This is a genomic window from Methylobacterium sp. E-041 (assembly GCF_022829665.1).
GTDB lineage: Bacteria > Pseudomonadota > Alphaproteobacteria > Rhizobiales > Beijerinckiaceae > Methylobacterium.
Map to the genome: position 1 here is coordinate 1 of NZ_JAKSYQ010000037.1, position 54825 is coordinate 54825.

Annotated in this window: 57 protein-coding genes and 2 pseudogenes; 34 read left to right on the plus strand and 25 right to left on the minus strand. The window is 71.3% G+C overall.

Annotation, left to right across the window (positions count from 1 at the left end; genetic code table 11):
• The 9 genes from rpsB to MKK70_RS02200 form a co-directional block, all read right to left on the minus strand.
• A partial coding sequence (gene rpsB / locus MKK70_RS02160) for a 30S ribosomal protein S2 (protein WP_243945619.1) occupies nt 1-282 on the minus strand: 282 nt, incomplete at its 3' end.
• A gap of 201 nt (nt 283-483) precedes the next feature.
• On the minus strand, nt 484-1227 hold the full coding sequence (locus tag MKK70_RS02165; RefSeq protein WP_243945621.1) for a pseudouridine synthase: 744 nt from the start codon (nt 1225-1227) through the stop codon (nt 484-486).
• A complete protein-coding gene (locus tag MKK70_RS02170; protein WP_147727748.1) occupies nt 1224-2144 on the minus strand; it encodes a class I SAM-dependent methyltransferase in 921 nt (306 codons plus the stop codon). The genes MKK70_RS02165 and MKK70_RS02170 overlap by 4 nt, the downstream gene beginning before the upstream one ends.
• A gap of 172 nt (nt 2145-2316) precedes the next feature.
• A complete protein-coding gene (era, locus tag MKK70_RS02175) occupies nt 2317-3312 on the minus strand; it encodes a GTPase Era (RefSeq protein ID WP_147841983.1) in 996 nt (331 codons plus the stop codon).
• Nucleotides 3309-4115, minus strand: coding sequence for a ribonuclease III (rnc, locus tag MKK70_RS02180; protein ID WP_147841982.1), 807 nt, complete (start codon nt 4113-4115; stop codon nt 3309-3311). The genes era and rnc overlap by 4 nt, the downstream gene beginning before the upstream one ends.
• 8 nt (nt 4116-4123) lie before the next feature.
• Nucleotides 4124-4921 carry a signal peptidase I gene (gene lepB, locus MKK70_RS02185; protein WP_243932310.1) on the minus strand — a complete coding sequence of 266 codons (798 nt, stop codon included), beginning with the start codon at nt 4919-4921 and terminating at the stop codon, nt 4124-4126.
• Between the two features lie 126 nt (nt 4922-5047).
• Nucleotides 5048-5461 carry a holo-ACP synthase gene (gene acpS / locus MKK70_RS02190; protein ID WP_147725737.1) on the minus strand — a complete coding sequence of 138 codons (414 nt, stop codon included), beginning with the start codon at nt 5459-5461 and terminating at the stop codon, nt 5048-5050.
• A complete protein-coding gene (locus MKK70_RS02195) occupies nt 5458-6219 on the minus strand; it encodes a pyridoxine 5'-phosphate synthase (protein WP_243945622.1) in 762 nt (253 codons plus the stop codon). Before MKK70_RS02195 ends, acpS begins: the two co-directional genes overlap by 4 nt.
• A 232-nt stretch (nt 6220-6451) precedes the next feature.
• On the minus strand, nt 6452-6715 hold the full coding sequence (locus MKK70_RS02200; RefSeq protein ID WP_243945623.1) for a hypothetical protein: 264 nt from the start codon (nt 6713-6715) through the stop codon (nt 6452-6454).
• A 524-nt stretch (nt 6716-7239) separates the two neighbouring features.
• On the opposite strand from MKK70_RS02200, the gene rpsF reads away from it, so the two are divergent.
• The 7 genes and pseudogenes from rpsF to MKK70_RS30975 form a co-directional block, all read left to right on the plus strand.
• A complete protein-coding gene (gene rpsF, locus MKK70_RS02205) occupies nt 7240-7710 on the plus strand; it encodes a 30S ribosomal protein S6 (RefSeq protein WP_147725734.1) in 471 nt (156 codons plus the stop codon).
• Nucleotides 7711-7713: 3 nt separating this feature from the next.
• The gene (gene rpsR / locus MKK70_RS02210) at nt 7714-7980 is read left to right on the plus strand and encodes a 30S ribosomal protein S18 (protein ID WP_147725733.1); all 267 of its coding nucleotides are present in this window, start codon (nt 7714-7716) and stop codon (nt 7978-7980) included.
• Between the two features lie 139 nt (nt 7981-8119).
• Complete coding sequence (locus MKK70_RS02215; RefSeq protein ID WP_243935830.1) at nt 8120-9172, plus strand: hypothetical protein; 1053 nt, start codon at nt 8120-8122, stop codon at nt 9170-9172.
• 50 nt (nt 9173-9222) lie between these two features.
• Complete coding sequence (gene rplI / locus MKK70_RS02220; protein ID WP_147725731.1) at nt 9223-9795, plus strand: 50S ribosomal protein L9; 573 nt, start codon at nt 9223-9225, stop codon at nt 9793-9795.
• A gap of 274 nt (nt 9796-10069) precedes the next feature.
• Nucleotides 10070-11557, plus strand: coding sequence for a replicative DNA helicase (locus tag MKK70_RS02225; RefSeq protein WP_147725730.1), 1488 nt, complete (start codon nt 10070-10072; stop codon nt 11555-11557).
• Nucleotides 11558-11591: 34 nt separating this feature from the next.
• A pseudogene (locus MKK70_RS30970) lies at nt 11592-11915 on the plus strand (DnaB-like helicase N-terminal domain-containing protein); the annotation flags it as partial.
• A gap of 263 nt (nt 11916-12178) precedes the next feature.
• A pseudogene (locus MKK70_RS30975) lies at nt 12179-12355 on the plus strand (DUF29 family protein); the annotation flags it as partial.
• A 60-nt stretch (nt 12356-12415) separates the two neighbouring features.
• On the opposite strand, the gene MKK70_RS02235 reads toward MKK70_RS30975, so the two are convergent.
• Nucleotides 12416-12733 (minus strand): cupin domain-containing protein, encoded by a 318-nt coding sequence (locus tag MKK70_RS02235; protein ID WP_243932306.1) that lies wholly within the window; start codon nt 12731-12733, stop codon nt 12416-12418.
• 92 nt (nt 12734-12825) lie between these two features.
• On the opposite strand from MKK70_RS02235, the gene alr reads away from it, so the two are divergent.
• From alr to MKK70_RS02280, 9 genes are all read left to right on the plus strand, one after another.
• Nucleotides 12826-14001 carry an alanine racemase gene (alr, locus tag MKK70_RS02240; protein WP_243945625.1) on the plus strand — a complete coding sequence of 392 codons (1176 nt, stop codon included), beginning with the start codon at nt 12826-12828 and terminating at the stop codon, nt 13999-14001.
• Nucleotides 14002-14047: 46 nt separating this feature from the next.
• The gene (gene radA, locus MKK70_RS02245) at nt 14048-15487 is read left to right on the plus strand and encodes a DNA repair protein RadA (RefSeq protein WP_147725726.1); all 1440 of its coding nucleotides are present in this window, start codon (nt 14048-14050) and stop codon (nt 15485-15487) included.
• A 219-nt stretch (nt 15488-15706) separates the two neighbouring features.
• Complete coding sequence (locus MKK70_RS02250; RefSeq protein WP_147841975.1) at nt 15707-16312, plus strand: CvpA family protein; 606 nt, start codon at nt 15707-15709, stop codon at nt 16310-16312.
• Between the two features lie 186 nt (nt 16313-16498).
• Nucleotides 16499-17977 carry an amidophosphoribosyltransferase gene (gene purF / locus MKK70_RS02255; RefSeq protein WP_243945626.1) on the plus strand — a complete coding sequence of 493 codons (1479 nt, stop codon included), beginning with the start codon at nt 16499-16501 and terminating at the stop codon, nt 17975-17977.
• Nucleotides 17978-17987: 10 nt separating this feature from the next.
• The gene (locus MKK70_RS02260) at nt 17988-18737 is read left to right on the plus strand and encodes an SDR family NAD(P)-dependent oxidoreductase (RefSeq protein ID WP_147725723.1); all 750 of its coding nucleotides are present in this window, start codon (nt 17988-17990) and stop codon (nt 18735-18737) included.
• 38 nt (nt 18738-18775) lie between these two features.
• Nucleotides 18776-19186: a dihydrofolate reductase gene (locus MKK70_RS02265; protein ID WP_147841973.1), complete on the plus strand. Its 411-nt coding sequence runs from the start codon at nt 18776-18778 to the stop codon at nt 19184-19186.
• 43 nt (nt 19187-19229) lie between these two features.
• Nucleotides 19230-19478 carry a type II toxin-antitoxin system Phd/YefM family antitoxin gene (locus MKK70_RS02270; protein ID WP_147725721.1) on the plus strand — a complete coding sequence of 83 codons (249 nt, stop codon included), beginning with the start codon at nt 19230-19232 and terminating at the stop codon, nt 19476-19478.
• Nucleotides 19475-19897 carry a type II toxin-antitoxin system VapC family toxin gene (locus MKK70_RS02275; RefSeq protein WP_243945627.1) on the plus strand — a complete coding sequence of 141 codons (423 nt, stop codon included), beginning with the start codon at nt 19475-19477 and terminating at the stop codon, nt 19895-19897. The genes MKK70_RS02270 and MKK70_RS02275 overlap by 4 nt, the downstream gene beginning before the upstream one ends.
• An 89-nt stretch (nt 19898-19986) precedes the next feature.
• Nucleotides 19987-21108 (plus strand): carboxylate-amine ligase, encoded by a 1122-nt coding sequence (locus MKK70_RS02280; RefSeq protein WP_243945629.1) that lies wholly within the window; start codon nt 19987-19989, stop codon nt 21106-21108.
• Between the two features lie 24 nt (nt 21109-21132).
• On the opposite strand, the gene der is transcribed toward MKK70_RS02280, so the two are convergent.
• The 3 genes from der to MKK70_RS02295 form a co-directional block, all read right to left on the minus strand.
• On the minus strand, nt 21133-22476 hold the full coding sequence (der, locus tag MKK70_RS02285; protein WP_243945631.1) for a ribosome biogenesis GTPase Der: 1344 nt from the start codon (nt 22474-22476) through the stop codon (nt 21133-21135).
• A 124-nt stretch (nt 22477-22600) separates the two neighbouring features.
• Complete coding sequence (locus MKK70_RS02290) at nt 22601-23311, minus strand: tetratricopeptide repeat protein (RefSeq protein ID WP_243945633.1); 711 nt, start codon at nt 23309-23311, stop codon at nt 22601-22603.
• Between the two features lie 95 nt (nt 23312-23406).
• A complete protein-coding gene (locus MKK70_RS02295; protein ID WP_147728307.1) occupies nt 23407-24012 on the minus strand; it encodes an NnrU family protein in 606 nt (201 codons plus the stop codon).
• Nucleotides 24013-24174: 162 nt separating this feature from the next.
• Here MKK70_RS02295 and MKK70_RS02300 point away from each other — a divergent pair, with 162 nt between their 5' ends.
• Both MKK70_RS02300 and MKK70_RS02305 read left to right on the plus strand, forming a co-directional pair.
• The gene (locus MKK70_RS02300; RefSeq protein ID WP_147728308.1) at nt 24175-25338 is read left to right on the plus strand and encodes a hypothetical protein; all 1164 of its coding nucleotides are present in this window, start codon (nt 24175-24177) and stop codon (nt 25336-25338) included.
• Between the two features lie 63 nt (nt 25339-25401).
• The gene (locus tag MKK70_RS02305) at nt 25402-25713 is read left to right on the plus strand and encodes a cupin domain-containing protein (RefSeq protein ID WP_147844272.1); all 312 of its coding nucleotides are present in this window, start codon (nt 25402-25404) and stop codon (nt 25711-25713) included.
• A 64-nt stretch (nt 25714-25777) separates the two neighbouring features.
• Here MKK70_RS02305 and MKK70_RS02310 read toward each other — a convergent pair whose 3' ends face one another.
• Both MKK70_RS02310 and MKK70_RS02315 read right to left on the minus strand, forming a co-directional pair.
• Complete coding sequence (locus tag MKK70_RS02310) at nt 25778-26227, minus strand: hypothetical protein (protein WP_243945635.1); 450 nt, start codon at nt 26225-26227, stop codon at nt 25778-25780.
• A gap of 10 nt (nt 26228-26237) precedes the next feature.
• Nucleotides 26238-26882: a hypothetical protein gene (locus MKK70_RS02315; RefSeq protein WP_243945637.1), complete on the minus strand. Its 645-nt coding sequence runs from the start codon at nt 26880-26882 to the stop codon at nt 26238-26240.
• Between the two features lie 280 nt (nt 26883-27162).
• Between MKK70_RS02315 and glyA the strand changes: the two genes are divergently transcribed.
• The 4 genes from glyA to MKK70_RS02335 all read left to right on the plus strand — a co-directional run bounded on the left by glyA (nt 27163) and on the right by MKK70_RS02335 (nt 30862).
• Nucleotides 27163-28467: a serine hydroxymethyltransferase gene (gene glyA, locus MKK70_RS02320; protein WP_243932298.1), complete on the plus strand. Its 1305-nt coding sequence runs from the start codon at nt 27163-27165 to the stop codon at nt 28465-28467.
• A gap of 137 nt (nt 28468-28604) precedes the next feature.
• Nucleotides 28605-29117: a transcriptional regulator NrdR gene (gene nrdR, locus MKK70_RS02325; protein ID WP_147858293.1), complete on the plus strand. Its 513-nt coding sequence runs from the start codon at nt 28605-28607 to the stop codon at nt 29115-29117.
• Nucleotides 29114-30229 carry a bifunctional diaminohydroxyphosphoribosylaminopyrimidine deaminase/5-amino-6-(5-phosphoribosylamino)uracil reductase RibD gene (gene ribD, locus MKK70_RS02330; protein WP_409568236.1) on the plus strand — a complete coding sequence of 372 codons (1116 nt, stop codon included), beginning with the start codon at nt 29114-29116 and terminating at the stop codon, nt 30227-30229. Before nrdR ends, ribD begins: the two co-directional genes overlap by 4 nt.
• 3 nt (nt 30230-30232) lie before the next feature.
• Nucleotides 30233-30862 carry a riboflavin synthase gene (locus MKK70_RS02335; RefSeq protein ID WP_243945639.1) on the plus strand — a complete coding sequence of 210 codons (630 nt, stop codon included), beginning with the start codon at nt 30233-30235 and terminating at the stop codon, nt 30860-30862.
• A 329-nt stretch (nt 30863-31191) separates the two neighbouring features.
• On the opposite strand, the gene MKK70_RS02340 is transcribed toward MKK70_RS02335, so the two are convergent.
• From MKK70_RS02340 to MKK70_RS02355, 4 genes are all read right to left on the minus strand, one after another.
• Nucleotides 31192-31614, minus strand: a complete 423-nt coding sequence (locus tag MKK70_RS02340) for a PaaI family thioesterase (protein WP_243945641.1) — start codon at nt 31612-31614, stop codon at nt 31192-31194.
• A 58-nt stretch (nt 31615-31672) separates the two neighbouring features.
• Entirely contained in the window at nt 31673-32617 is a 945-nt protein-coding gene (locus tag MKK70_RS02345; RefSeq protein WP_243945642.1) for a prephenate/arogenate dehydrogenase family protein, read from the minus strand.
• Complete coding sequence (locus MKK70_RS02350) at nt 32610-33725, minus strand: pyridoxal phosphate-dependent aminotransferase (RefSeq protein ID WP_243945644.1); 1116 nt, start codon at nt 33723-33725, stop codon at nt 32610-32612. The genes MKK70_RS02345 and MKK70_RS02350 overlap by 8 nt, the downstream gene beginning before the upstream one ends.
• 100 nt (nt 33726-33825) lie before the next feature.
• Nucleotides 33826-34704 carry a chorismate mutase gene (locus tag MKK70_RS02355; protein ID WP_147727141.1) on the minus strand — a complete coding sequence of 293 codons (879 nt, stop codon included), beginning with the start codon at nt 34702-34704 and terminating at the stop codon, nt 33826-33828.
• Nucleotides 34705-34945: 241 nt separating this feature from the next.
• On the opposite strand from MKK70_RS02355, the gene MKK70_RS02360 reads away from it, so the two are divergent.
• From MKK70_RS02360 to MKK70_RS02370, 3 genes are all read left to right on the plus strand, one after another.
• Nucleotides 34946-36151, plus strand: a complete 1206-nt coding sequence (locus tag MKK70_RS02360) for a homoserine O-acetyltransferase (RefSeq protein ID WP_187274668.1) — start codon at nt 34946-34948, stop codon at nt 36149-36151.
• Nucleotides 36148-36858, plus strand: a complete 711-nt coding sequence (metW, locus tag MKK70_RS02365) for a methionine biosynthesis protein MetW (RefSeq protein WP_147727140.1) — start codon at nt 36148-36150, stop codon at nt 36856-36858. The genes MKK70_RS02360 and metW overlap by 4 nt, the downstream gene beginning before the upstream one ends.
• Nucleotides 36859-37037: 179 nt before the next feature.
• Nucleotides 37038-38729, plus strand: coding sequence for a methyl-accepting chemotaxis protein (locus MKK70_RS02370; protein ID WP_243945646.1), 1692 nt, complete (start codon nt 37038-37040; stop codon nt 38727-38729).
• Nucleotides 38730-38816: 87 nt separating this feature from the next.
• Here the strand turns inward: MKK70_RS02370 and MKK70_RS02375 are convergent, their stop codons facing one another.
• Nucleotides 38817-39818: an alpha/beta fold hydrolase gene (locus tag MKK70_RS02375; RefSeq protein WP_279603482.1), complete on the minus strand. Its 1002-nt coding sequence runs from the start codon at nt 39816-39818 to the stop codon at nt 38817-38819.
• A 354-nt stretch (nt 39819-40172) separates the two neighbouring features.
• On the opposite strand from MKK70_RS02375, the gene MKK70_RS02380 reads away from it, so the two are divergent.
• A complete protein-coding gene (locus tag MKK70_RS02380) occupies nt 40173-41492 on the plus strand; it encodes an MFS transporter (protein WP_243945657.1) in 1320 nt (439 codons plus the stop codon).
• A 76-nt stretch (nt 41493-41568) separates the two neighbouring features.
• Entirely contained in the window at nt 41569-42366 is a 798-nt protein-coding gene (locus tag MKK70_RS02385) for an SDR family NAD(P)-dependent oxidoreductase (protein WP_243945647.1), read from the plus strand.
• A gap of 115 nt (nt 42367-42481) precedes the next feature.
• Here MKK70_RS02385 and MKK70_RS02390 read toward each other — a convergent pair whose 3' ends face one another.
• On the minus strand, nt 42482-42838 hold the full coding sequence (locus tag MKK70_RS02390; protein WP_147727136.1) for an SWIB/MDM2 domain-containing protein: 357 nt from the start codon (nt 42836-42838) through the stop codon (nt 42482-42484).
• A gap of 215 nt (nt 42839-43053) precedes the next feature.
• Here MKK70_RS02390 and MKK70_RS30495 point away from each other — a divergent pair, with 215 nt between their 5' ends.
• The 3 genes from MKK70_RS30495 (at nt 43054) to MKK70_RS02400 (ending at nt 44301) form a co-directional block, all read left to right on the plus strand.
• Complete coding sequence (locus MKK70_RS30495) at nt 43054-43176, plus strand: hypothetical protein (protein WP_279603481.1); 123 nt, start codon at nt 43054-43056, stop codon at nt 43174-43176.
• Between the two features lie 117 nt (nt 43177-43293).
• A complete protein-coding gene (locus tag MKK70_RS02395) occupies nt 43294-43776 on the plus strand; it encodes a DUF2721 domain-containing protein (RefSeq protein ID WP_147841307.1) in 483 nt (160 codons plus the stop codon).
• Nucleotides 43777-43866: 90 nt separating this feature from the next.
• Nucleotides 43867-44301 carry a PRC-barrel domain-containing protein gene (locus tag MKK70_RS02400; RefSeq protein WP_243935869.1) on the plus strand — a complete coding sequence of 145 codons (435 nt, stop codon included), beginning with the start codon at nt 43867-43869 and terminating at the stop codon, nt 44299-44301.
• Between the two features lie 3 nt (nt 44302-44304).
• Here MKK70_RS02400 and MKK70_RS02405 read toward each other — a convergent pair whose 3' ends face one another.
• A complete protein-coding gene (locus MKK70_RS02405) occupies nt 44305-44742 on the minus strand; it encodes a hypothetical protein (RefSeq protein ID WP_243932292.1) in 438 nt (145 codons plus the stop codon).
• Nucleotides 44743-45105: 363 nt separating this feature from the next.
• On the opposite strand from MKK70_RS02405, the gene MKK70_RS02410 reads away from it, so the two are divergent.
• The 3 genes from MKK70_RS02410 (at nt 45106) to MKK70_RS02420 (ending at nt 49187) form a co-directional block, all read left to right on the plus strand.
• A complete protein-coding gene (locus tag MKK70_RS02410) occupies nt 45106-45786 on the plus strand; it encodes a PRC-barrel domain-containing protein (RefSeq protein ID WP_405043835.1) in 681 nt (226 codons plus the stop codon).
• Complete coding sequence (locus MKK70_RS02415; protein ID WP_405043836.1) at nt 45783-47132, plus strand: MFS transporter; 1350 nt, start codon at nt 45783-45785, stop codon at nt 47130-47132. Before MKK70_RS02410 ends, MKK70_RS02415 begins: the two co-directional genes overlap by 4 nt.
• Nucleotides 47133-47420: 288 nt before the next feature.
• The gene (locus tag MKK70_RS02420) at nt 47421-49187 is read left to right on the plus strand and encodes an ABC transporter ATP-binding protein (protein WP_147844649.1); all 1767 of its coding nucleotides are present in this window, start codon (nt 47421-47423) and stop codon (nt 49185-49187) included.
• A 74-nt stretch (nt 49188-49261) separates the two neighbouring features.
• On the opposite strand, the gene MKK70_RS02425 is transcribed toward MKK70_RS02420, so the two are convergent.
• The 3 genes from MKK70_RS02425 to MKK70_RS02435 form a co-directional block, all read right to left on the minus strand.
• Nucleotides 49262-49942, minus strand: coding sequence for a glutathione S-transferase family protein (locus MKK70_RS02425; protein ID WP_147728876.1), 681 nt, complete (start codon nt 49940-49942; stop codon nt 49262-49264).
• Between the two features lie 93 nt (nt 49943-50035).
• Nucleotides 50036-51526: a M48 family metalloprotease gene (locus MKK70_RS02430; RefSeq protein ID WP_243945659.1), complete on the minus strand. Its 1491-nt coding sequence runs from the start codon at nt 51524-51526 to the stop codon at nt 50036-50038.
• A gap of 8 nt (nt 51527-51534) precedes the next feature.
• Nucleotides 51535-52368, minus strand: coding sequence for a thermonuclease family protein (locus MKK70_RS02435; protein WP_243945649.1), 834 nt, complete (start codon nt 52366-52368; stop codon nt 51535-51537).
• A 700-nt stretch (nt 52369-53068) separates the two neighbouring features.
• Here MKK70_RS02435 and MKK70_RS02440 point away from each other — a divergent pair.
• Nucleotides 53069-54526: a helix-turn-helix transcriptional regulator gene (locus tag MKK70_RS02440; protein ID WP_147726489.1), complete on the plus strand. Its 1458-nt coding sequence runs from the start codon at nt 53069-53071 to the stop codon at nt 54524-54526.
• The last annotated feature ends 299 nt before the right edge of the window (nt 54527-54825 follow it).

Consider the following 54825-nt stretch of genomic DNA (forward strand, 5'->3'; position numbering starts at 1 on the left):
GTTGACGTAGTACTGGGCCGAACGCTTGGCGGCCTCGGCGATCGTGTCGGCCGCCTGGCGCTTGGTGCCGACGAACAGCACGCGGCCGCCCTTGGCGACCGTGTCGCTCACCGCCTGCAGCGCGGTGTGCAGCGCCGGCACCGTCTGGGCGAGGTCGATGATGTGGATGTTGTTGCGGGTGCCGAAGATGTAAGGCTGCATCTTCGGGTTCCAGCGGTGCGACTGGTGCCCGAAATGGGCGCCGGCCTCGAGGAGCTGGCGCATGGTGAAATCGACGGCCATGAGTCTTTCGCTTTCTTTCCGGTTTATGCCGCCGCGGAGGTAGCGACCTGCCGACGGATCGGCCGATCACCGGAAACGCCCCATTCAGGCATGGGGCCGGCTCCGCGTGTGGAATGGGCGGGGCCTTAGCAGAGGTTGGCCGCCAGGGCAACGGTATCGCCGGGGCGCCGGAAACCCCAGGCAGCGGACTCGAGGCCGGGATCAGGCGGCGGAAAAGACGTTCGCCACGTCCGCCGCGTCCATCACCCGATACGCCCCCGCCGGCAGGTCCGCCGGCAGGGCGAGGCCGCCGATCCGGTCGCGATGGAGCGCGGTGACGTGGTTGCCCATCGCCGCGAACATGCGGCGGACCTGATGATAGCGGCCCTCGTGCAGGGTCACGGTGGCATGCGTCGCGTCCTCGGCGGAGAAGCCCACCGGCAGGAGCGGCTTGTCGTCGTCCTCCAGCACCAGGGTGCCGGCGGCGAGGATCGCGCCCTCGTCGCCCCTCAGCGGGCGGTCGAGCGTCACGCGGTAGCGCTTGGCCACGTTGGCCTTGGGCGCGATGATCCGATGCAGCAGCGCACCGTCGTCGGTGAGCAGCAGCAGGCCCGAGGTCTCCTTGTCGAGGCGGCCGACGGTGGAGAGCGCCGGGTCGCGGCGGCGCCAGCGCTCGGGCAGGAGCCCGTAGACCAGCGGGCCGGCCTCCTTGTGCGAGCAGGTGACGCCGAGCGGCTTGTGCAGCATCACCGCGAGGCCGGGGGGCGGGTCGATGCCCGCGCCGTCGACGGCCAGACGCGTGGGCAGGTCCGGCGTCACGGCGATGCGGGCGCCCGCGTCGGCGAGGGCCGCGCCGTCCAGAACGATGCGTCCGGCCCGCGTCAGGCCGGCGATCTCGCGGCGCGAGCCGTAGCCGAGGTTGGCCAGCAGCTTGTCGAGCCGGGCGGTCGGGGCCTTGGCGCTCATTTGCGCGCCTCGAACACCTTGTAGCCGTGGGCGGACGCCTTCACCGTCACGGCCTTGAAGGCCTCGGCGAGCACGCGCTCGTAGGGCAGGTGCGCGTTGGCCGTCAGCCACAGGCTGCCGCCGGGGCGCAAGGCCTCCGCGGCACGGCGGATGAAGACCTGCCCGAGCTTCTGGTCCTCGGCGCCGCCGTCGTGGAACGGCGGGTTGGTCACCACGAAGTCGAGGCGCGTCAGGCCGGGATCCGCCGCGCGGATGTCGGCCCAGCGGATGGTGCTGCGCGGGTCGCCGACGTTGCGGCGCGCCATCTCGACGGCGCGGCGGTCGATGTCGATCAGCGTGAGCGCGGTGACGGCGGGCGAGGCCAGCACCGCGCGCGCCAGGATGCCGAGGCCGCAGCCGAAATCGGCGCCGCCGCCCTTCAGCGCCGGCAGGGTCGCGAGCAGAAGCGCGCTGCCGGGATCGAGCCGGTCCCACGAGAAGATGCCGGGCTGCGTGCACAGGGAAAGGTTGTCGATGTGGCGCGGCGCCCCCTCCTCGAGCGCGGCGGCCAGCGGCAGGTCGCCCTCGGGCCGGACGACGCGGCAGATCCGGTGATGGCGACGGGCCTCCTCGGCGCTGGTGCAGCCGAGATCCGTCAGCTCGCGCGCCAGCCGCGCGCCGCCCCGATCCTTCGGGGCCATCGCCAGGAGCTCGCCGCCGGGCCGCAGCGCCCGCAGCGCCTGCGCCAGCACGAAGCGGCGTTCCACGGTGCCGGGCGGCGCCAGCATCCGAACCTGCGCGAGGCTCGCATCCGCGCAATCCTCCAGCCGGGCGGACCCGGGAACGAGGGGCGAGAGCTGGACGGCATCCGGCGGAACCTCGGCGAGCTCGGCCGGCGGCAGGCCGTAGACGGCGTCGGAGATGGCGGTTTCGGGCATGGGTGACGGGAATTTCGGGACCGGGCCGCCGAAGCGGCCTTGGAGGATGGGGAAACGCCGCGCCTTGGGCGACCCCGCGCGAGCGGTTCGGGGGGCGGCCGGATCGGCACGGGGAGCCCGGCGCATCAACACGCGGTTTCGCGCGATTCGAGAAGCCGGAAACCGAAACGGATCAGCCGCGCGGGAATTCCAGGCCCATCTCGCGGTAGCGGGCCGGGTCGTCGGCCCAGTTCTCGCGCACCTTCACGTGCAGGAACAGGTGGACCGTGGTCTCGGCGACCTCGGCGATCTCGCGGCGGGCCGCCGTGCCGATCGCCTTGATGGTCTGGCCGTCCTTGCCGAGCACGATCGAGCGCTGGCTCTCGCGCTCGACGAAGATGGTCTGCTCGATCCGCACCGAGCCGTCCTTGCGCACCTGCCACTGGTCGGTCTCGACGGTGGAGCGGTAGGGCAGCTCCTCGTGCAGCCGATCGTAGAGCTTTTCGCGCGTGATCTCGGAGGCGAGCATGCGGATGGGGGCGTCCGAGACCTGGTCCTCCGGGTAGAGCCAGGGGCCGGAGGGCATCAGCTTGGCGAGCGCCTGCTTCAGCGTGGCGATGCCGTCGCCGTTCAGCGCCGAGATCATGAAGGTGTCGGCGAACGGGATGCGCTTGTTCAAGTCCTCGGCGAGCGCGAGCAGCTTCTCGCGCAGGATCAGGTCGATCTTGTTGAGGATCAGGATCTTGTGGCGGCGCACGTCCGGCAGGCGCGCCAGGATCGTCTCCAGCTCCTCGTCGATCCCCTTGCGCGCGTCGACCAGCAGGCAGACCGCGTCGGCGTCGGCCGCCCCGCTCCAGGCGGAGTGGACCATCGCCCGGTCGAGCCGGCGCTTGGGCTGGAAGATGCCGGGAGTGTCGACCAGCACCACCTGGGCCGAGCCCTCGATCAGGATGCCGCGCACCAGCGCCCGCGTGGTCTGGACCTTGCGCGAGACGATCGAGACCTTGGTGCCGACGAGGCTGTTCAGGAGCGTCGACTTGCCGGCGTTCGGCACGCCGATCAGCGCGACGAAGCCGGCCTTGGCATCGGCTGGGGTGCCCGGCAGCAGGCTCGGGGGGGCGCGCTCCGGCACCGCCTCGAATTCGTCCCGCGGGCCGTCCTCGGGTTCGTCGTGGGGCATCGCGCTCATGTCCGGTCCTCGCTCGGCCGCTCGCCGGCCCCCTGGCCGGCATCCCGCCCTGCCCCGTCTCCGCCCGGGCCGGCGCCGTCGCCGATGCCCTCGCGCGCCAGCACGGTGCGGGCGGCGTCCTGCTCGGCGAGGCGCTTCGACGGCCCCTCGCCGACCCCCGGCTCGAGCCCTTCGACGCGGGCGGCGATGCGGAAATGCGGCGCGTGGTCGGGGCCGGAGCGCTCGACGACGTCGTAGGCCGGAATCGCGAGGCCGCGGCCCATCGCCCATTCCTGCAGCGCCGACTTCGCGTCGCGGCCGCGCGGCGCGCCGGTCGGCTCGGCCGGGCGGAAGGCGGATTCGATCAGCGCTCGGGCGGCCTCGTAGCCGGCATCCATGTAGACCGCGCCGAGGATCGCCTCGCAGACGTCGGCCAGGATGGTCTGGTTGCGGCGGCCGCCGCCCAGGACCTCGCCCTGCCCGAGGACGAGGTGCGGGCCGACGTCCCAGGCGGTGGCGACGGCGGCGCAGGTCTCGCGCCGGACCAGCCCCGCCAGCCGGCGCGAGAGGTCGCCCTCGTCGGCCTGCGGAAAGGCGGCGTAGAGCCGGTCGGCGATGGCGAGGCCGAGGACGCGGTCGCCGAGGAATTCGAGGCGCTGATAGCTGCCGGCGCGGCCCGCCGCCTTGCTCACATGCGTCACCGCGCGGGCGAGCAGCGACGGATCGGCGAAGCTGTGGCCGATGCGCGCCTCCAGCACCGACAGGTCGGGCTTCGGGCGGGTGATGCGCCGTGCGCGGGCGGAGGGGCGCGCCTCGTCGGGCAAGGCGGGGGTCAGTGGATCGTCGAGAACAGGCGGCCCCAGCGCACGTGGGCCGGCCAGTTCCAGATCTGCCAGGCGGGCGTGCCCTCGTCGATCGAGAAGAAGATCATCTCGGCGCGGCCGACGAAGTTCTCGAACGGGACGTAGCCGACGTTGGCGAGGTCGCGCGAGTCGGTGGAGTTGTCGCGGTTGTCGCCCATCATGAAGAAGTGCCCCGGCGGCACGGTGTAGAGCTCGGTCTTGTCCCAGAACCCGTTGTCGCCGTCGCGCTCGATCGTGTGGTGCACGACGCCGTTCGGCAGCGTCTCGTTGTACTGCGGCACCTTGGTCGCCTGGCCGTACGGATCGATGGTCTCGTAATCGGCGATGCGCTCGCGCTTGACCGGCTTGCCGTTGATGTTGAGCACGCCGTCGATCATCTGGATCTTGTCGCCGGGCAGGCCGATCACCCGCTTGATGTAGTCGGTGGCGTTGTCCTTGGGCAGCTTGAACACCGCGATGTCGCCGCGCTTCGGCTCGGCGGCCCAGATGCGCCCCTCCGCCTTGGTCGGCAGGTATTCGCTCAAGGGCAGCGAGTACTTCGAGTAGCCGTAGGAATATTTCGACACGAACAGGTAGTCGCCGATTAGCAGCGTCGGGATCAGCGATCCCGAGGGGATGTTGAACGGCTGGAACAGCAGCGTGCGCACCACCAGCGCGATGAGCAGCGCCTGGATCCCGACCTTCAGGGTCTCGCGGATGCTGGCCCAGGTCCCCGGTTGCGCCCGGACCTCGTGTTTGCCGTCCCGATCCAAGCGCGCGCGTTCCATCTGTCGATCCGTCTGGGACGAGGCCGACGGCCCGCGCGGGCGCTGCCCGCGGCGCCCCACCGTGTCCGTTGCGTCGCGGCGGTCTAGACCAAGCCGGGTTCCCCCGCAACGCGGCGGGAGGTGGCGTCAACCCCGCCCGGTGCCCTCCGGCACGGCCTCGATGATCACGAAAGCTTGTGCCATCGGCGGGTCGTCGGTGAGGGTGACGTGCAACCGCGCCGCGTGCCCGGCCGGCAGCATCGCGGCCAGCCGGTCCAGGGCTCCGCCGGTGAGATGCAGCGTCGGCTGCCCGCCGGGCAGGTTCACGACCTCCATGTCGCGCCAGAACACCCCGTGCGCGAGGCCGGTGCCGAGCGCCTTGGCGCAGGCCTCCTTGGCGGCGAAGCGCCTTGCGTAGGACGGCGCGCGGGCCGCCTTGCGGTCGCACCGGGCCCGCTCGCCGTCGGTGAACACCCGGTGCGTGAAGCGCTCGCCGAAGCGCGCGAGCGAGCGCTCGATCCGGCGGATGTCGCAAAGGTCGGAGCCGATCCCGAGGATCATCGGCCCCGGCTCCCCGCCCGGGCCGCCTCCATCGCCGCGCGCATGTCGCGGATCGCCCGGGGCAGCCCGACGAAGATCGCGTCGGCGATGAGCGCGTGGCCGATGTTGAGCTCGCGGATCTCCGGGATCCGCGCGATCGGCCCGACGCTGTCGGTGGTCAGCCCGTGGCCGGCATGGATCTCCAGCCCGAGCCCCTGCCCGTGCTCGGCGGCACGGACGATCCGGGCGAGCTCGTGCGCGGTCGCGGCCGCATCGCCCGCGACCGCGGCCTCGCAGTAGCTGCCGGTATGAAGCTCCACGATCGGCGCGTCGAGCGCGTGGGCCGCCTCCATCACCGCCGCGTCCGGCTCGACGAACAGCGACACCCGGATGCCGGCCTCGGCCAGCGCGCGGATGCGAGGCGCGAGGTGATCGCGCCCGCCGACGATGTCGAGGCCGCCCTCCGTGGTGCGCTCCTCGCGCTTCTCGGGGACGAGGCAGGCGGCATGCGGCTTCAGCGTGCGGGCGAGCGCCACCATCTCGTCGGTCGCCGCCATCTCGAAGTTGAGCGGCACGGTCAGCGTCCGGGCGAGCGCGGCCATGTCGGCGTCGCGGATGTGCCGCCGGTCCTCGCGCAGGTGGGCCGTGATCCCGTCGGCACCGGCCTCCACCGCCAGCAGCGCCGCCCGCACCGGGTCGGGATAGCTGCCGCCGCGGGCGTTCCGGACGGTGGCGACGTGGTCGATGTTCACGCCGAGGCGGAGAGGATGTGCCGACATGCGCCGATCTTTTCGCGTGGCTTCGAGGTGATCGCGTCGTGCTTAGCCCAGATCGGGCCGCCCTGGCGCCTCGCCGCCGCGAGAAATCGCCCGACCCGTGCTGTTTCGAAGGCGACGCGGCGCGGGTCGGATGGTCGCGGCCTCCTGCGAAGGGCCCTCGAACGCGGAAAGGCCGGGCACGACGGCCCGGCCTCCCTTCAACGAAGCCCGAAAGCTCGTCCGTCGTTGGTGCTCAGCGGACCGGGTTGGCGCCGGCGTTGCCCGGAACCGTGCGGGCGCCGTCCTCGCGGCCGGCCGGCATCGCGTTGGCGGCGCCCGGAGCGGTGCCGGTTGTGACCGGCATGTCGCCCCGCATCGTGCCGCCCTTCTCCATCGTCTTCTCGGACGGGCTCCTCACGCTGCCGGGATTGTTCATGTTGCCGGTCGCGGACTGCGCGAACGCCGCACCCGAGAGTGCGAGCACGAGCGCCGTGGCGGAGATGAGTGTCTTACGCATGGGACGGATCCTTCGTGTGGTCGGTGTGGGAGGAGGAACGTCGCGGCCCGGGGATGGTTCGGAGAAACTTCGCGCGGCCGACCTCTCGGTGCGTGCGAGCCGCGCCCAGGGGCCTGGTCCCGTTGCGCTTTCCGGGGAACGGAAATCGTCGCCGCCCTCCGGAAGCGCGTCGCGGCGTTCGATCGCCGGCACGCAGGCGACGGGACGGCCCGACGTGCCCGGCCGTGCGATGCAGCCTTGCGATTCAGCCTTGCGATTTTCCCCGAAACCGACTATCCGCCGCCACTCGCGTTCGCTCCGGCTGGGGGCTGAACGGACGGTGCCGTTCGCGGCACAGGCTTTTTTCCGCGTCGCCTAACGACGATCGAACGAGCCGTCGTCCCGTGTCTCCGCCTTCGATCAACCGCTCGGGCCCGTTGAAACGGCTCGGAGGGCTTGGCGCCGGGCGATCTCGCGAACCGAACCGGCCCGGAACTCATCGTGCATCTGCATGTCCGGGCCTCATTCAAGCTGAAGGGCCCGTAATGCCTCTCTACGAGCACGTATTCCTGGCACGCCAGGACGTGACGTCCCAGCAGGTCGAGACGATGATCGAGACCTACAAGGGCGTCATCGAACAGAACGGCGGACGTTTCGAGAAGATCGAGATGTGGGGCGTCAAGTCCCTCGCCTACCGGATCAAGAAGAACCGCAAGGCGCACTTTACCCTGCTCAACATCGACGCCCCCCCGGCCGCCATGGCCGAGATGGAGCGCCAGATGCAGATCTCGGAAGACGTGCTGCGCTTCATGACCATCCGCGTGGAGGAGCTCGAGCACGAGCCGTCCGCGATGATGCAGAAACGCGACCGCGACGACCGCAAGGATCGCGAGCGCGGCCGTCGTCGCGACGACGAGGGCTTCGGTGGTGGCGGCGGCTTCGGCGGCGACCGCGACCGTGGGGATCGTGGCGACCGCGGCGACCGGCCCGAGCGCAACTTCGGCGGGGAGAACTAAGCCATGGCATTCGGTGCAAGTGCTGGTGGAGCCGCCGGCGGCGGTGGCCGTCGTCCGTTCTTCCGTCGTCGCAAGACCTGCCCCTTCTCCGGCGCCAACGCGCCGAAGATCGACTACAAGGACGTGAAGCTGCTGTCCCGTTACGTCTCGGAGCGCGGCAAGATCGTTCCGTCCCGCATCACCGCGGTCTCGGCCAAGAAGCAGCGCGAGCTCGCCCAGGCGATCAAGCGCTCGCGCTTCCTCGGCCTGCTCCCCTACGTCATCAAGTAGGCTCTTCGGAAACCTGCTGGCCCTGGTCCGCCAGGGTCGGCCACCATCCTTCGGGCGACGGTCTCCGCCGCCCGATCGTTGGGGCGCCTCGCCTCTAACCCCGCCCGCACTCCTGCGCGGCGGCGGGACAGCGGATCTCATGGTTCAGAACCTCGGCATCGGCATCGGCGCGGGCCTCGTCTCTGCACTCCTGTTCGGGATGCTGCTGAAGGCCACCCCGCTCGCGATCGTCCTCTACCTCTTGGCGCCCCTGCCGATCCTCATCGTGGGACTCGGCTGGAATTCCCGCGCCGCGCTCGCGGCGGCGGCTTCCGGCAGCCTCGCGCTCGCCCTCGTCGTCTCCCCCTATCTCGGCCTCGGATTCGCCGCCTACCTCGCCGTGCCGGCGTGGTGGCTCGCCTATCTCGCCCTGCTCGGCCGGCCGAACGCCGACGGCAGCCTCGAATGGTATCCGACAGGCCGCCTCCTCGGCTGGACCGGCGCGACCGCGGCGCTGGCCTTCATCGCCATCGCCGTTCTGTCCGCGCCGAGCCACGAGGCGTTCGAGGGACAGCTGAAGAGCCTAGCCGGCACCATCGTCCGCGCCCAGATGCGTGGCCTGCCGAGCGCGCCGGCCAAGCCCGATGCCGCCCGCCCGGACGCCGGCGAGCCCGTCGCTGACAAGCCCGTCGGCGAAAAGCCGGCGCCCCCCGAAAAGCCCAGCGACGCGGCCGATGCCACGCCTGCGGGATCCGAGGCGCATGACGACCTGGTCGATGCGCTGGCGCGCACCGTGCCCGCCTTCGCCGCCAACGGGCTCGCCCTGCTCCTGACCTTCTACCTCTGGGCCTCCGCCCGCATCGTCCAGCTCTCGGGTCGCCTGCCGCGGCCCTGGCCGGACATCCCGTCGACCGTGATGCCGCGCGCCATGCTCGGGCTGCTCGGCCTCGCCGTGATCCTCGCCTTCGCGCCGGGCTACGCGGGCGTGCTCGGCACGGCCCTGGTCGGCTCGGTGAGCGCGGTCTTCGCGCTGCAGGGGCTCGCCGCCTTCCACGACCGCAGCCGCGGCCGGCCGGCGCGCGGCATGATGCTGTTCGGTCTCTACCTGATCCTGTTCTTCACGCAGGGCATCGCCCTGATCGTGCTCACCCTGTTCGGCCTCGCCGACACCGCGCTCAACCGGCGCCGACGCCCCGACGGCGCGACCCCTTGAGACCCCGGCCGGCCCTCATCGGCGGCCTTACCTGAAGAAGGACGAAGACCATGGAAGTGATCCTGCTGGAGCGCGTCGCCAAGCTCGGCCAGATGGGCGAGACCGTGAACGTCAAGCCGGGCTTCGCCCGCAACTTCCTCCTCGCCCGCGGCAAGGCGCTGCGCGCGACGGAAGGCAACAAGAAGCACTTCGAGACCCAGCGCGCGCAGCTCGAGGCGAAGAACCTCGACCGCAAGAAGGACGCCGAGGCGGTCGCCGAGAAGCTCGACGGCCAGACCTTCGTGCTCATCCGCCAGTCGGGCGAGTCGGGCGTGCTCTACGGCTCGGTCTCGACCCGCGACCTCGCCGAGGTCGTGACCAAGGAGGGCTTCACCGTCGAGCGCGGCCAGTTCACCCTGAACCAGCCGATCAAGACGCTCGGCCTGCACGTGATCCCGGTGGTGCTCCACCCCGAGGTCGACGTGAAGGTCACCGTCAACGTCGCCCGCAGCCCGGAAGAGGCCGAGCGTCAGGCCCGCGGTGAGTCGGTCACCGAGCGCGAGGCGTTCAACCTCGACGACCTCGGCCTGGAGGTCGGCATGGCGCTGGCCGAGGCCGGCGAAGGCGCCGACGACCGCGGCTGATCGCATCGCCCTGCCCCCCCTCCCCACGCGGGAGGGGCGGGCTGTGAATGGCGGTGACAGCGGGGAAGGCGGCCCGGGAGGGTTGACGCGTTCCTCGTTTGTTCCAAGATGGGCGCCCGTTCCTCGCACCGAGGGGCGGGCGTCCTCGCGTTCCGGGCACGGTGACGCGGACGCCGGCGGCTAAGCATCGGTCAACCCGACTGGTGCCATGGTCGTCGGATCATGTCTGGGATGCGGCGCCGGCCCGGCCCGCATCGATTCGGAGCGACCGCCGATGGCCCTGCCCAATGCCCTAGCGGCCAAGCTCGAAGCCGTGCAGGCGGAGTACCGCGTCGCGCCGCACAACATCGACGCGGAGCAGGCGCTGCTCGGCGCGATGCTGGTGAACAACGACGCCTACTACCGCGTCTCGGACTTCCTGCTGCCCGAGCACTTCATGGAGGACGCCCACCAGCAGATCTTCCAGGTGGCGACCTCGCTGATCAAGGCGGGCAAGCTCGCGACCCCGATCACCCTGAAGACCTATCTCGGCGACGCCGACTTCGGCGGCCAGACGGTGATGCAGTACCTCGCGCGGCTGGCGGCCGACGCCACCACCGTCATCAACGCCGGCGAGTACGGCCGCACGATCTACGACCTCGCGATCCGCCGCCGGCTGATCACCATCGGCGAGGACCTCGTCAACGGCGCCTACGAGGCCCCGGTCGAGCAGGCCCCGCGCGACCAGATCGAGGACACCGAGCGCCGGCTCTACGAGCTCGCCGAGGCCGGCAAGTACAGCGGCGGCTTCCAGAAGTTCTCGGACGCGCTCACCGCCGCCGTCGACATGGCGGCCAAGGCGTATCAGCGCGAGGGCAAGCTCTCGGGGCTGGCTACGGGGCTCTCCGACCTCGACGCCAAGATGGGCGGCCTGCAATCCTCGGATCTGATCATCCTCGCCGGCCGCCCGGCCATGGGCAAGACCTCGCTCGTCACCAACATCGCCTTCAACATTGCGAAGGCTTACCAGGGCGAGAAGCAGGCCGACGGCACGATCAAGACCAAGAACGGCGGCATCGTCGGGTTCTTCTCGCTCGAGATGTCGGCCGAGCAGCTCGCCACCCGCATCATCGCCGAGCAGTCGGGCGTGCCCTCCTACAAGATCCGCCGCGGCGACATCCGGCCGGAGGACTTCTACAAGATCACCGACGCCGCCCGCGACATGCAGACGATCCCGTTCTACATCGACCAGTCGGGCGGCATCTCGATCGCGCAGCTCGCCGCCCGCGCCCGGCGCCTCAAGCGCCAGAAGGGCCTCGACGTGCTGATCGTCGACTACCTCCAGCTGCTGGCGGGCTCGGGCAAGCGCTCGGACAACCGCGTGCAGGAGATGACCGAGATCACCACCGGCATGAAGGCGCTGGCCAAGGAGCTCTCGGTTCCGATCATCGCCCTATCGCAGCTATCGCGTCAGGTCGAGAACCGCGACGACAAGCGCCCGCAGCTCTCGGACCTGCGCGAATCGGGCTCGATCGAGCAGGACGCCGACGTGGTGATGTTCGTGTTCCGCGAGGAATACTACGTCAACAACAAGAAGCCCCGCGAGGGCACGGAGGAGTTCTTCGCCTGGGAGGCGGAGATGAACCGCGTCCACGGCAAGGCCGAGGTGATCCTCGGCAAGCAGCGCCACGGCCCGACCGGCACGGTGGAGCTGCAGTTCGACGCCAACATCACCCGGTTCTCGAACCTCGCGCAGAGCGACCGGCTGCCCGAGCAGATGTGATAGGGCGCGCGCTCCGCCCGATCGGAGACGCCCCATGGCGCTGGCGAAGCAGGCTCGGCCCCGCGAGACGACCACCCTGAACGACGTGTTCGAGGCCGAGCGCGGCCTCGTCGGGCTGATCCTCGCCGACCCTGCCACCGACGGAGTGATGGCCCAGATCCTCCGCGATGAGGATTGGACCCATCCGCTCCATCGCGGCGTGTTCGAGGTCGCGGGCGCCCTCGTGGCGGCCGGCGAGGCGATCACCCTCGCGGCCGTCCTGCCGCGGGTCGCCGACGTGGGGCCGGACGGAACGCCGGCCGAGGCCTATCTCGCGGCGCGGATCGCGGGCGCGCCTGCGGCATCGGAGGCCGAACCGCTCGCGCGGCGTCTCGCTGCCGCGGCCGACATCCGCGACCGCCCCGACCCCTATTCTCCGCGACGTTTACGCATGGGCCTTAGCGCAGGCCGAGCGTCTCCGGCGCGGACAGTTCCTGTCCCTCGACGCACTCAACCTGGCCGAGGAGATCGAGGGCTTGGGCACCAAGATCTACGACCGTCTGGGAAAGCGCGCTCCGCAGCACGCTGATCCGTCTGCTGACATGGGATTTTCAGCCCGAGAAGCGGACGTGAAGCTGGGCGCTGTCGATCCGGACCGGGCGCCGGGCCGCAGCGAAGCTTCTCGAACGCAACCCCGGCCTCAAGAGCCGCCTGTCCGGTGCCATCCGGGAAGCCTTCGACGACGCCCGGATAGAGGCCGCGGGCGAGACCGGCCTCGACGAATCGATCTTCCCCGATGCCTGCCCCTATTCCCACGAGGCGATCATGACCCGCGCGATCGCCTGGCCGCCCGAGCCGGAAGCGGGCTCGGCGCCCACGCTAGAGCGTCACCAGCGCGCCGGGCTGCTTCACCTCGATCTCGACGAAGGCGATCGGATGGTCCGAGCCGTTCATCACGTCGTGGCGGATGCCCGCCGGGCGGCTGTAGGCCTGCCCCGCGGCGAGCGCGGTCTCGCCGACCTGCTCGCCGTCATGGACCCGGAGCGTTCCGGCCACCAGCATCACCACGAAGTAGGGCCAGCCGTGCTCGTGCCATCCGGTCACGGCGCCGGGGGCGAAATCCCAGCGGGTGATGCGAAGCGTCGCGTCGTCCAGCTGGACGGTGGGAATCGCCGGGATCGTGCAGGCGAACGCCATTGGCTGTCTCCTCGGAAGGCTGCGCGCGCCGCAAGCCCCGTGTTGCAGGTCTTGCGTTGCAGGCCTCGTGCCTTCCGGCCGCTGGCGCGGTAATGGCATGCCCTGATTCGTCAGGCTGCGCGGACGGCGACGCACGCGCGGCGGAACATCGGAGCCCGACGATTTCCCGAGACAGCACCGTCGCGACCGACGCCATCGGGCACGGCGCCCGCCTCACCGTCGATCTCGACGCCATCGCGGAGAACTGGCGCCGCCTCTCGGCGGAGGCACCGGGCCGCGCCTGCGCCGCGGTGGTGAAGGCCGACGCCTATGGCTGCGGCGCCGAGCCGGTCGCCCGGGCGCTCTGGGCGGCGGGCTGCCGCACGTTCTTCGTCGCGCATCTCGGCGAGGCCGCACGCGTGCGGGGCGCGCTGCCCGAGGCCGCGATCTACGTCCTGAACGGGCTCTCGCCCGGCTCCGCCCCGGCCTATCTGGCGATGGACCTGCGCCCCGTCCTCGGCTCGGTCGAGGAGGTGTCGGACTGGGCGGCGGCCTCGCGCGGGATGCGTGCGGCCGCGCTCCACGTCGACACCGGCATGAACCGCCTCGGGCTCGCCGTCCCGGAGGCGCTGGCGCTCGCCGGCGATCCACGGATCGGGGCCGCCGGCATCGACCTCGTGATGAGCCACCTCGTCAGCGCCGAGCTGCCCGACGAGCCGGTCAACGCCCGGCAGATCGCCGACTTCGCGACGGTGCGGGCGGCGTTTCCCGGCATTCCCGGCTCGATCGCCAACTCGTCGGGCATCTTCCTCGACGGGGCGACGCACCACGACCTGCTGCGGCCCGGCTACGCCCTGTTCGGCGGCGATCCGACCCCCTATCGCGACGCAAACCCGATGCGGCCGGTGGTGCGGCTGGAGGCGACGATCCTGCAGATCCGGCACGTCGCCGCCGGCGCCCAGGCCGGCTACAACGGGCGCTGGACCGCGCCCGCGCCCCGGCGCCTCGCGACGCTCTCACTCGGCTACGCCGACGGCTATCCCCGGGCCGCGAGCGGGCACGGCCACGCGCTCGTCGCCGGCATTCCCTGCCCGATCCTCGGCCTCGTCTCGATGGACCTGATCATCCTCGACGTCACCGAGGCGGCGGACGCCCGGCGCGGCACCGTCGCCACGCTGATCGGCGATGGGCTGGACGTCGACACGGTGGGACGCGCCGCCGGCACGATCGGCTACGAGATCCTGACGGGGCTGGGTTCTCGTTACGTTCGCACGTATATCGGGGCGTGACGCCGTCCGCCCCGAGCGGATCCGGCCCCGAACCCGCTGCGAGCGCATGGCAAAGATCCACCAGACCTTCATCTGCCAGGCCTGCGGCGCGGTCTACAACCGCTGGCGCGGGCGCTGCGAGGCCTGCAATGGCTGGAACACGATCGTCGAGGAGACGCCGGGCGGCTCCGGGCCGCAATCGGGCCCGGCCGCGACCCGGCCCGGCCGGGCCCGCGGGCGGGTGTTTCCCCTCGAGGGCCTGACCGGCGAGGCGCGGGAAGCGCCGCGCATCCCCTCCGGCATCGGCGAGCTTGACCGCGTCACCGGCGGCGGCTTCGTGCGCGGCTCGGTGATCCTGCTCGGCGGCGATCCCGGCATCGGCAAGTCGACCCTGCTGATGCAGGCCTCGGCCGCGATGGCGAAGACCGGCGAGCGCGTCGCCTACATCTCCGGCGAGGAGGCGGTGGGGCAGGTGCGCCTGCGCGCCGAGCGCCTCGGGCTGTCGGGCCACCCGGTGGAGCTGGCGGCCGAGACCAACGTCGAGGACATCGTCGAGACCCTGTCGCAGGGACGCCCGCCGGCGCTGGCGATCATCGATTCGATCCAGACCATGTGGACCGAGACCGTCGAATCGGCGCCCGGCACGGTCACGCAGGTGCGCTCCTCCGCCCAGTCCCTGATCCGCTTCGCCAAGACCACGGGCACGGCGGTGATCCTCGTCGGCCACGTCACCAAGGACGGGCAGATCGCCGGCCCGCGGGTGGTCGAGCACATGGTCGACGCGGTGGCCTCGTTCGAGGGCGACCAGGGCCACCATTTCCGCATCCTGCGGGCGGTGAAGAACCGCTTCGGGCCGACCGACGAGATCGGCGTGTTCGAGATGACCGACATGGGGCTGGCCGAGGTGCCGAACCCCTCGGCGCTGTTCCTGGCGGGACGCGACCACCAGGCCGCCGGCACCGCGGTCTTCGCCGGCATGGAGGGCACGCGGCCCCTGCTGGTGGAGATCCAGGCGCTGGTCGCGCCCTCGTCGCTCGGCATGCCGCGCCGGGCCGTGGTCGGCTGGGACCCGAACCGGCTCTCGATGGTGCTCGCGGTGCTCGAAGCCCATGGCGGCATCCGCCTGGGCACGCACGACGTCTATCTCAACGTCGCGGGCGGCCTGCGCATCTCCGAGCCCGCGGCGGATCTGGCGGTGGCCGCCGCCCTGGTCTCGTCGCTGTCGGGCGCGGTGCTGCCGCCGGAGACCGTGTATTTCGGCGAGATCGGCCTGTCCGGCGCGATCCGGCCGGTGGCGCAGGCCGGCGCGCGCCTCAAGGAGGCGCAGAAGCTCGGCTTCGCCAAGGCGATGACGCCGCAAGGGCGCGGCGAGACCACCGACCGCGCGCTCGCCACGGAGTCGCTGCGCCACATCGCCGACCTCGTGGCCGGCATCGCCGCGAACGGGCCGCGCCGGGTCGCCTCGGGCAAGCGCCGCCATGCGGCCCACGACGAGGATGCGGATTAGGCGACCGGCTGAGCGCGGTTCTCAGGACGACCTGTGCCGCGCCGGCGGCTTGGGAAGGGCGGTGAAAGCCCGTCTGCAACCGGCGGGTTCCGGCGGCCGGCAGTCGCCACCGAGGGTGACGGCCGAGTTTGACCGCGATATAAGGCGCCCGCGGTCCAGGGGAGCCGCAGACCGCATCGCTTTCGTCGTGGCATCTCCCCATCCGATCCGAACCCGCAGATGCCGTTTTCCGTCCTCGATCTCGTGGTGCTCGGCATCGTCGTGGTGTCCGCCCTGCTGGCGGCCGTCCGCGGCGTCACGCGGGAGGTGCTGGCGATCATCGCCTGGGTCGCCGCCGCCGCGGTGGCGTGGTCGCTCTATCCGATGCTGCTGCCGACGGTGAAGCAGCACGTGACCAGCGACACCGTCGCCCTCGTCGCCTCGATCGCGGCGATCTTCCTCGGCACGCTGATCGTCGTCTCGATCATCACGGTGAAGATCTCCGACGTGGTGCTCGATTCGCGCATCGGCGCGATCGACCGCTCCCTCGGCTTCCTGTTCGGCGCCGCCCGCGGCTTCCTGATCTGCGTGATCGGCTGGGTGTTCCTGTCCTGGCTGGTGCAGGGCAAGGTGCCGACCTGGGCCGCCGAGGCGCGCACCCGGCCGATGCTGGAGAAGTCCGGCGACGCGCTGGTGGCGCAGCTGCCCGAGAATCCGGAAGGCTTCCTGAAGCAGTTCAAGAAGCCGAAGGTCGACACCCCGCAGAACGAACCTGTGGATGCACCGGCCGAGACCGAGGTGCCCCCGCGCCAGACCACGCCGGCCGTGCCCGCGCCGCGGCGCTGAGGGCGCGCGAAAGAAGGCCGGCTCGGCATATGTTGCCGCGGTGACCCTGACCTGCGTTCGATCCGGCTTGGTTGCGATGCCGCGAGGCCTCAGATAACGCCTTGACGACGGCGCCGCGGGGCCGGCCGCGCGGACGCGGTCCGGGCAGCTTGCGGGCGGACGGCAACCAGGGATCGACCTCAGGCCATGTCACACCGCGCCGCAACCGTGGATTCCGTGTTCGACCCCGAGACCGACGGCGATACGCTCCGCGAGGAATGCGGCGTCTTCGGCATCTTCGGGCATCCCGACGCCTCGGCGATCGTCGCGCTCGGGCTGCACGCCCTGCAGCACCGCGGCCAGGAGGCGGCGGGCATCGTCGCCTTCGACGGCGAGGTCTTCCATTCCGAGCGGCGCCCCGGCCTCGTCGGCGACTCGTTCTCGGACGGCGGCACGATCGCCCGGCTGAAGGGCCGCGCCGCGATCGGCCACGTGCGCTACTCGACCACCGGCGGCACCATCCTGCGCAACGTCCAGCCGCTCTTCGCCGAGCTGGCCGGCGGCGGCCTGGCGGTGGCGCACAACGGCAACCTCACCAACGCGCTCTCGATCCGACGCGATCTCGTGCGCGACGGCGCGATCACCCAGTCGACCTCCGACACGGAGGTGATCCTGCACCTGGCCGCGCGCTCGCGAAAGCCGCGGATCGTCGAGCGCTTCATCGACGCGCTGCAGGCGATCCAGGGCGCCTACGCCATCGTCGCGCTCACGAACAAGAAGCTGATCGGCGCCCGCGACCCGCTCGGCATCCGCCCGCTGGTGCTCGGCGAGCTCGACGGCCGCTACATGCTGGCCTCGGAGACCTGCGCGCTCGACATCATCGGCGCGAAGTTCGTGCGCGACGTCGAGAACGGCGAGGTCGTGGTGATCTCGGAGGACGGCATCGAGTCGATCCGCTTCGCCGACAAGGTGCCGATGCGGCCGTGCATCTTCGAGTACATCTACTTCGCCCGGCCGGATTCGGTGGTGAACGGCAAGAGCGTCTACGCCGTGCGCAAGAACATCGGCGTCGAGCTGGCCCGCGAGGCCGCGGTGCCGGCCGACGTGGTGGTGCCGGTGCCCGATTCCGGCGTGCCGGCCGCGCTCGGCTTCGCACAGCAGACCGGCATCCCGTTCGAGATGGGAATCATCCGCAACCACTATGTCGGCCGCACCTTCATCCAGCCGACCCAGTCGGTGCGCGAGCTCGGCGTGCGGATGAAGCATTCGGCCAACCGGGCGGCGATCGAGGGCAAGCGCATCGTGCTGGTCGACGACAGCCTGGTGCGCGGCACCACCTCGGTGAAGATCGTGCGGATGATGCGCGAGGCCGGCGCGGCGGAGGTGCACTTCCGCATCGCGAGCCCGCCGATCACCTATCCCGACTTCTACGGCATCGACACGCCGGAGCGCGAGAAGCTGCTCGCCGCCACCCAAGACCTCGAAGGCATGCGCCGCTACATCGGCGCGGATTCGCTGGCCTTCCTCACGATCCCGGGGCTCTACCGGGCGATGGGCGAGGCGGAGCGGATCGAGGCCTGCCCGCAATACACCGACCATTGCTTCACCGGCGACTACCCGACCGGTCTGACGGACCTCGCCATCGCCGGGCCGAAGCGCCTCGCGATGCTCGCCGAAGCGGACTGACCCCTCGCGCATGACCGACACGAAGACCTCACTCGACGGACGCGTCGCCGTCGTCACCGGCGCGTCCCGCGGGATCGGCCGGGCCGCCGCGCTGGCCCTGGCGGAGGCCGGCGCGCACGTCATCGCCGTGGCGCGCACGCAGGGCGCGCTGGAGGAGCTCGACGACGCGATCCGCAGGGTCGGCTCGAGCGCGACCCTCGTGCCCCTCGACCTGACCGACTACGACGGCATCGACCGGCTCGGCGCGGCGATCAACGAGCGCTGGAAGCGCCTCGACATCGTCGTCGGCAATGCCGGCATCCTCGGCAATCTCATGCCGATCGGGCACATCACCCCGAAGGTCTGGGGCCAGGTGATGGATGTCAACGTCACCGCGAACTGGCGGCTGATCCGCTCGTTCGACCCGCTGCTGCGGATGTCGGATGCCGGCCGGGCGATCTTCGTCACCTCCGGGGCGGCGGGCAAGTGCCGGGCCTACTGGGGGCCCTACTCGGTGTCGAAGGCGGCGCTCGAGGCGCTGGTGCGGACCTACGCCGCCGAGAACGAAACCACCAACGTCCGGGCGATGCTCCTCAATCCCGGCCCCCTGCGCACCGACATGCGCCGCGCGGCGATGCCGGGCGAGGACCCGGAGACGCTGAGGACGCCGGAAGACCTCGCCCCGCATTTCGTGCGGCTGGCGAGCCCCGCCTCGAGCGAAACCGGGCTGATCTACGACTTCCCCACCGACCGCACCGTGAGCCCGCAAGCGCCGCGCTGAGCGGTCGGGGCCGAGCCCGCACTTTTCCGGATATCCTGATGATCGACGTGCGCTGCATCTGCGCGATCGGCCAGCGCGGCCAGCTCGGGCTGAACGGCCAGCTCCCCTGGGAGGGCAACACCGACCCGCTCTTCGTGGAGGACGTGACGCGGTTCTTCGCGCTGACCATGGGCCATGTGCTGATCGCCGGCCCGAAGACGGTGGCCTCGGTGCCGGCCTTCGCGTTCAAGGACCGCACCATCGACGTGATCCGGTCGCACGAGGATCCGGAGGCGGTGCTCGCCCGCTATCCCGGTCGCCGCATCTTCGTCGGCGGCGGCATCGCGGTCTGGAACGTCTACGCGAAGTACATCCAGAACTGGGACGTCACCCGCCTGCCCTACGACGGCGAGGCCGACCGCTGGTTCGACCCGGCCTGGCTCGTCGGCGGCGCCCTGCGCGTCGGATAGGCGGATCTGGACAGTCCGTCGGGAAAGTCCGTACTCTCGCCCGATGGGCGAGCACAGCGTTATCGAAGCCGAAGAGCATCTGTCCGAGCTGATCGACCGCGCGCTCGCGGGAGAAGGCGTCGTGATCACCCGGGATGGTCGGCCGGTCGCCAACCTACAGCCGATCCCTCGGTCGGGGCGGCCCGTGACCGCCGAGGACCTGGATTGGCTGGCAGCCCGTCGCGCGCGAACCGCCGCGCCCTCCGAGGATGCCGGGCACCTCGTCGGCCGCATGCGCGACGAGGATTGGTGAGGACGTACCTCGATGCCAGCGTCCTGGTCGCCCTTCTGACGGATGATCCGTCCACGGCGCGGGCGGACGCCTTCTTTCGACGTCACGAGCCGATCGCGATCGTCAGCGATTTCGCAGCGGCGGAATTCGCCTCGGCCCTCGCACGCCGGGTGAGAACCGGCGAGATCGACGCGGGCGCCGCGCAATCGGCGTTCTCGGATCTCGATCGCTGGATCGAACGGGTCGCGGAACGCATCGAGGTCGCATCGTCCGACGTCGTCGCGGCGACCGGGTTTCTCCGCCGCCTCGATCTCACGCTCCGTACGCCGGACGCCCTGAACATCGCTCTGTGCCGTCGTGCGAATGCCGTCCTCGCGACCTTCGACATCAAGATGGCGACCGTCGCGCGCACCCTCGGCCTGCAGGTCACGGAAGGATAGCGTCCTTCGCGCCGAAAAATGCGCCCTCGGGACCGCACTGGGCCCGCTCCCGCCCTATCTGCGCTCGGATCCTCCTGACGAAAGATGCCATGAGCGCCCACAGCTACCGCTTCGGCATCGAAGAAGAGTATTTCCTGGCCGATGCGGAGACGCGCGGCACGCCGCGGCGCTCGGTCAAGCCGTTCCACGTCGAGGCGGCCGAGCGCCTGCCCGAGGCGGGGCGCGAGCTGCTGCAGTGCCAGGTCGAGGTCTGCACCCCGCCCGTCACCGCCTTCGCCGAGGCGCGCGACTCGCTCGCCCGGCAGCGCGGCGCGCTCGCGGACCTCGCCGCCGAGCACGAGATGCTGATCTTCGCCGCGGGCACCCATCCGGTGGCCGACTGGTCGCGGCAACTGCCGACCAAGGGCGACCGCTACCGCGGCATCCTGCGCGACGTCGGCCTCGCCGGGCGCCGCAGCCTGATCTGCGGCATGCACGTCCACGTCGAGGTGCCGGACCCGGAGGCGCGCGTCGACCTGATGAACCGGCTGCTGCCGTTCCAGCCGCTGCTGTTCGCGCTCTCGGCCTCCTCGCCGTTCTGGCAGGGCAAGCCGACGGGGCTCACCGCCTACCGCCTCAGCGCCTTCGGCGAGCTGCCGCGCACCGGCCTGCCCGAGCTCTTCGCCGATGCCGCCGCCTATGCGCGCTACGTGCGGATCATGACGGAGGCGGGCTCGATCCAGGATGCGAGCTTCCTGTGGTGGTCGCTCCGGCCCTCGATCAAGTTCCCGACGCTGGAGCTGCGCATCGCCGACAGCTGCACGCGGCTCGCCGACGCGCTGACCATCGCCGCGCTGTTCCGCTGCCTCGTGCGCTGCGTGGTGCGCCGGCCGGACCTCAATGCCGGGCTCGACGGCGTCTCCCGGGCACTCGCCGACGAGAACCTCTGGCGCACCCAGCGCAGCGGCGTGGGCGCCGAGCTGATCGACGAAGCCCGCGAGGCGGCCCTGCCCTTCGCCGACGCCCTGGAGACGGTGCTCGACCTCGTCGCCGAGGATGCGGCGGCGCTCGGCTGCGCGGCCGAGGTCGCGCATGCGCGGACCATCGTCTCGGGCGGCACCAGCGCCGACGGCCAGATCGCCGCGTTCGAGGCCGCGCGGGACGCGGGGCACAGCAACCGGCAGGCGCTGGACAAGGTGGTGGAATGGCTGGCGCGGACGACCCGGGGCTGAGGCGTCGTCGCGCGGGGCCGGTGCTCAGCCCTTGTCGAACGGGTTCGACGAGGTGCGCAGGGAGAGCCGGATCGGGGTGCCCGGCAGGGCGAACGCCTCGCGCAGCGAGTTCGTGAGGTAGCGGGTGTAGCTCTTCGGCATCGCGTTGAGCTGGTTGCCGAACAGGGCGAAGTGCGGCGGGCGGCTCTTCACCTGCGTCGCGTAGCGGATCTTGATGCGCCGGCCCGATACGGCCGGCGGCGGGTTGCGCTGCGTCGCCTCGGAGAGCCAGTCGTTGATCCGCGAGGTCGAGATGCGGGTGTCCCAGACCTCGGCCGCCTGCACCACCGCCTGCATCAGCTTGTCGACGCCGTCGCCGGCGAGCCCCGAGAGCGGCACCACCGCGACGCCGCGGACCTGCGGCAGCAGGCGGGTACAGTCCTCGCGCAGCGACTTGAGCAGGCCCGGCTGGTCGGCGACGAGGTCCCACTTGTTGAGGCCGATCACCAGCGAGCGCCCCTCGCTCTCGACGAGGTCGACGATGGTGAGGTCCTGCTTCTCAAACGGGATCGTGGCGTCGAGCAGCACCACCACCACCTCGGCGAAGCGCACGGCGCGGATGCCGTCCGAGACCGCGAGCTTCTCGAGCTTGTCCTCGATCCGGGCGCGGCGGCGCATCCCGGCGGTGTCGTGCAGCTTGATCCGGCGCCCGCGCCATTCCCAGTCGAGCGAGATCGAATCGCGGGTGATGCCGGCCTCCGGGCCGACGAGCAGGCGGTCCTCGCCGAGCATCCGGTTGATCAGGGTCGACTTGCCGGCGTTGGGGCGGCCGACGATGGCGACCTTGAGCGGCTTGCCGCGCGGGTCGTAGTCGTCCTCGTCCTCGTCGGTCTCGGGCAGGGCTTCCTTCAGCGCCTCGTGCAGCTCGCCGATGCCCTCGCCGTGCTCGGCCGAGAACGGGATCGGGTCGCCCAGCCCGAGCCGGAACGACTCGTAGGCCCCGGCCATGCCGGCGCCGCCCTCGGCCTTGTTGGCGATGAGGATCACCTTGCAGCCGGCCCGGCGCACCAGCTCGGCGAAGGGCTGGTCGGCGGGCAGGATGCCGGCCCGCGCGTCGATGACGAACAGCACCACGTCCGCCTCGAGGATCGCGGCCTCGGTCTGCATCCGCATCCGGCCGAGCAGGGTGGCCGAATCGGCCTCCTCGAGACCGGCGGTATCGATGATGCGGAAGTTCAGCCCGCCGAAGGCGACGTCGCCCTCGCGGCGGTCGCGGGTGACGCCCGGGCGGTCGTCGACCAGCGCCAGCTTCTTGCCGACGAGGCGGTTGAACAGGGTCGACTTGCCGACATTCGGCCGTCCGACGATCGCGACGGTCGGCAGTTCCATGGGGTGGTCCGTTCTATGTTCGGTCGAGCCGCCGGGCTGGCCGGGCGGCGAAGGTCCGGAGAATGCCCAAAACCTCCGGTGCGAGCCAGTCGCGCCGGAGGTTTTGGACTGGCGTGTCGAGCGATCAGCGCGTGATCGGCGGCGGGGGCGCGGCGGGCTCGGGCTTCGCCTCGGTCACCGTCACGGGACCGCCGGCGACCAGGGCGACGTAGACCTCGATGCGCTGGCGCAGGTTCTGCGGCGTCTCGGGGTCCATGTTGAGCTGGTCGAACCAGCGCCCGGCCTCGTCGTACTGGCCGTTCTTCAGGGCGGTCAGCCCGAGCATCTCGCGGGCGGTGAAGCGGAACGGCGTGCCGGCGGCCAGGCTCTGCAGGCTGGCGAGCGCGGGCGCCGGATCGGGCAGGTCGAGGCGGATCAGCGCCGCGCGGAGCCGCGCGAGGTCGCGCAGGCCGTCGCCGAGCGCCGTGTCGCCGGAGATCGTCTCGAACGCGGCGGCGCCCGCGGCCGGGTCGCGCTTGGCGGTCTCGGCGGCCGAGCGGAACTGGGCGAGCAGGCGGTAGCCGGCCGGCCCCTGCGCCTCGAGGGCGTCGAACGCCTTGTCGGCCTCCGCCACCTTGCCGTCGCGGGCCAGGCGGTTGGCCTCGTCGAACTGCTGCGAGGCGGCCTCGGCCGCGTTGCGCTGGGCCGTCTGCCAGTAGCGCCAGCCGCCGACGCCGGCGACCACCAGGATCGCCACTGCGATGATCACGCCGCTGTAGCGGCGCCAGATCTCGGCGACCTTGTCGCGGCGATAGTCTTCGTTGACCTCGCGGATGAACTCGTTGTTCTCAGCCATCGTATCCCGGTCCGGCGCGCGAGCCGGACGACCTGAAGCGTCTCGATTGGCCCCGCGCCTAGCACGCGGGCGCCGGTTTGGCGACCGGGCGGCGTCTACGCCTGGCCCGGCCAGGCGTAGACGCCGATCAGGATCGGGTGGAGATACTTGCCGAACACGAACCAGGCGACGACGCCGACGACCACCGCGATCGCGTCGTTGCGCCAGCCCGCAGGGGCCGCGGCGCCCCCGTGCTGCGCGACGACCTGACCCGCCGTGAGCGCGCGGCGCTTGGCGCTGATCCGGGCGATCACCGCCCAGGCCAGGAACGAGCCGAACAGCAGGATCGAGCCGAGGTCGCCGTTGGCGAGCAGGTGCGCCGTCGCCCAGATCTTCACGGCGAGCAGCATCGGGTGCTTGGCCTTCGCCCGGATGTGGCCCGGCAGGTAGGCCGAGGCCAGCACGATGAAAGCGAGCAGCACCAGCACCAGGGACAGGTGGCGCGTCCAGACCGGCGGATCCCAGACCGGGATGTACCCGTCGACGCGATAGTTGTGGAAGCCGACACCGATCAGCACGAGGCCGAGGACCGAGAGCAGGGTGTAGCCGAGCTTGTACTTGCCCTCGCCGACTTGGCCGACGACCTCGGAGCGCTTGGCGCGCAGCATCGAGAAGGCGTGGGTGCCGAGGAACAGCACCAGCCCGAGGATCAGGATCAGCATGGATGGGGACTCGGCTCGGGAGGATCGGGCCCCCGCACCGGCGGGAAGCCATTCTGTAACGGTTCTGAACAGAAACTCCCGTGGTTTGTCCAGGCGCGCGACCGCCGTCCGTGCGCGCTCCTCGTCCAAGTGCGCTTTCGGCGCACCCACCGGTCTCGTCCCATGCGGCTCCGCCTCGCGCTGTTTCTCCTGTCGCTGCCGGCGCTCGCGCAGGCGGCCGCCGAGCCGCCGCTGTCGAGCCTGACCCTGGTCGGGCCGCCGAGCATCGTGTTCAAGGCCGGGCGCGACGCCTGCGACGGCGCCGACGTGCCCGACGCCTCGGCCCGCGCGTTCCGGGATGCCACTGGTGCGGTCGCCCTGTTCGGCATGCACTACCGCAACCGGGCCCTGCGCGGGCCGGACCTCGACCACCTCAAGCTCGACTGCACGGTGGTGCTCGACTCGGGCGAGAAGGCCGACCCGGCGCTCTACGACGACCGCTCCTGGATCACCGCCACCTGGACCGAGGACGGCGCCCGAATCGCCGCGCTGGTGCACCACGAGTACCAGGCGAACGAGCATCCGGGCCGCTGCACGGCCGAGACCTACGAGGCCTGCTGGTACAACACGATCACCGCCGCCGCCTCCGCGGATGGCGGCCGCAGCTTCCTGCGCACGACCCCGCCCGCGGTGGCGATGGCGGCCCCGTTCCGGCAGGAGGTCGGCCAGGGGCGTCACCGCGGCTTCTTCAACCCGTCGAACGTCTTCGCCGACGGGCGCTTCCGCTACGTCTTCGTCTCGACCACCGGCTGGGACCGGCCCGGGGATCAGGAGGCCGGGGTGTGCCTGTTCCGCACCGCCACGCCCGGCGATGCGGCGAGCTGGCGCGCCTGGACCGGCACCGGCTTCACCGCGTCCTTCCCGGATCCGTATCGCACCAAGGGCGCGCGGGCCGAGGCCTGCAAGCCGGTGGCGCCGTTCCCGACGCCCGTCGGGGCGGTGGTCCGCCATCGCGGCACCGGCGCCTTCGTCGCCCTGTTCATGGCCAAGGCGGGTGACGGGTTCGCGCAATCGGGCTTCTACTGGACGAGCTCGCGCGACCTTCTGACCTGGGACGTGCCGCGGCTGCTCGTCGCCGGGGCGACGCTCTACGACGACCCCTGCGCGGCGCCGGGCGGCCTGATCGCCTACCCGTCCCTCCTCGACCCCAGGGCCGAGGGCCGGAACTTCGACGACGTCGGCGACACCGCGATCCTCACCTACGTGACGCTGCGGACGGAGGGCTGCACCATCACCTCGGACCGCGACCTGCTGCGGCGGCCGGTGGCGATCAAGGTTTGGCCGTGAGCGCATCGTGCGTTGACCGGGACCGCGCCTGCATCATCTTCGAGGGCTGACCACGAGGCCGCCATGACCGACCACCTGCTCGCCTGGGACGAACGCGACGAGACCGTCGCGGAAAACGGCGTCGCCAAGCGCACGATCCCGGGCGCGGGCGCCAGCCTCGTGCGGATCGTCGTCCCAGCGGGCACCTCGGCGGCGCGGCACAGCCACGCGCACGAGCAGTTCGTGCAGGTGCTCTCCGGCTCAGGTATCCTGGAGACCGAGCAGGGCCGTGCGGCATTCGGCCCCGGCAGCGTGTTCCACTTCCCCGCGGAGGCGTGGCACGCGGCGGAGTTCGAGACGGAGACGGTGCTGGTGGAGACCAACGTGTCGGCGTGAGGCCGGCGGATGGGTCCGTCGTTCGACGCGACCCATGTCGGCGGGCCCCTCCAACCTTCGACATCTATGAAGGCGTCCGACCGACCTCCCCTGACTCGATCCGATCGACCTCGTTCTCGGTATCCTGCGCATAGCGTGCGGCCTCTCCGGGTCGAAGAATTCTTCCCTCTTGCGGGTCGAAAGCCACGCCGTCGGTCAGCGTCAGGCAGGCGGCCAGCGCCAGCCACGTGCCGACGCAACTCGGCAAAGCCGCGAAATAGAAGGCGTAGGCGTAGGGCCACGGCCCGCCGAGATCGATGTCGTCGTACGTTTCCGCCAGTTCCGCGAACGCGCAAGCGCCGAACTCGAACCCGGCTTCTCGGCCACGCCAAAGCGCCGGAAGGTGCCCCCGATGATCCGCGAGATCGCGAGTCGATCTCAATCTCAGATCGAACCCGAGGGCATTGATCGACGCTTGCCAGTCTTCGATCGATTTGATCGGACGGGCGCAGAACGCGTAGGCTTCCATCGTCATGTTCTGTCCCTCAAAACCAGTGGATGTCGGCAAAAACGCTTATCTTCGTCGTGGCGGCATGTGATTTGACCGCGACACCGCGTCGAACATGGATTTCGATCACCGGCACATCGGAGCCCACCCCGAGACCTTCACGGATCTCCCGGACGCGCGCTGCTGTCAGACGCGCATTTCCCGTCTTGAAGTCCCATACCGCCAATATCGGGGCCGAGGATGTTCTTCCATCGCGCAAGACCACGTCGGTTCGTACGCTTCCCTCCAGCCCATAACGAACACTATCGCCCAGGCTGAAGCTTTGCTCGACGCCGTGCCGGCCGATACCTGGAATATCCAGATTGCGAATCAATCGAGCTGTCGCAGCATGCAGTCGGACGCCGTAGGCCGGCACACGGACATCTCCCGAGATCGAGATTGCCTCCTTGACGACATCCACAAGAAGCTCGGTCTTCGCGTCGATCCTTGCGTTCCCGGTTTTCTCTATCTGGCTGCGCACGATCTGACCGGCGCCGCCGGTCCAGCGACCATCCGGGCCTCGGGGTTGATCCGGGCGAAAGCCGGCTCTGAGGGAATGGCTGAGCACGGACAGCATCGCAATCCGCAGGCGGATCTCTGCAACTCTGTGCGCGAATCGAAGCTGGTCTCGACGTTCGTCCATGCCAAAGCTCCCCCGAAGAGGCCTTGCCATATATTCCTAATAAGGTCAATTTTCCTATAGCGCTGCGGAGCGAGGCACGGCCGATCGCCCAGCCGTGCTTTCAGCGTGCAGTTGACGCTGCCGGGCGCCTGGCCTCAACTTTTCTTGCCCCCGCGGCAAAAAGGCCTGTGTTGGCGGCTTCCACGCACGCGTGTAGAGAGTAGCGCTACGAAGGCTCGCCCGTGCACGCCGACGGGACGAGCGCGCCGATTTCGCCCGCATACAAGAACAGAGGCCATCCATGAGCGCCGGTACCGCTTCCGACAAGCATTTCTCGAACTCCTTCTTCGCGGCCCCGCTGAGCGACGCGGATCCGGAGATCGCCAAGGCCGTCGAGCAGGAGCTCGGCCGGCAGCAGCACGAGATCGAGCTGATCGCCTCCGAGAACATCGTCTCGCGCGCCGTGCTCGAGGCGCAGGGCTCGGTGCTGACCAACAAGTACGCGGAGGGCTATCCCGGCCGTCGCTACTACGGCGGCTGCCAGTTCGTGGACATCGCCGAGAACCTCGCCATCGAGCGCGCCAAGCGCCTGTTCGGCGTCGGCTTCGCCAACGTGCAGCCGAACTCCGGCAGCCAGGCGAACCAGGGCGTGTTCATGGCCCTGATGCAGCCGGGCGACACCTTCCTCGGCCTCGACCTCGCCGCCGGCGGCCACCTCACCCACGGCGCGCCCCCGAACGTCTCGGGCAAGTGGTTCAAGCCGGTCTCCTACACCGTGCGCCGCGACGACCAGCGCATCGACATGGAGCAGGTCGAGGCGCTGGCCCACGAGCACAAGCCGAAGGTGATCATCGCCGGCGGCTCGGGCTATCCGCGCCATTGGGACTTCGCCAAGTTCCGTGAGATCGCCGACGCGGTCGGCGCGTACTTCTTCGTCGACATGGCGCACTTCGCCGGCCTCGTCGCCGCCGGCGTGCACCCGTCGCCGTTCCCGCACGCCCACGTCGCCACCACGACGACCCACAAGACGCTCCGCGGCCCGCGCGGCGGCATGATCCTGACGAACGACGAGGCGCTCGCCAAGAAGTTCAACTCGGCGATCTTCCCCGGCCTGCAGGGCGGCCCGCTCATGCACGTCATCGCCGGCAAGGCCGTGGCCTTCGGCGAGGCCCTGAAGCCCGAGTTCAAGATCTACGCCCGCCAAGTGATCGAGAACGCCAAGGCGCTGGCCGACACCCTGATGTCGGGCGGCTACGACATCACCTCGGGCGGCACCGACAACCACCTGATGCTGGTCGACCTGCAGCGGAAGGGCCTCACCGGCAAGGCGGCGGAAGCCGCGCTGTCGCGGGCCGACATCACCTGCAACAAGAACGGCGTCCCCTTCGACACGCAGAAGCCGACGATCACCTCGGGCATCCGCCTGGGCACGCCGGCCGGCACCTCGCGCGGCTTCGGCGTCGCCGAGTTCAAGCAGATCGGCGGCTTCATCGTCGAGGTGCTCGACGGGCTCGTGGCGAACGGCGAGGCCGGGGATTCCGCGGTCGAGGCCTCGGTCAAGACCCGCGTCCACGCCCTCACCGACCGGTTCCCGATCTACGGCTGATCCGGACGCCGCCGGAAGGGAAGCCTTCCGGCGTGCACTGCAACACGATAGAGACGGCCGCGGATCGCCTCGATCCGCGGCCGTTCTCGTTTCCCGAGAGGCCGCCGTCTTTCCAGCTCGATGAGAAGGTCCGCCCGATGCGGTGTCCCTATTGCGGCGGCTCCGACACGCAGGTGAAGGATTCGCGGCCGAGCGAGGACGGCGCCGCGATCCGCCGCCGCCGGGTCTGCCCGGACTGCGCCGGCCGCTTCACCACCTTCGAGCGGGTGCAGCTGCGCGAGCTCGTGGTGCTCAAGCGCTCGGGCAAGCGCGTGCCGTTCGAGCGCGACAAGCTGCAGCGCTCGATCGGCGTGGCCCTGCGCAAGCGCGCGGTCGACCCCGAGCGGATCGAGCGGCTGGTCAGCGGCATCACCCGCCAGCTCGAGAGCGGCGGCGAGGCCGAGATCACCTCGGAGGCGATCGGCGAGCTGGTGATGGAGGGCCTGAAGGGCCTCGACGACGTCGCCTACGTGCGCTTCGCCTCCGTCTACAAGAACTTCCGCGAGGCCAAGGATTTCGAGGACCTGCTCGGCACCTTGGCGGAGGCCGGCGTCGAGCCGCCCGAGGGCGTCGCGGCGGGCAAGCCGCGCACGGCGCGGTCGCGCTCGTGACGGCCGACGCGCGCTTCATGCGCCTCGCCCTCGCGCTCGGGCAGCGCAACCTCGGGCGGACCTGGCCGAACCCCTCGGTCGGCGCCGTGGTGGTCGCAGGCGAGCCGGGCGCGGAGCGGATCGTCGGCCAGGGCGTCACCGCCCCGGGCGGCCGCCCGCACGGCGAGCCCCTGGCGCTCGCCGATGCCGGCGCGGCGGCCCGGGGCGCGACCCTCTACGTCACGCTGGAGCCGTGCTCGCATCACGGCCGCACGCCGCCCTGCACCGACGCGATCGTCGCGGCAGGCATCGCGCGGGTCGTCAGCGCGATGGAGGACCCCGACACGCGGGTCTCCGGCCGCGGCCACGCGCTCCTGCGGGCGGCCGGCATCCGGGTCGAGACCGGGCTGCTGGGCACCGAGGCCCGCCGCGACCATGCCGGGCACGTGGCGCGGATCACCCACGGGCGGCCCCACCTCCACCTCAAGCTCGCCCGGACGCGGGACGGGTTCGCCGCCGCCTCCGACACGGTGCGCCTGCGCATCACCGGCGCGATCGCCGACGGCGCGGTGCACCTGTGGCGGGCCCATGCCGACGCGATCCTGATCGGCATCGGCACGGCGCGCGCCGACGACCCTTCGCTCACCGTGCGCCTGCCCGGCCTCGGCGGTCGCTCGCCGCTGCGGGTGGTGCTGGATTCGCAGCTGCGGCTGTCGCCGTCGAGCGTGCTCGTGCGCGGCGCTCACGACGTCCCGACGCTGGTCGTGACGACGCGGATCGCCCCGGCCCATGCCAAGCGGATGCTCGAATCGCTCGGCGTCGCGGTAGTGCGCGTCGCCGCCGATGCGCGCGGGCGGGTCGACCTGCACGCGGCGCTGGCGATGCTCGGCGAGCGCGGATTGACGCGGCTCTGCAGCGAGGGCGGCCCTCACCTTGCCGACGCGCTGGCCGAGGCCGATCTCGTGGATTCCTGCACCCTGATCACCGGGCCCGGCACCTGCGGTCCGCAGGGCGGCCTGCCGGCGGTCGGCCCGCATCTCGGGCAGGCGCTGGAGAGCGGACGGTTCCGGATCGCCCAGTCCCTCGACCTCGGGGCGGACCGGGCCGTGACCTACGAACGGAGTGAGGCTTAAGCGATGTTCACGGGTCTCGTCAGCGACGTCGGAACGGTGCTCTCGGTCTCGGGCGATGCGCGGATGCGCCGCCTCACGATCCGCGCCGCCTACGATGCGGCCACGATCGCGCTCGGCGCCTCGATCGCCTGCTCCGGCCCTTGCCTCACGGCGGTGTCGATCGAGCCGGCCGAGGGCGGCTGCGTCTTCGCGGTGGACGCCGCCGCCGAGACGCTGGCGCTGACCACGGTCGGCGGGTGGGAGGCCGGCACCCGAATCAACCTGGAGCGCTCGCTGAAGATCGGCGACGAGCTCGGCGGCCACCTCGTCACCGGCCACGTCGACGGCGTCGCCGAGATCCTCGCCCGCGAGACCGTCACCGCCGGCGCCTGGGGCGCGAGCGAACGGTTCACCCTGCGGGCGCCGGCCGGGGTCGCCCACTTCATCGCCAAGAAGGGCTCGGTCTGCCTCGACGGCACGTCGCTGACCGTCAACGCGGTCGAGGGCGACACCTTCTCGGTCCTGCTGATCCCGCACACGCTGGAGGTCACCACCTGGGGCGAGCGCCGCGCCGGCGACCGGCTGAACCTCGAGGTGGACCTGATCGCGCGCTACGCGGCGCGGCTCGCGGAGGGCCGCGAAAGCGCGGCGTGAGCCTGATTTCGGACGAGCGGATCAAGCTCTCCGCCGCCTACCTGAACACCGCCGCGGGCGGCCTGTTCACCGCGGGCGCGGTCGCGCCGCTCGTTGCGACCGTCTTCGGGGTTTCGGGACGGTCCAACCTGTCGGCGTTGACGCTGTCGGGAGGCATCGCGATCTTCTTCCTTGCGAGCATCGCCCTCCACGGGTGCGCGCGCATCATTCGTGGAAGGCTGCAGCCATGGCCGACATTCAGATCGTGGCCTTCGTCGTCGCGCGGCCGATGGCGGTCGCCGTCGGCTTCGGCGTCGTGCTGTGGTCCCGCTACGCGGATCGGTAGGCCCTCACCGCGGCGGGATCGAGTACGTGCCGTTCGCCTGGGCGACGAGGTCGTCCGAGCCCGGCGCCGTGATCCGCACCTCGCCGACGGCGAGGCGCCGGCCGAGCTTCAGCAGCGTCACGTCGGCGATCAGCACCAGCCCCGCGGGCTTGCGCAGGAAGTTGAAGGTCAGGCTCGTGGTCACCGCGAGCGCCACCGGGCCGATCTGGGCGAGGATGGCCGCGTAGAGCGCATAGTCGGCCAGCGCCATCATCGACGGGCCGGACAGCGTGCCGCCCGGGCGCAGGAAGCGCGCGTCGCCGTCGAGCCGCATCCGCGCGGTCAGCGGGCCGACGGCCTCCAGGCAGTAGGCGCGCCCGCCCGCCTGCATCTGCGGGAACTCCCGGTCGAGGAAGTCGCGGGTCTCGGCAAGCGTCATCGCGGTCATGACGGCCGTTCCAGCATGGCGGTGCGCCGGCGGCAAGGCGGGCGACCGGGATCGCGGGTCACCCCGCCTTGGGAATGCCCTCGGCCGCGCGCGCGCGGCCGAAATCGGCCTCGGCCGTTTCCTGCCCCTGCGCGACGATGCCCCGGCGGATCGCGCGGGTGCGGGTGAACAGGTCGTGCAGGGCCACGCCGTCGCCGTAGCGGATCGCACGGGTCAGCACCGAGAGGTCCTCGCTGAAGCGCCCGAGCATCTCCAGCACCGCCTCGCGGTTGCTCAGGAAGATGTCGCGCCACATCGTCGGGTCCGAGGAGGCGATGCGGGTGAAGTCGCGGAAGCCGCCGGCCGAGAACTTCATCACCTCGGACTGCGTCACCTGCTCGAGGTCGGCGGCGGTGCCGACGATGTTGTAGGCGATCAGGTGCGGCACGTGGCTGGTGATGGCGAGCACGAGGTCGTGGTGCTCCGGCGTCATCGTCTCGACGACGGCGCCGAGCCCCTGCCACAGCGCGCGCACCCGCGCGACGGCGGCCTCGGGCGCGTCCTCCGGCGGGGTCAGGATGCACCAGCGCCCGGAGAACAGCGTCGAGAACCCGGCATCCGGCCCGGAATACTCGGTGCCGGCCACCGGATGGCCGGGCACGAACACGATGCCGTCGGGCAGGTGCGGGGTGACGGCCGCGACGACCGACGCCTTCACCGAGCCGACGTCCGAGACGACGGCACCCGGCTTCAGGTGCGGCGCCATCGTGGCGGCGACCGGGCCGATGGCGCCGACGGGCACGCACAGGATCACGAGGTCGGCCTGCGCCGCGCCCGCGGCGGCATCGCCGGTGACGTCGTCGGCGATGCCGAGATCGAGCACCCGCGCGCGGACGGCGGCGTCCGCGTCGATCGCGACGATGCGCTCGGCCAGCCCGTAGCGGCGGGCGCCGCGGGCGATCGACGAGCCGATCAGGCCGAGGCCGACGATGGCGAGGCAGTCGAGCGGCGCGGCCTCAGGCATGGTCGCCTCGGACGAAGGCGCCGAGCGCGCCGAGGAAGGCCTCGTTGCTCTCGACGCTGCCGATCGTCACGCGGAGCGCATTCGGCAGCCCGTAGGCCGCCACTCGGCGCACGATCACCCCACGCCCGGTCAGGAAGGCGTCGGCGTCGGCCGCCGTGCGGCCGGGCACGTCGAGAAAGTGCACGAGCATGAAGTTCGCCACGCTCGGCGTCACGGTCAGGCCGAGCGCGCGGGCGCCCGCGATCATCCGCGGCAGCCATTTGGCGTTGTGGGCGGCGGCCGTCGCGGCGTGCGCCTCGTCGGCGAGCGCCGCCGCCCCGGCCGCCATGCCGGCGGTGGACAGGTTGAACGGCCCGCGGATGCGGTTGACAGCGTCCATCACGTGGGCCGGCCCGACCATCCAGCCGACGCGCAGGGCGGCGAGCCCGTGGATCTTCGAGAAGGTGCGGGTCATCACGACGTTGTCGGCGTCGCGCGCGAGCTCGAGCCCGGCCGCGTAGTCGTCCACCTGGACGTACTCGGCGTAGGCGCCGTCGAGGACCAGCAGCACGTCGCCCGGCAGGCCGGCATGCAGGCGCCGCACCTCGGCCAGCGGCAGGTAGGTGCCGGTCGGGTTGTTGGGGTTGGCGACGTAGACGATCTTCGTCCGCGGGGTCACGGCGGCGAGGATCGCGTCGACGTCGGCGGTGAGGTCGCGCTCGGAAGCGACCACGGCGGTGCCGCCCGCCGCCAGGATGGCGATGCGGTAGACCAGGAACCCGTGCTCGCAGAAGACGCCCTCGTCGCCGGGGCCGATATAGGCGTAGGCGAGCAGCGAGAGCAGCTCGTCCGAGCCCGCGCCGCAGACGACGCGGCCCGCGTCGATGCCGTAGCGCGCCGCGATGGCGGTCCGCAGCAGCGTGGAGGTGCCGTCGGGATAGTTCTCGAGCTTGGCCGTGGCCGCCTGCATCGCCGCCATCGCCGCCGGGCTCGGGCCGAGCGGCGTCTCGTTCGACGACAGCTTGTGGATCTTGGCGTGACCCGGCGCCCCGCTCTTGCCGGGCACGTAGGGGTCGATCGCCAGGACGCCCGGACGGGGCACCGGGCGGAGACGGGGAGAGGCGGACATTGGTGTTCGCAGCCTGCAGAAGAAACGCGGGTGGCGCCCGTCTACAGCATTTCGCGCCGCGATGAAGCGGGGCGCGACCGGATCGGGCGCCCGGCGGCCCTCACACCCGGAACCGCGCCGCGTGGCTGCCGGTCTCGTCGAGGCTCGACACCGCCGCGCCCGCCCCGTCCAGGGCCTCGGCGAGCTGCCGCGTGCCAACGCCGCCCGGCACCGCCAGCAGCAGGCGCTCGACCTCGCCCTTGGGCTTGGCCCGCGCCACCACCTCGCCGTAGAGCCCCTGCACGGCGCGCTCGGCCTCCTCCGTCCAGGCACCGCAGCGCACCGCCCACAGCACCCAGTCGCGCTGCGCCGCCGCCGGATCGTCGAGGGGCTTGGCCACCACGAAGACCGGCGTGCCGGCCGGGTGGGCCGGCCGCTCGATGAAGGGCAGCCGGGCGATCACCTTCGGCCGTCCCGCGCCGATCAGGCCCTCCCACCAGGCCTCTCCCTTCGCCGCCCCCTTCGCGGGCACCTGGGCGGCGCGCGGGTCGAAGCGGAAGATGCCGAGGTCGCCGCGCGAGGCCGCCACCGCCTCGATCACCGCCGCGCAGGTCGGGTGGGGCCGGTAGGGCACGGTGAAGCCGAAGTGGAAGCGGGCGGAGTCGCGCATCGCCGGATCGCCGGCGGAGATGTCGGCATGCACCGAGAACGGCGCCTGGACGTAGGTGAAGGTCGCGATGATGACCCGCCAGATCCCCTCGACGGTGTCGAGCGGCAGCAGCCCGCGGTGGCGCTCGGCGACGCGCCGCATCATCGCGGCCTCGCGACCGGGACGGAAGGCGGAGCCCGAGGCCGAGGTGCCCTTCACCGCGATCAGCCGGTCGATGATCCCGCCGCGCTGGATCAGCAGCGCGTGCATCTCGGCGTCGATCCGATCGATCTCGGCCCGGAGGGCGGCGAGGTCTTCCATCGGCGGCGCGGCTCGTTTGGGGAAGCGCATGGTTCGACAAGCTGAGGACGGGGCTGCTCGCGCGTGTTTACGGCCCGCCGCGCCGAAGGGCCAGCGCAGCAGGGCCGTGCGATCGACAACGGAGGGCGGATGAACGGCCTTCCGGCGGCCCCTTTCGTTGACGCTCGGCGGCGGGCACACTACGTCCGGTGCAGCGGCGGGCGCGGGAAGCGGGCGGCCTCGCGATTCCTTCGGCCCCTTCGGCGCGCGAGAAGCCGTTTCCAAACGCCTCATGGACAATCCCCTCGATACGGCCGTCACGGCCGCCTCCGCGACGGAGCCCGAGATCCGCAGCCGCGAGCCGTCGCAGGCGCGCGACCCGGCGGGGCTCGTCGCGCGGTTCGAGGCCGGGCAGCCGCTGACCATGGATTCGGGCGCCGCGCTCGCGCCGTTCCAAGTCGCCTACCAGACCGCCGGCACCCTCAACGCCGCGCGCACCAACGCGGTGCTGATCTGCCACGCGCTCACCGGCGACCAGCACTTCGCCCACCCCCATCCCGTCACCGGCAAGCCCGGCTGGTGGACGACGCTGGTCGGCCCGGGCAAGCCGATCGACACCGACCGCTACTTCGTCGTCTGCTCCAACGTGATCGGCTCGTGCATGGGCTCGACCGGCCCGGCCTCGATCGACCCCGCGACGGGCTCGGCCTACGGGCTCGACTTCCCGCTGGTCACGATCCGCGACATGGTCCGCGCCCAGGCGATGCTGCTCGACCATCTCGGCATCGCGGACCTGTTCCTGTGCATCGGCGGCTCGATGGGCGGGATGCAGGTGCTGCAATGGGCCTCGCTCTACCCTGAGCGCGTGTTCGCGGCGATGCCGATCGCCACGGGCGCGCGCCATTCGGCGCAGAACATCGCCTTTCACGAGGTCGGCCGGCAGGCGATCATGGCCGACCCCGCCTGGGCCGACGGTCGCTATCTCGAGGCCGGCACGCGCCCCTCGAAGGGCCTCGGCGTCGCGCGGATGGGCGCGCACATCACCTACCTGTCCGAGCCGGCTTTGCACCGGAAGTTCGGGCGGCGCTTCCAGGGCGGCTCGGCGCCGACCTTCTCGTTCAACGCCGACTTCCAGATCGAGAGCTACCTGCGCCACCAGGGCTTGAGCTTCGTCGAGCGGTTCGACGCCAACGCCTACCTCTACCTGACGCGGGCGATGGACTACTTCGACCTCGCCGCCGACCACGGCGGCGTGCTCGCCAACGCCTTCAAGGGCACGAAGACGCGGTTCTGCGTGATCTCGTTCACCTCCGACTGGCTGTTCCCCACGGCCGATTCCCGGGCGATCGTGCACGCGCTGAACGCCGCCTCGGCCCCGGTCGCCTTCGTCGAGGTCGAGAGCGACAAGGGCCACGACGCGTTCCTCCTCGACGAGCCGACGCTGTTCTCGGCGGCCCGCGGGTTCATCGACGCGGCCGCCCGGGCGCGCGGGCTGTGAGCGGGCGCGAGGACCTGTCCTTCGGCGACGCCGCCTCCGGCACGCCCTGGGAGGCGGCGGACGACCTGCCGCGCACGCCCGAATCCGGCGGCGCCCGCGTCGACCACCTCGTGGTCCTCGGGCTGGTGCCGCCCGGCGCGCGCGTCCTCGACATCGGCTGCGGCGACGGCTCGCTGCTGGCGCTGCTGCGCGACCGGCGCGGCGTCGACGGGCGCGGCATCGAGCTGTCGCGCGAGGGCGTGAACGCCTGCCTCGCGCGCGGCCTGCCGGTGATCCAGGGCGACGCCGACACCGACCTCGAGAACTACCCCGACGACGCATTCGACGTGGTGGTCCTGTCCCAGACCATCCAGGCGACGCGCAACCCGCGCATCGTGCTGGAGCACCTGCTTCGCATCGGCCGGCAGGTGGTGATCTCGTTCCCGAACTTCGGTCATTGGCGGGTGCGGGCCGAGCTCGCCTTCCGCGGGCGGATGCCGATCACCGAGATCTTGCCGGAAGCCTGGTACGAGACGCCGAACATCCACCACTGCACCATGCGCGACTTCGTCGAGCTGTGCCGGGCGGTCGACGCCCACATCGAGAAGGCGGCGGCGCTCGACGCGCGCGGACGGCCGATGCGCTTCTCGATGCCGTGGTGGTTCTGGAACCTGATCGGCGCGCAGGGGGTGTTCCTGCTCAGGCGGGGCCGCCTCGGAGCCGGCTGATCGGTCGACCGCGCCGGGCGGCATCGAGCCGATGCGGACATCGATCGCGTCGATCGTGCATCTTCTCACGAACCCGTGAGCATTCGTGAGCCCGCCCCAAGATCTGCAGAGGTATTGGTTAACCGCGATTTAAGCCATCCCGGGCGATCTTCGGCTGTCCAACGTGATCGGATAGATCGATGCTCCGTCTTTCAAACATCAAAATCCTGCCGAAGCTCATTGCCGTGATCGCATCGATCGCCGTCGTCGTCGGTGGGTGCGTCTGGTATGCGCAGGCGCGCATGACCACGATCGACGACGCCTACAGCCTCCTGATCGTCCACGAGGCGAAAGGCGTCGCGAGCGTGCGCCGGGCAAACGGCCTGATGTTCGAGCTCAACTACTGGGTCTACCGCATCATCGCCGAGACCGACGAGGCCCAGATCAAGAGCGCCAATGCGGGCTTCGAGGCGGTGCTGCCCAACATGAGGCAGGCGCTGGCCGACCTCCGCGAGCAGGCGCCTGCCTTCGGCGCGCGCGTCGAGGCGCAGAACGCCCGGGTCGACCGGTTCCTCAAGGACGTGACCGAGGTGCGCAGGCTCGGCACCGCGAACGAGAACGCGGACGCCATAGCCCTCGTGCACCGCGCCATCGATCCGACCTTCGCCACCATGACGGACGAAGGCAGCAGGCTCGCGCACGACATTGCCGCCTATATGGAGCATCAGTCCGACGTCCTGACCGATCAGACGAATGCGACGCGCTACACCCTGATGGCGCTGGCCGCTCTCGGCCTCCTGGTCGGCCTCGTCGCCGCGACCCTGGTGTCGATCGTCGGCATCACGCGTCCGCTGGGTCGGCTGGTCGTCGTCCTCCGGCGTATGGAAAACGGCGAGATCGATGCGCAGATCGCCGAGGCGCGCCGCGGCGACGAGGTCGGCTCCGTCGGCCGGGCCGTCGAAGGCATCACGGCCATGGTTGCCCGGAAGGCCGCCGAGCAGGCGGAGATCAAGGGCATCGCCGACGCGGCGGCGGCCTCCGAGCGCAAGCGCGTCATGGCGGAGCTGGCCGACGGGTTCGAACGGGCGGTCGGCGGCATCGTCGGCATGGTGTCCTCCTCCGCCACCGAGCTGCAGGCCACCGCCCAGACGATGACCGCGACCGCCCGGGAGACGGCCAGCCAATCGTCCACCGTGGCGGCCGCCGCCGAGGAGGCGGCCTCCAACGTGAATACCGTGGCGGCGGCGGCGGAAGAGCTCGGCTCGTCGGTCCAGGAGATCGGGCGGCAGGTCTCCGGCTCGGCCGACCTCGCGCAGACGGCGGTCTCCGAAGCGGAGCAGACCGGACGCCTGGTTCACGAACTGAGCCAGGCGGCCGCCAAGATCGGCGACGTGGTGGGGCTGATCTCGAACATCGCCGGCCAGACCAACCTGCTGGCGCTCAACGCCACCATCGAGGCGGCGCGCGCCGGAGAGGCCGGGCGCGGCTTCGCGGTGGTCGCCGCCGAGGTGAAGGAGCTTGCCAACCAGACGGCCGGCGCCACCGCCGAGATCGGCAGCCAGATCGCCCAGATCCAGACCTCGACGCAAGGGGCGGTGCAGGCGATCGGGACCATCTCGATGCGCATCCGCGAGATCGACGCGGTCGCCGCGTCGATCGCGGCGGCGGTGGAGGAGCAGGGTGCGGCGACCCAGGAGATCGTGCGCAACGTCGCGCAGGCCTCCGCCGGCACGAGCGAGGTCACCGGCAACATCGCCGGCGTCGCGCAGGCTTCGGAGGAGACCGGCGCCGCGGCCGCGCAGGTGCTGGCCTCGGCGTCCGAACTGTCGCGTCAGTCGGAGCATCTGGGCGCGGAGGTCGCCCGCTTCCTCGCCACCGTTCGTGCCGCCTAAGCCGCCGGGCTTTCCGGGGCGGCTCCGAGGCCGGGCATCGTGCCCGGCCTTCCTCCGTTCGCGGGCCTCCGCCGCGACACCGGGCGGTCAATGCCCGTCGAGGAACTCCAGCATCGCGGCGTCGAAGCGGTCGGTCGCCTCCATGTGGACGAGGTGGCCGATGCCCGCGAACACGATCGCCCGGCCATTCGGCATCTTCGCGGCCAGCGCCGTCGCGTTGTCGGCGTTGCGGCCCATCCTCGCGGCGAGGTCCGGCGGGGCGTAGGGCTTGCCCGGCGCGTTGTGGTCGGCGCCGCCCATGACGAACAGGGTCGGCATCGGGAGCAGCGGGATCTCGTGCACCACCGGCTGGCCCCAGATCATGGTGTAGGAGTTCACGAACGATTGCAGCCAGCGCGGATACTCGCCCGCTCCCTTCACCCGCTCGCGTACCTCGACGAACGGCTCGATCGCCGATTCCGGCAGCGAGAGCGCGTAGCTGGTCATCAGCTGCCGGCGGTAGGCGGCCGCCGTGAGCTCGCCCTCGCGCTTGAGCAGGGTGTCGTTGGCGACCGGCGGCACGCTGAAGCGGTAATCCTCGAGGCCGAGAGGCGCCTCGAGGACGAGGCTGTTGACCCGGTCGGGGGCGTTGCGTGCCAACCGCACGGCCAGCATCCCGCCCATCGAGTGGGCGACCACGTCGACCCGGCGCAGGTTCAGGTGATCGAGCAGCGCGACGGTGTCGGCGGCCATCGCGTCGAAGGTGAACGGGCCGATGGGCTTCGAGGACTTGCCGAAGCCGAGTTGGTCGGGCGCGACCACGCGGTAGCCCGCGCCCGTCAGCGCCGCGACGACCGGCGCCCAGTAGCTCGCCGGGAAGTTGCGGCCGTGCAGCAGCAATGCCGTGCGGCCGTTGGCCGTGCCGGTCGGCGCCACGTCCATGTAGGCGAGGCGCTGGGCCTCGCCGTCGCGCGACAGCGCGAGGAAGCGCACCGGATACGGGTAGGCGAAGCCTTCCAGCCCGATCCCGAGCGGCGGTGCCTCCTGCGCCGGCGCCGCCATCGGCATCAGCGGCAACAGGGCGAGCAGCAGGGCGGTGGTCCGCGTCATCGTCGGCATCGGGGCGTCATCCGTCGGATCGAGGCGACGACGCGATGGCGCGTCGCGAAGGCGGAAAAGCGGCGCACGGGCGAAGGATCCCGCGGCCATGTCACCGGTGCGCTGCTCAAGCCTGCGTGAAGCCGCTATGTGCGGGCGCAAGCGCCAGGCGGACCCACGGCGGCCGGCGGCCGGGGTCGGCCCAGAACGAGGTTTTCGACGATGACCGAGACGGCCGGATCGTCCGGACGACGCGCGATCCGCGGGGCGGAGGAGGAAGCGCAGGCGGCAAGCGGCCTCGGCGACGGGAGCCCGGCCGCCGCGAGGCCGGCCGACGGGCTTCCCCCGCGCGAGCGCCTGCTGGCGATGGCGGCGGTGTCGCTCGCCATGACCATGGCGGTGCTCGACGGGGCGATCGTCAACGTGGCGCTGCCGGTGATGGCCAAGGACCTCGCGGTCGATCCGGCCGCGGCGATCTTCGTGGTCAACGGCTACCAGATCGCGGTGACGGCGGCGCTCCTGCCCTTCGCCTCCCTCGGCGACATCCTCGGCTACAAGCGCGTGTACCTCGCCGGGCTGGCGGCGTTCGTCGCGGCCTCGCTCGCCTGCGCCTTCGCGCCGAGCCTCGGCTTCCTGATCGCCGGGCGCCTGGCGCAGGGGCTCGGCGCCGCCGGCGTGATGAGCGTCAACATCGCGCTGGTGCGCTTCATCTATCCCCACCGGATGATCGGCCGCGGCGTCGGCAACGTGGCGCTCGTCGTCGCCGTCGCCTCCGCGGCCGGCCCGACGGTCGCCGCCGCGATCCTCTCGGTGGCGTCCTGGCCGTGGCTGTTCCTGGTCAACCTGCCGGTGGGCGGCCTCGCCTTCCTCGTCGCCTCGCGGACGCTGCCGGCGACGCCGCGCAGCGGCGCGCGCTTCGACGCGTTGAGCGCGGTGCTGAACGCGCTGACCTTCGGCCTGCTGATCGTCGGCGTCGACCGCCTCGGCGACGCCGACGGGCGGGCGATCGCCTTCGCCGAGATCGCGGGCGCCGTGGCGGTCGGCGCGGTGTTCGTGCTGTACCAGCTGCGCCTGCGGGCTCCGCTGCTGCCGGTGGACCTCCTGCGGATCCCGGCCTTCGCGCTGTCGATGGCGACCTCGATCGCCTCGTTCGCGGCGCAGATGAGCGCCTACATCGCCCTGCCCTTCTATTTCCAGGACGTGCTGCACCTCTCGGGCACGCAGACCGGCTTCCTGATGACGCCCTGGCCGATCGCGATCGCGGCGATGGCGCCGGTCGCCGGGCGGCTCGCCGACCGCTACCCGCCGGGGCTGCTCGGCGGCATCGGCCTCGCGCTGATGGCGTCGGGCATCGCCGCGATGGCGCTGCTGCCGGCGCACCCGGCGACCCTCGACATCGTCTGGCGGCTGACGCTGAGCGGCCTCGGCTTCGGCCTGTTCCAGACGCCGAACAACAAGGTCATCATCACCGCCGCCCCGCGCGAGCGCAGCGGCTGGGCGAGCGGCATGCAGTCGACGGCGCGGCTCACCGGCCAATCCCTCGGCGCGGCGATGGTGGCGGTGATCTTCGGGATGACCCAGGGCGCCGGGCCGGAGCGGGCGGTGTCGCTGGCGCTGTGGTCCGCGGTGGCGCTCGCCGTGTTCGGCGGCTGCACCAGCGTTCTGCGGCGGGGCAGAGCCGGATAGGCTGCATGCCACCCGGGGCCGGACCGGCGCGTTGATCGGCATCGCGAGACATCGCGGCAACCAGGAATCGACCGAAATGGACATGAACCTGAAGGGCCGCCGCGCCCTCGTCACCGGCTCCACCGGCGGCATCGGCTTCGGGATCGCCCAGGCGCTCCTCGACCTCGGCGCCAGCGTCGGCATCAATGGGCGCACCGCGGAACGGGTCGAGGCGGCCATCGCGGCCCTGCGCGGGAAGACCCAGGCCGGCGAGGCCTTCGCGGCGGTCGGCGACGTGGCGATGGCCGACGGGGTCGCCGCGCTGGTCGCGGCGCTGCCGGACGTCGACATCCTGGTCAACAACACGGGGATCTTCGAGCCGAAGCCGTTCTTCGACATCCCCGATGGCGACTGGCAGCGCTTCTTCGACGTCAATGTGATGAGCGGCGTGCGGCTGTCGCGCGCCTACGCGCCGGGGATGGTGGCGCGGGGCTGGGGCCGCGTGGTCTTCATCGCCAGCGAGTCGGGCATCAACATCCCGGTCGAGATGGTCCATTACGGGATGACGAAGACGGCGCAGCTCGCGGTCTCGCGCGGGCTCGCCGAGACGGTCTCGGGCACCGGCGTCACGGTCAACAGCGTGCTGCCGGGGCCGACCCTGTCTGAGGGCGTCGCCGATTTCATGAAGCAGATGGCCGGCGGATCGGGCGAGGCCGATCTCGACGCGCTCGGCCGCCAGTTCGTCGCCGAGCACCGCCCGACATCGCTGATCGGACGGCTGGCCAGCGTCGAGGAAGTGGCCAACATGGTGGCCTATGTCTGTAGCCCGGCGGCGAGCGCGACCAGCGGCGCGGCGCTTCGGGTGGATGGCGGCGTCCTGCGCAACATCGCCTGACGCCTGATCGGGTCGTGCGGGGCGGCGTGGCGCCGCCCCGTTCGAGCGCACCGTCGAAGCAGGACGATCCGGGAACCGCGTCTCCGAATCGACCCGACGACGGGTCCGGCGCGGCTCAGGCCTTGAGGTGGGCGGCGAGGTGCTTGTTCATCTCGAACATGCTGCACTTGTCCTTGCCGAAGACCTTCTTGAGCTTGTCGTCGGCGAGAATCTCGCGCTTGTTCTCCGGGTTCTGGAGGTTGTGCTTCTTGATGTATTCCCAGACCTTGCTGACGACCTCGCCGCGCGGGATCGGGCTGGTGCCGACGATGGCGCCGAGATCGGCCGAGGGCTTCAGCGGCTGCTGCAGGGCGTTCGGCTTGGCGCCGGCGGCGGCCTTGGTCGCCTTGGGCGCTGCAGCCTTCGCGGGCTTGGCGTCCTTGGTCTCCTTCGCAGCCTTCGGGGCGGCCTTTTCCGTCGTCTTGGTTGCCATGGGGTTCCTCCGGTTCTCGCTGCGAGCGTGAACGTGACATCCCCGCAGCAGGGGTGAGCATAGCAGCAAGAACTAAGGGCTAGCGCAGCCGTTCCAAGGGAAAACTGGAACAGTTCCCTTCATCATCCACAGGGTGTGGCGCCGGCGGGCGGCTTCGGCACCGGTTTTCGCGCCGCGAAACCCTTTCTTCACCCAACCGGAGGACAGATCCGGGCATGGTCAGCACCGCCCTCGCCCTCGCTTTCGTCTCCGCGTTCGCCCTGGTCCTCGGGCTCGGCATCGGCATCGCCGCCGAGCCGAATGCTTGCGATCAACCGCATGGCGGCGGATTGATCTGAGGGCGCGAAGGCCGGAGCGGACGCCGGATCCTCGCGAACCGTCCGGCCGCCCGGACGTTGGCGGCGTCGGAGGACGGCCCTCCCGCCTTCCTCCTCGCGCCGCGGAACCCTCTGCCCATGTCGAGCCTCGAGCCGAACACCCTCGACGGCATCGCGCACATCATCCAGGTGGCGCTGACGCCGGTGTTCCTGCTGTCCGGGGTGGCGACCCTGCTCAACGTCTTCGGCGCGCGCCTCGCCCGCGTGTCGGATCAGGCGGAGCGGGCGTCGAGCCTGCTCGCGGGCGCGAGCGAGGCGGAGCGCCGCCGCCTCGGCCACCGGCTCGACCGCCTGCGGCTGCGGGCGCTGCTGCTCGACGCGGCCGTGGTGCTCGCGGCGCTTTCGGGGGTCTCGACCTGCGGCGCCGTCCTGACGCTGTTCGTCGGCGCGCTGCGCGACGCCACCGTGGCTGGCGTGCTGTTCGCGTTGTTCGGCACGGCGATCCTGTGCACGCTCCTGGCGCTGGTCGCCTTCGGGACCGAGATGCTGTTCGCGAGCCGCGGCGTGCGCAACCGTGTCGCCCTGCGGCGCGCTGAGGCGGAAGCCGGCCCGGAAGGCTGAAGGGGCCCGCGGAACCCATCGCGGGTCCGAGCTTTCCCCTGCGAACGCCCGGGATGCCGGGCCCGTGCAGTCCTGCGAAAGGGTATCGCGATGCCGACAGATCTTCCCAACGAGCGCAGCATCCGCAAGGCCGGCTCGATGGAGCTCGACCCCTCGGCCGAGGGCGTCGCCATCGACGAGACCGTCCGGCTGATCGCCTCCAACAAGGTCGAGGGCACGGCGGTCTACGATGCCGCCGGCAAGCACCTCGGCGCGGTGCACAACTTCATGGTCGACAAGGTCTCGGGCCAGGTCGCCTACGCGGTGCTCGCCTTCGGCGGGTTCCTGGGGCTTGGCGAGAACCACCACCCGCTGCCGTGGAAGGCGCTGACCTACAGCGTCGCGCTCGGCGGCTACGTGGTGGACATCGACCCGGCGACGCTCGCCGGCGCGCCGAGCCACGGCGCCGGCGAGGACGGCTTCGCCGATCCGGCCTATGGCGGCCGGCTCGACGACTATTACGGTCGCGGCCCGAAAGCGGCCTGACGATCAGAACTTGCCGCCGAGGCCGACGCTGCCGCCGGGCGTCAGGGACGGCGTCATGCCGCCCGACGACCCGCCGCTGGTGGGCTCGCCGTCGATCTCCTCGCGGCGGATGCGGCGCGCGCCGTCGTTCGCGGCGCGCGCGTCGTTGCGCTTGTCCTTGGGCAGGTCGAGCGTCCGGGTCGGCGCCGTCGCCAGCGGGCGCCCGTCGGCATCGACGTTGGCCATGCGCGCCTCGCGGCCCGGAAGGGCGCCGCGCAGCGACGGCGGCGGCCCGACCTCGGCCGCCGGCATCACGCCGCCGCCGCCGCCCAGCGCCCCGCCGAGCGCCTGGCATCCGGCCAGGGCCGCGCCGAGGCAGAGGGCGGTGGCCGTCAGCGCGAGCGGGCGGCGGAGGCGACCCGCGGCGGTCGAAGGCGAGGCAGGCAGAGGCGAGGCAGCCATGGGCGGTGAAGTCCTGTCTTCTCGTGGCGGCCAAGGTGGGACCGGGCCGCCGTCATGTCGTTGACGGCCTCTCTACGATGCAGTTTGGGCGAAAACCAGACGCCGCCGCGTCCATCCCGGGACGCGGCGCGAGGCCTTCGCCGACCGATCGGGAGCATCGGAGCGGATGCACGCGGCCCGAAACGTGCGGCGCGAAACCTGCACACCAAAACGTGCGGGTCGGGCGACCGGACGCGATTCACAACTTCGCCTTGGTCGAACGGCATGCGAAGGTCGTGCTCTCGTAACCCATGACGATGCGGCGGAGACACCCGCGCGTCGCCACGGCCGCGCCGCGCCAACGCCAGCACTTGAGGACCTTGCGTGACCACACCGATCCGGATGATCGCGACCGCGACGATCACCCTCTGGACCGCCCTCCTCGGGAGCGCGTCCGTCATGGCTCAGGCGCCGATGGCGCAGACGCCCGCGCCGCAGACCCCGCCGGCCGGCAGCGAGACCGCGCCGGCGACGCCGGCCGCGCCGCCCCCGGTCGCCCCGACCGCGCCGCCGCAGGCCCAGCAGGGCACCCCCGCCACCGTCCTCGACACCCAGGATTACGAGAGCGTGCTGGGCAAGAGCGTGCGCAGCGCCAACGGCGACGAGCTCGGCCGGGTGATCGACCTGATCATCGACAAGGAGGGGCGCCCGCGCGCGGCGATCATCGATTTCGGCGGCTTCCTCGGCGTCGGCTCGCGCAAGATCGCAGTCGACTGGCGGGCGCTCCGCTTCACCTCCGACGGCAAGGTCGGGCGGCTGTCGTTGCAGCTGAGCCGCAATCAGGTCCGCGTCTCGCCCGAATACAAGGCCGGCGAGCCGATCGTGGTCCTCGGCCCGGCGAGCCCCGGCCCGGACGGCGAGCAGGCGACGGCACCGGCCGCCGCCCAGCCCGCGCCCGCCCCCACGGCCGCACCGGCGCCTGCCGCCGTGCCGGCGCCGCCCGCGCCCGCGCCCGCCGCGAAGCCCGCGGACAAGCCGGCCGCTGAGAAGGTGCCCGATAAGTGACGGTGGCGCGACCGAAGGACCGCCGCGTCATCCCCCCCCGCGAGGCGCAGCGCCAGGCGAGGCTCGACCACGAGGTCCGCGCCCGTCCGGTCCGGCTGCGCGAGCCGACCGTCGAGCCGGCGCCCGCGGCCGCCGGCGCGGACGGGCTGTCGCGCGCGAGCCGGCGCGGGCTCGATCTGTTCGCCTTCTTCGTCGCCAACCTGCAGACCGGGTTCGGCCCGTTCCTGGCGGTGTACTTCACCCAGTCGAAATGGACCCAGTCCGACATCGGCTTCGCGCTCACCGTCGGCAGCCTGGTCAGCCTGCTCGGCCAGGTCCCCGGCGGCGCCTTCGTCGACGCGATGCGCTCGAAGCGGTTCGCGGCCGGCGTGTCGGTCGCCGCGATCTCGGCGAGCGCGCTGGCGCTGGCGCTGTGGCCGAACTTCCTCATCGTCCTGCTCGCGATGGCGGTGCATTCGGCCGCGAGCTGCATCCTGACGCCGGCGATCGCCGCGATCAGCATCGGCCTCGTCGGCCATGCCCGCGCCGGCGAGCGCCTCGGGCGCAACGCCAGCTTCCAGGCGATGGGCAACGCGGTGGCCGCCGCCGGCATGGGCGCTTGCGGCTACTACCTGTCGAACGACGCGGTGTTCTACCTCACCGCCGCCCTGGTGGTGCCGACGATCATGGCGCTCTCGGCGATCCGCGCCGAGGAGATCGATGCCGGCGTGCGGACGCAGGAGGCCGAGCCCCGCAGCGGCGACGCGGCGGCGGGCGGCGTGAAGGCCCTGCTGACCAACCGCGCGCTCCTCAGCTTCGCGGCCTGCATGACGCTGTTCTTCCTGGCCAACGCCGCGATGCTGCCGCTCGTCGGCAGCGTCCTGACGCTGCGGGCGAGCGAGACCGCGACGGCGCTCGTCGCCGCCTGCATCATGGTCCCGCAGGCGGTGCTGGCGGTGCTGGCCCCCGCCGTCGGCCGGGCGGCGGAGCGCTTCGGCCGCTATCCGGTGCTGCTGGCGGGGTTCGCCGCGCTTCCGATCCGCGGCCTGCTCTTCGCCTACACCGACAACCCCTACATGCTGGTCTCGATCCAAGTCTTCGACGGCATCTCGGCCGCGGTGCTCGGGGTGATGGTGCCCCTCGTCGTCTCCGACCTCACCCGCGGCACCGGCCGGTTCAACCTCGCGCTCGGCGCGGTCGGCACCGCCATGGGGATCGGGGCCGCGCTCTCGACCTCGCTCGCCGGAATCCTGGCCGACCGGCTCGGCAGCCACACCGCCTTCCTCGGGCTGGCGCTCGTCGGGGCCGGCGCCTTCGCCCTCGTCGCGCTGATCATGCCCGAGACCCGGCGCGGGGCGGCACGATGAGGATTCTCGCGGCCTGCACGGGGCGGTCCGGCACCGGAATCGCATACCGGTCAAACGGCGTTCAGCTTCGTGCGATAAAAGCGCGGCGCAGGAACGGGCTCACGCAACGGTTGACGAGGCTGTTGCGTTGCCCCGCCGGCGCTTATTTTTATCCGCGTCCCGTCGTAGTGCCATCCGCCAACGCATTCCTCGTGTCGACCGCCCCGTCGCTCACCGCGTCATCACCCCCTTCGCCCCTCCCCCTTCCGCCGGCCCTCCGCGTCGCCTGAAATCGAGATGCTCATCGCGATGGAAGACCTCTGCCAATACGCCGACCGGCCCTTCGCCTTCGTGGGCCGCTACCTGCGGCGCCGGGCGTTGCCGCATGCGGTGATCCTGATCGCGGTGCTCGGCGCCGTCGGCTTCTCGGTCTCGACCGACTACGCGCTGAAGGGCGTGGTCGACGCGCTGAGCAAGGGGCCGCAGGCGAACCTCGTCTGGGGGGCGCTCGCGGTCCTCATCGCCTTCATCGCCGCCGACAACATGCTCTGGCGCGTGGCCTCGCTCGTCGGCTCGTTCACCTTCGTCGGCGTCACCGGCGACATCCGCCGCGACCTGTTCCGGCACATGACCGGGCACTCCCCGAGCTTCTTCGCCGACCGGCAGCCGGGCACGCTGGCCTCGCGCATCACCGCGACCTCGAACGCGATCTTCACGGTCGAGAACATGTTCGTGTTCAACGTGATGCCGCCCTGCGTCGCGGCCTTCGGCTCGATTCTCTACATCGGCAGCGTCAACGTCACGATGGCCCTGGTGCTGGCCGGCATCTTCGCCGCCGTGGTGGTGCTGATGTTCAAGATGGCGGCGGCCGGCAAGCCGCTGCACCACGACTTCGCCTCGAAGGCCGCGAGCGTCGACGGCGAGATGGTGGACCTCGTCGGCAACATGCCGCTCGTGCGCGCCTTCTCCGCGTTCAAGCGCGAAGGCGTGCGCTTCGAGGGCACGATCGCCCAGGAGATGCGCGCGCGCCGCTCCTCGCTGCTCTACCTCGAGAAGCTCCGCATCGTGCACGCGATCCTCACCGTGCTCGCGGTGCTCGGCCTGCTCTACTGGGCGATCACCATGTGGGAGGCGGGGCAGGCGACCAACGGCCAGGTGGTGCTGGTCTGCACGCTGGGCATCCGCATCCTCGCCGCCACCCGCGACCTCGCCGTGGCGCTCGTCGACGCGACCCAGCACACCGCCCGCCTCTCGGAGGCGCTGCACACCCTGCTGCAGCCGCACGACCTGATCGACCACCCCGAGGCGGTGCCGCTCTCGGGCACCGGCGCGCGCATCGAGTTCCAGCACGTCGCCTTCGCCTACCCGGACGGGCGCTCGGTCTTCACCGACTTCGACCTCGTGCTCGAGCCCGGCCAGCGCGTCGGCCTCGTCGGCAAGTCGGGCGGCGGCAAGTCGACCCTGTTCTCGCTGATCCAGCGCTTCTACGAGGCCAAGGGCGGCAAGATCTTGATCAACGGCCAGGACATCGACCGGGTGACGCAGGAATCCCTGCGCGAGGCGATCACGGTCGTGCCGCAGGACGTGTCGATGTTCCACCGCACCCTGCGCGAGAACATCCGCTACGGCCGGCCGGAGGCCTCGGACGAGGACGTGTGGAAGGCGGCCGACGCGGCGCACTGCACCGACTTCATCAACGCCCTGCCGGAAGGATTCGACACCATCGTCGGCGACCGCGGCGTCAAGCTCTCGGGCGGCCAGCGCCAGCGCATCGCCATCGCCCGCGCGATCCTCAAGGATTCGCCGATCCTGCTCCTCGACGAGGCGACCTCGGCGCTGGACGCCGAGTCGGAGGAGGCGATCCGCCACGCGCTCGCCAACCTGATGAAGGGCCGCACGGTCATCGCCATCGCCCACCGGCTCTCGACCCTCAAGGACTTCGACCGGATCGTGGTTCTGGAGGGCGGCCGCATCATCCAGGACGGCTCGCCGGACAAGCTGACCCATCTCGACGGGTTCTATCGCGAGCTGATGAAGAAGGAATCGATGTCGATGGGCGCGCTCGCCGCGGCCTGAGGCGGACGTCCCCTGCCCTCCCCCGCAGGGGGGGGAGGGAAAGTGGAGGTCGGCGTTTCGATCGCCGCCGGAACTCAGCCGACCTTCATCGACCGGAACAGGAAGCGCCGGGCGTCGTCGTCCACCTCGGCCTTGAACGCGTGCCGGCCCTTGAGGCTTTCCGCCCGCTGCGCCGCCGGGCGGGCGCTCACCGTGTCGAGCAGCCGCTTCACGTTCGGGAATTCGAGGATCGCGTCCTCGCCGAGCATGAAGGGCAGCATCCGCGCCCAGCCCCAGACCGCCATGTCGACGATGCCGTACTCGGCGAGCACGAAGCTGCGGCCGGCGAGGTGGGCGTCGAGCACGCCCCAGTGGCGCCGCGCCTCGAACACGTAGCGCTCGGCGGCGTATCCCGTCCGCTCGGCCTCCGGCGCGAAGTGGCGGAAATGCACGCACTGGCCGGAGAACGGCCCGATCCCGGTGGCCACGAACATCAGCCAGGACAGCATCTGGCCGCGGGCCGCCTCGCCGTGGGGCAGGAAGGCCCCGGCCTTCTCGGCCAGATGCAGCAGGATCGCGTTCGAATCGAACACCGTGGCGTCGCCGTCGACGATCGCCGGCACCTTGGCGTTCGGGTTGATCGCGGCATAGGTCTCGGCGAACTGCTCGCCCCTGCGCGTGTCCACCGGGATCGGCTCGTAGGCGAGCCCGGTCTCCTCGAGGCACAACGCCACCTTCATCGGGTTCGGCGCGAGGTTGTAGTAGAAGCGGATCATCGGGTGCGCATCCTGCGTGTCGGCCGGGTCGGGCATCGCGCGAACGCGGCACCGGTGGCAAGGCCGGCGCGCGCCGGAGGGCGGTGGGCCCGCTTACTCCACCACCACCTTGTAGCTCTGCCCCGTCTTCAGCGGCACGCCGCGCTCAAGGCCGTTGAGCACCAGGAACCGGTCCAGTGCGCGGTCCGGCACCGCCATCCGCCGGGCGAGGTCCTCGGCGTTCGACGAGGCGGCGACGACGATCTGCAGGCGCAGCGGCTTGAGCGAGGCGGTCTCGGCCGGCGAGACCGAGGCCAGGCTCGCGATCCAGCGGCGGAAGGCCGGGTCGGGGTCGGTCGCGCCCTTGGCCGCCATGATCAGGCGGAAGGTGGCGTCGCCGACGCGGATCGCGGCGAGCCGGAAGGTCCAGTCCTTGCCGCGGGACAGGGCGGTCGCCGCCGGATGGTCGGCGATCGGCTGGACCTCGATCGAGGCCGGGTCGATCGCGTCGTTCCACGTCGCCTTGAGGATCGCGTCCAGGGTCTGGCCGTCCTTGGCCTCGACCTGGTCGAACAGCAGGCGCCGGCTGCCCTCGTTGGTGGTGCCCAGCACCGCGTTGCGGGTGTTCTCGATCGAGAAGCCCTCCGGCACCTCGAAGGCGATGCCGAGGCTCGGATGCACGAAGCGGTGCCCGCGCACCGCGCCCTCGCCGGGGTTGTCGCTGTAGGCCAGCCCGTCGATCGCCGCGAGGTAGGCTGCGCGGTCGTCGGTGCCGACGCCCGGGGCCCCGGTGCGCCGCGCGGCACGGGTGACGAGCCCGATGCGCTCGGCCGTGCCCGGATGAGTCGCGAGCATGTCCGGCTCGGCCGCGGTGCCGCCGCCGGCCTTCAGCGCCAGGGTCCGGTTCAGCGCGGTGAGGAAGCGGCCGGCGCCGTAGGGGTCGTAGCCGGCCTTCGCCAGGGTGCGCACGCCGGCCGCATCGGCTTCGAGCTCCTGCTCGCGGGAGAAGCGCGCGAGCGCGAAGCGCGACTGACTCTGGAGCTGGGCGCCGGTGGCCGGATCGTTCAGCACGTCGGCGACCACGCGGCTGACGAGCTGCGAGCGCAGCTCGAGCTCGGTCCGGGCGGTGGCGTGGCTCAGCGTGACGTGCGCGATCTCGTGGGCGAGCACGGCCGCGATCTCCGAGGTGTCGCTCGCCAGCGCGACGAGGCCGCGGGTGACGTAGAGGCGGCCGCTCGGCAGGGCGAAGGCGTTGACCACGGGCGAATCGAGCAGCGTCACCGCGTAGGTTTGGTCGGGCCGGTCGCTCGCCCTGACCAGCCGGTCGGTCACCTCGGTGAGCAGGCGCAGGGTGGCCGGCGACCGGTATTCCCCGCCGAAGGAGGCGACGAGCTTGGCGTGGTCGGCATCCGTGACGTTGGCGGGACGGCCGGTGGTGCGCGGCGCCTCCGGCGGCACGGAGACGACGGCCGGAACCAGCACCGCCCCGGTCTGCTCGCCGGCGCAGGCCGAGAGCGCGAGCAGCAGGGCGAGCGCCGGCGCGCGACGCGCCTGCGCGCGGCCGCCCTGCCCAATTCCCGTTCCGCTCCGCGTCGTGCCGCCCATCATGCCGTTCAGCGCCGCAGCGCCCGCTCCCCATCCGTGCTCGCGCCGGCGATCGCCGTGGGCGCCTCCAGCACTTCGATCGTCTCCGGCACCGCGATGTCGAGGGTCGGCCCGCGACGGATCTCGACCACCCCGCGCACCCGCACCCGCGCGTTCCTGAGCCTGTCCGCACTCAAACCATGTTCGCGCATCCTGCGCCAAGTGCGTTTCGACACGGTGACCGTGAGCCCGTCCTCCCCCCGGGCCGCGAAGTCGAGATAGGTCCGGCTCGGGCGCTCGCCGACATGGCGGATCGTGCCCTGGACCACGACGAACCGCCCCGCCGCCGCGCGCAGGCCAGGACCGTCCGAGGCCTCGAGCGACGGCTGGTGCCAGAGCCCGAGTCCGGCCGTGCGCGCGGCCTCCTCGACGGCGAGCAGCCCCGGGCGGCACAGGGCGTCGCCCTCGCCGGCATCGACCTGGGCGAGACCGGCACCGACGAGGTCGGCCGCCAGGTCGACCGGTCCATCCGCCTCCGACAGGGCGTCGATGCGCAGGCGGCCCCAGCGGTCGGCCTCGCCGCGGGCGACGACGGTCAGCGGGCGGCCGCGCAAAGCCAGCAACCTCTCGGTCGCGGCCTTGGCGATCTCCGGGTCGTCGGGCCAGCGCACCGATCCGAGCACCGCGCGAGCGCCGGAGGCCAGCGCGAGCTCGCCGCGGGGCTCGACCGCGGACAGGGTCTCCGTCCGTCCGTCCCCGGAAAGGCACTCGGCCGTGCCGGATCGCGGCGCCGCCGCGACGCGGGCGGCCGAGGCGGCGAGCGCGCAGGCCGCGACCGCGAGCATCCGCCCCGTCCATCCCATCGCCACGACTCCCGCTCCGACGTCCGCTGCAGCATGCCCCGGATCGACGCGATCCGCACAGGGCGATCCGGCCACACCGGCGAAGCCGCGGTTGCCCAGTGGACTCGCACGGCGACGATGGTACAAACCTCCGGTACGTCTCCGTAGCTCAGCTGGACAGAGCACAGGTTTCCTAAACGCAAATTGGGCGCCGCATCGGGAAACCGCGCGGCGGATCCGCTCAAATTCGGGGAACGCTTCCGGTCCCGGCGATCCAGGTCGCCGGAATCCTGCCGATCCCGAGCCAAGCCCGCGCAGTGCCATGCGCAGGAAGGTGTAGAGACTAGACGGGCGGCACCTAAGGGCGCCTTCGGGCGCCTAGGGCGAAGGGATAGTCCAGGCCACGAACGCGGGCACCCGCCCGCGGCGGCGAAAGCCGAAGTGGTATGAAACCTGGGGTCGCAGGTTCGAGCCCTGCCGGGGACGCCACGCATTCCACCTGATGCGACGCGGCCGATCGCGGGACGATCGGCCGGTCCGCAACGGACGCTGCCGACGCGTTGGATCGATCACGGGGACCCTGCACCAGGCCGGGTCACTAACGCGGCGTGACGATCGTACCAGTGAAAACAACCGAGACCGGGAACCAGTTGCATTCGCAACTGTTGCTGCCGGGATCGTCCAACCCTGGGTCGATCCCTTGGTAGGACGTGCCCCACCCGTGACCGCAGGCGTCGACAGATCGGAACTCCGGCAGATCATCGCCGGCCTGACCGAAGGGGTGATCCTCGTCGAGCCCGATCAGCGCATCGTCTGGGCGAACGAGGCCGCGCTCGCCATGCACGGGGCCGAGAGCCTCGCCGAGCTCGGCGCGACGGTGGACGAGTACCGGGCCCGGTTCTCCCTGCGCTACCGCAACAACCGCCCACCGGACCAGTACCCGATCGAGCGGGTGGTGCGCGGCGAGACCTTCCACGACGTCATCGTCGACGTGCGCCGCACCGACCGGCCGGACGTCGACTTCGTCCATTCGCTCCGCAGCATCGTCGCGACCGACACGTCCGGGACGCCGAGCTGCCTCGCGCTGATCCTCCAGAACGTGACCCCGCAATTCGAGGCGGAGGAGCGGTTCGAGAAGACCTTCAACGCCAACCCGGCCCCGGCGGTGATCACCCGCCTGTCCGACCTGCGTCACGTCAAGGTCAACACCGGCTTCCTCGAGATGACCGGCTACACCCGCGACGCCGTGATCGGGCGCAGCGTCTACGAGGTCGACGTGCTCGCCGGCGCGCGCAGCCGCGACCTCGCGATCGCCCGCCTCAACGCCGGCACCACGGTCCCGCAGATGGAGGCCTGCCTCGGGCTGCCGGACGGCGGCACGCGGTTCGTGATCGTCGCCGGCCAGCCGATGGAGCTGGGCGACGAGCCGTGCATGCTGTTCACCTTCGCCGACCTCGAGCTGCGCAAGAAGGCCGAGACGGCGCTGCGCCAGAGCGAGGAGCGCTTCGCCAAGGCGTTCCAGCTCACGCCCGTGCCGACCATGCTGTGCCGGGCCGACGGCTTCGCGGTCACCGGCATCAACGAGGCCTTCACCCGGGTGTTCGGCTACGGCCAGGACAAGGTCGTCGGCCGCACGCCGGAGGAAATCGGTCTCTGGACCAAGGATGCGGCCCGTCAGCGCTTCGAATCCGCGGTGATCCGCACCGGCTCCGTCCTCGGGCTGGAGACCTGCCTGCACGCCCAGGAGGCCGGAGACCTCGATTGCCTCGTCTCCGCCGAGCGCGTCACCATCAACGACGAGGCGTTCGTGCTGGCGGTGCTGCAGGACATCACCGAGCGCAAGCGCTCCGAGCGCGACCTGTTCGTCGCGATCGAGGCGGTGATGGCCGACACCTCCTGGTTCAGCCGCGGCCTGATCGAGAAGCTCGCGAGCCTGCGCCACCCGGGCGAGGCGAGCGCCGAGGATCCGACCCTCAGCCTGACGGTGCGCGAGCGCCAGATGCTCGGCCTGGTCTGCGCAGGGCTGAGCGACGATGCCATCGCCAAGCGGCTGAACCTGTCACGCAACACCGTCCGCAACCACACCGCCGCGCTCTACCGCAAGCTCGGCCTGCACAAGCGCTCGGAAGTGATCGTGTGGGCGCGCGAGCACGGCCTGCCGGCGACCATTCCGACATGAATAAATCAGAATACCAGTAGTTTTATACCATTGCCTGTTCGATGGGTGTCACCATCTCCGAAGGATAAAGGCAAGACCAACAAGAACAGGGGCAGCAACCCGCCGCATCGAACCACATGCGATCTGTGCGGATCGCGCCCTCAGCTCGATCGGGCAGCCGCCGGCGACCTGCGCGCCGCGGCCGAGATCGAAGCGAACACGAGTTTTTTCGAAGTCCGACGCGACGTCCGGGTCCACGCGCATGCCGTAGCCGGGGCGACACGCCGCACACGTCTCCCACACCTCGAAGCAACAGGACG

Bases quoted from the DNA above. Each gene is read 5' to 3' on its own strand.
- MKK70_RS02165 (WP_243945621.1), bottom strand. From the start codon at position 1,227: ATGAGCGCCAAGGCCCCGACCGCCCGGCTCGACAAGCTGCTGGCCAAC.
- MKK70_RS02170 (WP_147727748.1), bottom strand. From the start codon at position 2,144: ATGCCCGAAACCGCCATCTCCGACGCCGTCTACGGCCTGCCGCCGGCC.
- era (WP_147841983.1), bottom strand. From the start codon at position 3,312: ATGAGCGCGATGCCCCACGACGAACCCGAGGACGGCCCGCGGGACGAA.
- lepB (WP_243932310.1), bottom strand. From the start codon at position 4,921: ATGGAACGCGCGCGCTTGGATCGGGACGGCAAACACGAGGTCCGGGCG.
- acpS (WP_147725737.1), bottom strand. From the start codon at position 5,461: ATGATCCTCGGGATCGGCTCCGACCTTTGCGACATCCGCCGGATCGAG.
- MKK70_RS02195 (WP_243945622.1), bottom strand. From the start codon at position 6,219: ATGTCGGCACATCCTCTCCGCCTCGGCGTGAACATCGACCACGTCGCC.
- MKK70_RS02200 (WP_243945623.1), bottom strand. From the start codon at position 6,715: ATGCGTAAGACACTCATCTCCGCCACGGCGCTCGTGCTCGCACTCTCG.
- rpsF (WP_147725734.1), top strand. From the start codon at position 7,240: ATGCCTCTCTACGAGCACGTATTCCTGGCACGCCAGGACGTGACGTCC.
- rpsR (WP_147725733.1), top strand. From the start codon at position 7,714: ATGGCATTCGGTGCAAGTGCTGGTGGAGCCGCCGGCGGCGGTGGCCGT.
- MKK70_RS02215 (WP_243935830.1), top strand. From the start codon at position 8,120: ATGGTTCAGAACCTCGGCATCGGCATCGGCGCGGGCCTCGTCTCTGCA.
- rplI (WP_147725731.1), top strand. From the start codon at position 9,223: ATGGAAGTGATCCTGCTGGAGCGCGTCGCCAAGCTCGGCCAGATGGGC.
- MKK70_RS02225 (WP_147725730.1), top strand. From the start codon at position 10,070: ATGGCCCTGCCCAATGCCCTAGCGGCCAAGCTCGAAGCCGTGCAGGCG.
- MKK70_RS02235 (WP_243932306.1), bottom strand. From the start codon at position 12,733: ATGGCGTTCGCCTGCACGATCCCGGCGATTCCCACCGTCCAGCTGGAC.
- alr (WP_243945625.1), top strand. From the start codon at position 12,826: ATGGCATGCCCTGATTCGTCAGGCTGCGCGGACGGCGACGCACGCGCG.
- radA (WP_147725726.1), top strand. From the start codon at position 14,048: ATGGCAAAGATCCACCAGACCTTCATCTGCCAGGCCTGCGGCGCGGTC.
- MKK70_RS02250 (WP_147841975.1), top strand. From the start codon at position 15,707: ATGCCGTTTTCCGTCCTCGATCTCGTGGTGCTCGGCATCGTCGTGGTG.
- purF (WP_243945626.1), top strand. From the start codon at position 16,499: ATGTCACACCGCGCCGCAACCGTGGATTCCGTGTTCGACCCCGAGACC.
- MKK70_RS02260 (WP_147725723.1), top strand. From the start codon at position 17,988: ATGACCGACACGAAGACCTCACTCGACGGACGCGTCGCCGTCGTCACC.
- MKK70_RS02265 (WP_147841973.1), top strand. From the start codon at position 18,776: ATGATCGACGTGCGCTGCATCTGCGCGATCGGCCAGCGCGGCCAGCTC.
- MKK70_RS02270 (WP_147725721.1), top strand. From the start codon at position 19,230: ATGGGCGAGCACAGCGTTATCGAAGCCGAAGAGCATCTGTCCGAGCTG.
- MKK70_RS02280 (WP_243945629.1), top strand. From the start codon at position 19,987: ATGAGCGCCCACAGCTACCGCTTCGGCATCGAAGAAGAGTATTTCCTG.
- der (WP_243945631.1), bottom strand. From the start codon at position 22,476: ATGGAACTGCCGACCGTCGCGATCGTCGGACGGCCGAATGTCGGCAAG.
- MKK70_RS02290 (WP_243945633.1), bottom strand. From the start codon at position 23,311: ATGGCTGAGAACAACGAGTTCATCCGCGAGGTCAACGAAGACTATCGC.
- MKK70_RS02295 (WP_147728307.1), bottom strand. From the start codon at position 24,012: ATGCTGATCCTGATCCTCGGGCTGGTGCTGTTCCTCGGCACCCACGCC.
- MKK70_RS02300 (WP_147728308.1), top strand. From the start codon at position 24,175: ATGCGGCTCCGCCTCGCGCTGTTTCTCCTGTCGCTGCCGGCGCTCGCG.
- MKK70_RS02305 (WP_147844272.1), top strand. From the start codon at position 25,402: ATGACCGACCACCTGCTCGCCTGGGACGAACGCGACGAGACCGTCGCG.
- MKK70_RS02310 (WP_243945635.1), bottom strand. From the start codon at position 26,227: ATGACGATGGAAGCCTACGCGTTCTGCGCCCGTCCGATCAAATCGATC.
- MKK70_RS02315 (WP_243945637.1), bottom strand. From the start codon at position 26,882: ATGGACGAACGTCGAGACCAGCTTCGATTCGCGCACAGAGTTGCAGAG.
- glyA (WP_243932298.1), top strand. From the start codon at position 27,163: ATGAGCGCCGGTACCGCTTCCGACAAGCATTTCTCGAACTCCTTCTTC.
- nrdR (WP_147858293.1), top strand. From the start codon at position 28,605: ATGCGGTGTCCCTATTGCGGCGGCTCCGACACGCAGGTGAAGGATTCG.
- MKK70_RS02335 (WP_243945639.1), top strand. From the start codon at position 30,233: ATGTTCACGGGTCTCGTCAGCGACGTCGGAACGGTGCTCTCGGTCTCG.
- MKK70_RS02340 (WP_243945641.1), bottom strand. From the start codon at position 31,614: ATGACCGCGATGACGCTTGCCGAGACCCGCGACTTCCTCGACCGGGAG.
- MKK70_RS02345 (WP_243945642.1), bottom strand. From the start codon at position 32,617: ATGCCTGAGGCCGCGCCGCTCGACTGCCTCGCCATCGTCGGCCTCGGC.
- MKK70_RS02350 (WP_243945644.1), bottom strand. From the start codon at position 33,725: ATGTCCGCCTCTCCCCGTCTCCGCCCGGTGCCCCGTCCGGGCGTCCTG.
- MKK70_RS02355 (WP_147727141.1), bottom strand. From the start codon at position 34,704: ATGCGCTTCCCCAAACGAGCCGCGCCGCCGATGGAAGACCTCGCCGCC.
- MKK70_RS02360 (WP_187274668.1), top strand. From the start codon at position 34,946: ATGGACAATCCCCTCGATACGGCCGTCACGGCCGCCTCCGCGACGGAG.
- MKK70_RS02370 (WP_243945646.1), top strand. From the start codon at position 37,038: ATGCTCCGTCTTTCAAACATCAAAATCCTGCCGAAGCTCATTGCCGTG.
- MKK70_RS02375 (WP_279603482.1), bottom strand. From the start codon at position 39,818: ATGACGCGGACCACCGCCCTGCTGCTCGCCCTGTTGCCGCTGATGCCG.
- MKK70_RS02380 (WP_243945657.1), top strand. From the start codon at position 40,173: ATGGCGGCGGTGTCGCTCGCCATGACCATGGCGGTGCTCGACGGGGCG.
- MKK70_RS02385 (WP_243945647.1), top strand. From the start codon at position 41,569: ATGGACATGAACCTGAAGGGCCGCCGCGCCCTCGTCACCGGCTCCACC.
- MKK70_RS02390 (WP_147727136.1), bottom strand. From the start codon at position 42,838: ATGGCAACCAAGACGACGGAAAAGGCCGCCCCGAAGGCTGCGAAGGAG.
- MKK70_RS30495 (WP_279603481.1), top strand. From the start codon at position 43,054: ATGGTCAGCACCGCCCTCGCCCTCGCTTTCGTCTCCGCGTTCGCCCTG.
- MKK70_RS02395 (WP_147841307.1), top strand. From the start codon at position 43,294: ATGTCGAGCCTCGAGCCGAACACCCTCGACGGCATCGCGCACATCATC.
- MKK70_RS02400 (WP_243935869.1), top strand. From the start codon at position 43,867: ATGCCGACAGATCTTCCCAACGAGCGCAGCATCCGCAAGGCCGGCTCG.
- MKK70_RS02405 (WP_243932292.1), bottom strand. From the start codon at position 44,742: ATGGCTGCCTCGCCTCTGCCTGCCTCGCCTTCGACCGCCGCGGGTCGC.
- MKK70_RS02420 (WP_147844649.1), top strand. From the start codon at position 47,421: ATGGAAGACCTCTGCCAATACGCCGACCGGCCCTTCGCCTTCGTGGGC.
- MKK70_RS02425 (WP_147728876.1), bottom strand. From the start codon at position 49,942: ATGATCCGCTTCTACTACAACCTCGCGCCGAACCCGATGAAGGTGGCG.
- MKK70_RS02430 (WP_243945659.1), bottom strand. From the start codon at position 51,526: ATGGGCGGCACGACGCGGAGCGGAACGGGAATTGGGCAGGGCGGCCGC.
- MKK70_RS02435 (WP_243945649.1), bottom strand. From the start codon at position 52,368: ATGGGATGGACGGGGCGGATGCTCGCGGTCGCGGCCTGCGCGCTCGCC.